At 71.9% G+C, this 57,671-nt stretch carries 22 protein-coding genes and 2 pseudogenes (2 of these 24 running past the window's edge); 10 read left to right on the forward strand and 14 right to left on the reverse strand.

Annotation, left to right across the window (positions count from 1 at the left end; genetic code table 11):
* Positions 1 to 2,379: pseudogene (locus tag ACGH2B_RS02275) on the reverse strand (type I polyketide synthase); its annotated part reaches 3,411 nt to the left of the window's first position; the annotation flags it as partial.
* Positions 2,380 to 2,851: 472 nt separating this feature from the next.
* On the opposite strand from ACGH2B_RS02275, the gene ACGH2B_RS02280 reads away from it, so the two are divergent.
* The 6 genes and pseudogenes from ACGH2B_RS02280 to ACGH2B_RS02305 form a co-directional block, all read left to right on the forward strand.
* A complete protein-coding gene (locus ACGH2B_RS02280) occupies positions 2,852 to 3,910 on the forward strand; it encodes a beta-ketoacyl-ACP synthase III (RefSeq protein WP_399083216.1) in 1,059 nt (352 codons plus the stop codon).
* On the forward strand, positions 3,907 to 4,167 hold the full coding sequence (locus tag ACGH2B_RS02285; protein WP_399083219.1) for an acyl carrier protein: 261 nt from the start codon (positions 3,907 to 3,909) through the stop codon (positions 4,165 to 4,167). The genes ACGH2B_RS02280 and ACGH2B_RS02285 overlap by 4 nt, the downstream gene beginning before the upstream one ends.
* 45 nt (positions 4,168 to 4,212) lie before the next feature.
* The gene (locus ACGH2B_RS02290; protein WP_399083222.1) at positions 4,213 to 5,097 is read left to right on the forward strand and encodes a TauD/TfdA dioxygenase family protein; all 885 of its coding nucleotides are present in this window, start codon (positions 4,213 to 4,215) and stop codon (positions 5,095 to 5,097) included.
* The gene (locus ACGH2B_RS02295; RefSeq protein ID WP_399083225.1) at positions 5,094 to 5,615 is read left to right on the forward strand and encodes an FcoT family thioesterase; all 522 of its coding nucleotides are present in this window, start codon (positions 5,094 to 5,096) and stop codon (positions 5,613 to 5,615) included. Before ACGH2B_RS02290 ends, ACGH2B_RS02295 begins: the two co-directional genes overlap by 4 nt.
* Before the next feature lie 68 nt (positions 5,616 to 5,683).
* Positions 5,684 to 6,463 carry a thioesterase II family protein gene (locus ACGH2B_RS02300; RefSeq protein WP_399083228.1) on the forward strand — a complete coding sequence of 260 codons (780 nt, stop codon included), beginning with the start codon at positions 5,684 to 5,686 and terminating at the stop codon, positions 6,461 to 6,463.
* Positions 6,464 to 6,621: 158 nt separating this feature from the next.
* A pseudogene (locus tag ACGH2B_RS02305) lies at positions 6,622 to 6,843 on the forward strand (response regulator transcription factor); the annotation flags it as partial.
* A gap of 105 nt (positions 6,844 to 6,948) precedes the next feature.
* Here ACGH2B_RS02305 and ACGH2B_RS02310 read toward each other — a convergent pair.
* From ACGH2B_RS02310 to ACGH2B_RS02370, 13 genes are all read right to left on the reverse strand, one after another.
* A complete protein-coding gene (locus ACGH2B_RS02310) occupies positions 6,949 to 7,722 on the reverse strand; it encodes a BTAD domain-containing putative transcriptional regulator (protein WP_399083231.1) in 774 nt (257 codons plus the stop codon).
* 449 nt (positions 7,723 to 8,171) lie between these two features.
* Positions 8,172 to 9,056 carry a 3-hydroxybutyryl-CoA dehydrogenase gene (locus ACGH2B_RS02315; RefSeq protein ID WP_399083234.1) on the reverse strand — a complete coding sequence of 295 codons (885 nt, stop codon included), beginning with the start codon at positions 9,054 to 9,056 and terminating at the stop codon, positions 8,172 to 8,174.
* Between the two features lie 64 nt (positions 9,057 to 9,120).
* Entirely contained in the window at positions 9,121 to 10,467 is a 1,347-nt protein-coding gene (ccrA, locus tag ACGH2B_RS02320) for a crotonyl-CoA carboxylase/reductase (protein ID WP_399083237.1), read from the reverse strand.
* Between the two features lie 479 nt (positions 10,468 to 10,946).
* A complete protein-coding gene (locus ACGH2B_RS02325; protein ID WP_399083240.1) occupies positions 10,947 to 12,497 on the reverse strand; it encodes a polyketide synthase in 1,551 nt (516 codons plus the stop codon).
* A 580-nt stretch (positions 12,498 to 13,077) separates the two neighbouring features.
* The gene (locus ACGH2B_RS02330) at positions 13,078 to 14,271 is read right to left on the reverse strand and encodes a hypothetical protein (protein ID WP_399083243.1); all 1,194 of its coding nucleotides are present in this window, start codon (positions 14,269 to 14,271) and stop codon (positions 13,078 to 13,080) included.
* Between the two features lie 422 nt (positions 14,272 to 14,693).
* Positions 14,694 to 41,441 (reverse strand): EndoU domain-containing protein, encoded by a 26,748-nt coding sequence (locus tag ACGH2B_RS02335; protein ID WP_399096630.1) that lies wholly within the window; start codon positions 41,439 to 41,441, stop codon positions 14,694 to 14,696.
* A gap of 219 nt (positions 41,442 to 41,660) precedes the next feature.
* Positions 41,661 to 42,041, reverse strand: a complete 381-nt coding sequence (locus ACGH2B_RS02340; RefSeq protein WP_399083245.1) for a hypothetical protein — start codon at positions 42,039 to 42,041, stop codon at positions 41,661 to 41,663.
* Positions 42,042 to 42,141: 100 nt separating this feature from the next.
* Complete coding sequence (eccB, locus tag ACGH2B_RS02345; protein WP_399083248.1) at positions 42,142 to 43,608, reverse strand: type VII secretion protein EccB; 1,467 nt, start codon at positions 43,606 to 43,608, stop codon at positions 42,142 to 42,144.
* A 64-nt stretch (positions 43,609 to 43,672) separates the two neighbouring features.
* Entirely contained in the window at positions 43,673 to 45,061 is a 1,389-nt protein-coding gene (gene eccD / locus ACGH2B_RS02350) for a type VII secretion integral membrane protein EccD (RefSeq protein WP_399083251.1), read from the reverse strand.
* A gap of 596 nt (positions 45,062 to 45,657) precedes the next feature.
* Positions 45,658 to 46,974 (reverse strand): S8 family serine peptidase, encoded by a 1,317-nt coding sequence (locus tag ACGH2B_RS02355; protein ID WP_399083254.1) that lies wholly within the window; start codon positions 46,972 to 46,974, stop codon positions 45,658 to 45,660.
* Positions 46,975 to 47,199: 225 nt separating this feature from the next.
* On the reverse strand, positions 47,200 to 50,493 hold the full coding sequence (locus tag ACGH2B_RS02360; protein ID WP_399083257.1) for a right-handed parallel beta-helix repeat-containing protein: 3,294 nt from the start codon (positions 50,491 to 50,493) through the stop codon (positions 47,200 to 47,202).
* Between the two features lie 437 nt (positions 50,494 to 50,930).
* The gene (locus tag ACGH2B_RS02365) at positions 50,931 to 52,655 is read right to left on the reverse strand and encodes an ATP-binding protein (RefSeq protein WP_399083260.1); all 1,725 of its coding nucleotides are present in this window, start codon (positions 52,653 to 52,655) and stop codon (positions 50,931 to 50,933) included.
* Positions 52,656 to 52,672: 17 nt separating this feature from the next.
* Positions 52,673 to 53,410: a response regulator transcription factor gene (locus ACGH2B_RS02370; protein ID WP_399083263.1), complete on the reverse strand. Its 738-nt coding sequence runs from the start codon at positions 53,408 to 53,410 to the stop codon at positions 52,673 to 52,675.
* Positions 53,411 to 53,568: 158 nt separating this feature from the next.
* On the opposite strand from ACGH2B_RS02370, the gene ACGH2B_RS02375 reads away from it, so the two are divergent.
* The 4 genes from ACGH2B_RS02375 to ACGH2B_RS02390 form a co-directional block, all read left to right on the forward strand.
* On the forward strand, positions 53,569 to 54,900 hold the full coding sequence (locus ACGH2B_RS02375; protein WP_399083266.1) for an AMP-binding protein: 1,332 nt from the start codon (positions 53,569 to 53,571) through the stop codon (positions 54,898 to 54,900).
* Position 54,901: 1 nt separating this feature from the next.
* Positions 54,902 to 55,918, forward strand: a complete 1,017-nt coding sequence (cofD, locus tag ACGH2B_RS02380) for a 2-phospho-L-lactate transferase (RefSeq protein WP_399083269.1) — start codon at positions 54,902 to 54,904, stop codon at positions 55,916 to 55,918.
* The gene (locus tag ACGH2B_RS02385) at positions 55,915 to 56,784 is read left to right on the forward strand and encodes a LuxR C-terminal-related transcriptional regulator (RefSeq protein WP_399083272.1); all 870 of its coding nucleotides are present in this window, start codon (positions 55,915 to 55,917) and stop codon (positions 56,782 to 56,784) included. The genes cofD and ACGH2B_RS02385 overlap by 4 nt, the downstream gene beginning before the upstream one ends.
* Before the next feature lie 206 nt (positions 56,785 to 56,990).
* On the forward strand, positions 56,991 to 57,671 hold the 5' portion of the coding sequence (locus tag ACGH2B_RS02390) for an AAA family ATPase (RefSeq protein WP_399083275.1). The gene runs 2,289 nt beyond the window's last position; only the first 681 of its 2,970 coding nucleotides appear in the window; it begins with the start codon at positions 56,991 to 56,993; its stop codon lies off the right edge, out of view.

Genomic DNA, 57,671 nt, shown 5'->3' on the forward strand with positions numbered 1-57,671 from the left:
CATCGCTCCGCGTCCGGCCAGTTCGGTGAGGAGTCCGGCGCGGAGCGCGACGATCTTCGCCGCGTCGTCGAGGGTGAGGGCCCCGGCGACGTACGCGGCGGCGATCTCGCCCTGTGAGTGCCCGACGACCGCCGCGGGGGTCACCCCGTGGTGGCGCCAGAGTGCGGCGAGCCCCGTCATGACGGTGAAGAGCGCGGGCTGTACCACCGCATCGCCCCGGTCGAGGGAGACGGCGTCGTCCTCGTCGCGGAGCAGGGCGGTCAGCGACCAGTCGAGGTAGGGCGCGAACGCCTCCTCGCAGCGGGCCACCCAGGCGGCGAACACGGGTGAGGAGTCGAGGAGTTCGCGGCCCATACCGGCCCACTGGGAGCCCTGGCCGGGGAAGACCAGCACCGCGCCCCCGGTGGGCGCGTTGCCCGCGGCGGTGCCGGTGACGACGGAGTCGGGCGCCGGGCCGGCGGCGAGCGCGTCCAGCGCGGTGGCCGCGGCCGTCCGGTCGGCGGCGAGCGCCACCGCCCGCCGCTCGAACCCGGTACGTCCCGCGAGGGCGGCGGCCACCACCGCGTCCGGCGCTCCGGTGGTGCGCAGGTACTCCGCCGCCCGCCCCGCCTGGGCGCGCAGCGCGGCGTCGCCGCGTCCGGAGACCGGCCACAGCAGCGGCCCTTCGGCACCGCGCGGCACCGCTGCCGGTTCCCGGTCCGCCGGGGGCGGGGCCTGTTCCACGATCACGTGGGCGTTGGTGCCGCTCATGCCGAAGGAGGAGACCCCGGCACGGCGCGGCCGTCCGGTGGCCGGCCAGGGCACGGCCTCCCGGGCGATCTCGACGGCGCCCGCCGCCCAGTCGACGTGCGAGGACACCTCGTCGACGTGCAACGACGCCGGGACCAGGCCGTGTTCCAGGGCGAGGACGGCCTTGATGACCCCGGCGACACCGGCGGCGGCCTGGGTGTGCCCGATGTTGGACTTCACCGAGCCCAGCAGCAGCGGCGGGTCCTGCGGCGTGCGCTGTCCGTAGGTGGCCAGCAGCGCCTGTGCCTCGATCGGATCACCCAGCGCGGTCCCGGTGCCGTGCGCCTCGACCACGTCCACATCGCGTGCGGACAGGCCCGCGGAGTCCAGCGCCTGACGGATCACCCGCTGCTGCGCCGGACCGCTCGGCGCCGTCAGACCGTTCGACGCACCGTCCTGATTCACCGCCGAACCCCGCACCACACCCAGAATCCGGCGTCCGGCCCGCACCGCGTCCGACAACCGCTCCAGGACGAGCATGCCGACGCCCTCGGCGGGCCCGAAGCCGTCGGCGCCCTCGGCGAAGGCGCGGCAGCGGCCGTCCGGGGACAGGGCGCGCTGGCGGCTGAAGCCCAGGTGGACGCTGGGCCCGGAGAGGACCGTCACGCCGCCGGCCAGCGCCAGCGCGCACTCCCCCTGGCGCAGCGCCTGCGCCGCCAGATGCAGCGTCACCAGCGACGACGAGCACGCCGTGTCGACGGTCAGGGCCGCGCCCTCCAGCCCGAGCGTGTAGGCGATGCGCCCGGAGGCGACGCTGTGGTGCGTGCCGGTCGTGTAGTACATGTCGCTGTCCGGGACGGGCCGGGCGGTCAGCGCGTGATCGAAGTCGGCGACCCCGGCGTAGACCGCGGTACGGGAGCCGCGCAGCCCGGTGGGGTCGATACCGGCGCGCTCCAGCGCCTCCCACGACGTCTCCAGCAGCAGCCGCTGCTGCGGGTCCATGACCAGCGCCTCGCGGGGCGAGATACCGAAGAACGCGGCGTCGAACCCGGCGGCGTCGAGGAAACCGCCCTCCCGGACGTAGCTGGTGCCCGACCGGTCGGGGTCCGGGTCGTACAGCGCGTCCAGGTCCCAGCCCCGGTCGCGGGGGAACGGGCCGATGGCGTCACCCTCGGCCACCAGGAGCCGCCAGAGGTCTTCGGGCGAGCCGACGCCGCCGGCGAAGCGGCAGGCCATGCCGACGATGACGACCGGGTCGTCGTCGCCGGACCCTGCCGGGCCGGGATCGGGGGCGGCGGACCCGGCGGGCGACGCGGGGGCTGCGCCCGCCGGGGCGCTGTCTCCGGCCGCCGGTTCCGTGGCCGGGGCGGTGTCGGTCAGCAGGGTGTCGAGGAAGGCGGCGAGCGCCGCCGGGGTGGGGTGGTCGAAGACCAGGGTGGACGGCAGGCGCAGACCGCTCCCGGCGCCGAGCCGGTCCCGCAGGTCGACCGCGGTGAGGGAGTCGATCCCCAGGTCGAGGAAGGGCACCTCGGACGCGTCCTCCGGCACGGCGTACCCGAGCAGCTCCTCCAGGTGCGCGCGGACCACGCCGAGCAGCAGCCCGCGCCGCTCCCCGGCGGGGAGGCCGGCGGCAGGCCGGAAGAGTGCCGAATTCGATTCCATGGGAAACGCGCCTCCAATAATCCGCGCGGTACCGCGTGCCGGTATCACACGGGCAAGCTGAAAAGCGTCGATGGCGCCCGGAGGAATTCCGCGCCGCGGCGCTCCGGACAGCAGGTCATTTCATACGCCGCGGACCGTCACACCCGCAACCGCCCCTGCGGTGCACCAGGAGGGAAATCGGCGCGGTGCGGTACCGTGCGGAAACCCCGCGCCTCCACCCACTCCCCTGTCTCACCAGGTCAGAGCCGCCATTCTCATGACTCGGCAGCGGCATCCCCCTCACCCGGCACCCTGCCCGGCGCCTTTAGAGCGGCTTTAGAATCGCTTCAGAAACGCGCCCCGAGATTGACAGACAACGCCGTTTCGCCTTTTCCTGAGTACACCTCTCCCAACGGGTCCGGAAATTCCCTGGATGAATTCTCCGCCCGTTCTCTCTCTTTTTCAGAGGCTGGTCGTGAACATGAGCGGAATACCTCCCGGACCGGCCGGACGCGCCGCCGTGCTGTGCGGTGTCGGCGGCCGGCTGCCCGAACGGATCGTCAGCAACGCGGAACTCTCCGCGCGGCTGGAGACCACCGACGAGTGGATCACCACCCGCACCGGCATCCGCAACCGCCGTGCCGCCGCCCCCGGCGAGGCCACCTCCGACCTGGCCGTCGAGGCCGGACGGCAGGCACTGCGCGCGGCGGGCGGGGAGCCGGCGGACACCGTCCTGGTCGCCACGGCCACCCCCGACCGCCGCTGCCCGGCCACCGCTCCCCTGGTGGCCGCCCGCCTCGGGCTGACGGGCGCCGCCGCCTTCGACGTCTCGGCGGTCTGCACCGGCTTCGTCTACGGACTCGCCACCGCCGCCGGACTGATCGCCACGGGCGTCTCCGAACGGGTCCTGCTCATCGGGGCGGACGTCTACTCGTCCATCGTCGACCCGGCGGACCGCACCAACGCCATCATCTTCGGCGACGGCGCCGGAGCCGTCGTCCTGCGCGCCGGGACCCCCGGTGAGCCGGGCGCGATCGGCCACTTCGACCTCGGCAGCGACGGCGACGCGGAGGACGCCATCATCATCGCGGCGGGCGGCTCCCGCAGCCCCGTCACGGAGCACACCCCGCGCGCCGAGAGGCATTTCGCGATGCGCGGCAAGGAGGTCTACCGGCACGCGGTCCTCCGTATGACGGCGTCGTCCCGGGCCACCCTCGCGGCGGCCGGATGGCGGCCCGAGGACGTCGACCACCTCGTCGCCCACCAGGCCAACCTGCGCATCCTGCACTCCGTGGCGGACGCCACCGGCATCTCCCGCGACCGCTGCGTCCGGCACCTCGTCGACGTCGGCAACACCGGCGCCGCCTCCATCCCGCTCGCCCTCGGACACGCCCACGACACCGGTGCCCTCGTGCCAGGCGACCGGGTGCTGCTCACCGGCTTCGGCGGTGGCCTCACCTGGGGCTCGTGCGCACTGCGCTGGCCCGACCTCAGCCCTGGAACCGGCCGGCGAAGCACCGGCGGAAAGGACCCCCGATGACCGACACCCTGAACGACGCCACGTTCCGGCGCCTCGTCGCCGTCGTCCTGGACAACCACGACGCCCCGGCCGAGCAACTGACCCCGGAGGCCACCTACCTGGACCTCGGCGTCGACTCGCTGACCCTCGTCGAGCTGTCGCTGCGCATCGAGCGCGCGCTCGGTGTCGAGATGGGCCTCGACGAGCTGACCGAGGACCTGACGCTGGCGCAGACCGCGCACCTGATCGACACGAAGCTCGCCGCCCGGGCCGCCTGACCGCCCCGCGCGGCGTCCCGTCCACCCCTCTCAGGAGAACCGCCCATGCAGATCACCCCGCAGGCCGGAAAGCAGCTCGGCGTCACCGTCGAGGGCTTCGACCACACCACCGCCTCCGAGGCGGACGTCGCGCGCGTCCGGTCCGCCGTCTACGAGCACAAGATCGTCGTACTGAAGGGGCAGCACCTGTCCCCGCAGTCCTTCCACGACCTCGGCTCCCGGTTCGGCCGCCCCGAGGCGTACTACGAGCCGATGTACCACCACCCCGACAACGCCGACATCTTCGTCTCGTCGAACGTTCCGGAGAACGGCAAGCAGATCGGCGTGCCCAAGACCGGCAAGTTCTGGCACGCCGACTACCAGTTCATGCCGGACCCGTTCGGCATCACCCTCATCCACCCGCAGGTCGTCCCGGAGAAGAACCGCGGCACGTACTTCCTCGACATGGGCGCCGCGTACCGCCGGCTGCCCGAGGAGCTGAAGGAGGCGGTGGCGGGCACCAACGGACGGCACAGCGTCCGCAAGTACTTCAAGATCCGCCCGTCGGACGTCTACCGCCCGATCTCCGAGATCATCGAGGAGGTGGAGCGCAAGACCCCGGCGGTGCTGCACCCCACCACCTTCACCCACCCGATCACCGGTGAGACGGTCCTCTACATCAGCGAGGGCTTCACCATGGGTCTGGAGGACGCCGACGGCAACCCGCTCGACGACGAACTCCTCAAGCGGCTCTTCGACGTGACCGGCCAGCTCGACGACGCGATGACGCACGAGGCCCTCCACCTCCAGGAGTTCGAGAAGGGCGACCTGCTCATCTGGGACAACCGCAGCCTCATCCACCGCGCCCGCCACACCACCACGCCCGAGCCGACCGTCTCGCACCGCGTCACCGTGCACGACGCGCACCCGCTGTACGAGAAGAGCGCATGAGCACACCCGAGACGTTCCACGCCTGCGATCCGGAGCTGCTGGCCCGGGTACTGCGCCCCTACAAAGCACACTGCAAGTACCTGACCTCGGCGGATGTCACGACGGACGGCGAGCGCCTGACGGCCCGCTGCACGTTCGCGATCCCGGAGTCCTGCTACATCGACGACACCGGGCATCTGAACTCCGTCGAGGTCAACATCTGTTACAACCAGATGATGTATTACGCGCTCGCGGTCGCGGTGCGCGAGAAGCTGGTGCCGCAGCTCGCGGAGTGGACGATGGCGGACTACTGGCAGCGGCAGCTCCCCGGCATCCTCATCGTCCGGTTCGGCAGCCGCTTCCCCCGCCCCGTCGATCCGCGCGCCTTCCACGGGGAGTTCGTCCTGGAGCGGATGATCCGGCGCACGCCTCGCGACGGCGCCCCGCTGCTCATCGCCGAGACGGCCCACCGCTACCACGACGATCAGGGCGGCCGGTGCGACGGCACCGCCACCCTCGTCCTCACCGGTCTGCCCTGAGCCGCGGCGGCCCGGCGTCACCGCGCCGCCGGGCGGCCCTCCGGCCTCCCCCTCCCGGAAGGACCCCGTTGCAGCCCACCGACTCCCCCCGGACCGCCCCCGCCCGGGGCACCCCCTGGATCCGCCGCTTCGGCACCGTCCGCGGCGGCGTGCCCCTGGTGTGCTTCCCGCACGCCGGCGGCTCCGCCAGCTCGTACGTGACGCTCTCCCGGCACCTGGCGCCCCGCGTCGAGGTCTGGGCGGTGCAGTACCCCGGGCGCCAGGAACGGCGCCGTGAACCGCTGTTCACGGAGATCGCGGGCCTCGCCGACGCCGCGTTCGAGGCGCTGCGGCCCCATCTGACGGCGCCGTTCGCCTTCTTCGGGCACAGCATGGGCGCCGTGGTCGCCTTCGAGGTGGCCCGGCGGTGCGAGGCGGCGGGTACCGGACCGGTGCGGCTGTTCGCGTCCGCGCGACGGGCGCCGTCGGTGCCGTCCCCCGGGAACATCCGGCTGCGGGACGACGACGGGCTGGTCGCGGAGATCGAACGGCTGGGCGGGGTCGCCCCCGGAGTCCTGGACGATCCGGAGCTGCGCGCCATGGTCCTGCCGGTGGTCCGCGCCGACTACCGGGCGATCGAGACGTACCTCAGCGGCCCCGGCGCGACGGTCGGCTGTCCGCTGACGGTGCTCTGCGCCGACGCCGACCCGGCCCTCGCGGTACCCGAGGCCGGCGCCTGGCGCGCCCACACCACCGGCCCGTTCGACGTCTCGGTCCACCCCGGCGGCCACTTCTACCTCGACGCGCGGGCCGCCGCGGTGGCCGCGGAGATCACCGGGGCGCTGTCCGGTCCGCCGGCACGGCCCTGACCCCGGCCGGGGGGCTCACGGTGCGCCCCTCCAACTGGGGGTACCTCCTCTACCCGCCCTTCGGCATGCTCGTCCGCGATGGCCGACGACCAAGGAGAACCACGGTGATCAGCCGGCTGCGGCCGCATCGGTACGGGTGGATGCCGCCGGACACGGGCGGCCTCGAAAAGCTCACGTCCAGGGAGCGTGAGGTCCTTCTCCTGGTGACGCAGGGCCTGTCCAACGCGGAGATCGCCGAACACCTGGTGGTGTCGGCCGCGACCGTCAAGACCCACGTCGGGCGGATGCTCGCCAAACTCCAGCTACGCGACCGCGTCCAAGCGGTGATCTTCGCGTACGAGTGCGGTCTCGTGCGGGCGGGGCAGGACCGGACCGGCTGAGCCGCCGGGCGGGGCGACGCGGGCACCGGCGGGGCGGCCGGACCGCTCGCCGCCCCGCCCGGCTTTCCTTCGCCGCTGCTCCGTTCCGGCTTCCCCGAGGGCGCCTCACCCCGCCAGTTGCATGTCCCGCGCGGCGCCGTCGGCGAGCAGGATCGTCCGCTGCAACTCCCGCAGTTCCCAGGAGGGTTCGAGGCCCAGCTCCCGGCGGAGGGTGTCGCGGGCGCACTGATAGGTCCGCAGCGCCTCGGCGCGCCGGCCCGAGCGGGACATGCACAGGATCAGTTGCCGGTAGAACGCCTCGTGGAGCGGGTGTTCGGCGAGCAGTGCGCGCAGAGCACCCGTCATCTCCTGGTACCGGCCCAGGGCGATGCCGGACGCCACGAAGAGTTCGGCGCATTCGATGCGCGCCTCCGCCATCCATCTCGCGCATCCGCCGGTGATCGGCCCTGCGGCGGCGCCGTCCAGCACCGTTCCACGGTGCAGCGACAGCGCGGCGCCCAGCAGCTCCACGGCCCGTTCGTGGGTGCCCGCGCGGGCGGCGCGGCGGCCGTCCCGCAGCAGGCACTGGAAACGGTGCAGGTCCAGCTCGCCGGGGGCGAGCCGCAGTACGTAGCCGGGTGCCGTGGTCGCGATCGGGGTGCCGGTTCGCCCGGGGCGGGTGAGGAGCTTGCGTAGCTGGGAGACGTGGACGTGGAGGGAGGCGGTGGCGCGGCGGGGCGGGGCACTCCCCCAGATCTCGTTGCTCAGCTCGTCCCGGGAGACGACGCGGTTGGCCTTGATGAGCAGTGCCGCCAACAGGATCTGCATCTTCGGTGCGCTGACCGCCACGACGGACCGGTCATCGGTCACCCGAAGCGAACCCAGAATCTCGTACCGCACGAATGGCTCCTCGCTCTGCAGATTCATTCCGTCATTCCCGTACCCCGGCGACCGCGGCGCGGAATTTCCTTCGATCGCCGCCGTATTCACCGTTCCGGCACACGGAGATTGATTTTCCGGAGTCCGGTCCGGGGTTTTCCACGGGAAATGTGGTGGGCCCTCGGGTCTTCCGTCGCATCGGACGCGTTCCGGCCGTGGCCCCTTCTCGCTCCGTGCACCGTCAGTACCGCCGGAGCGTGCTGTCAATGTATCGGGGCGGCGTCCTTGGCGTGAACCCCAGTCTCTCCGCCCGCCCCCTTAGGGGACCCCCGATGAACAGGGGTTGGTGTACGGAAATTCCGGCGCGGTGCGCCGAAGCCTTCGATGTTCCGGCCGGAGAGAGCCAAGTACCGTCCCCCGCAACCGGGTTCGCGCGGCGCGGCACGGGCGGAAGGCGACGCTCCGCGAGGTCAGCCGTAGGTGTAGAAGCCGCGGCCGGTCTTCTTGCCGAGCAGTCCGCTCTCGACCATCCGCAGCAGAAGGGCGGGCGGCGCGTACAACGCCTCCTTGAACTCGTCGTACATCGCGGACGCCGTCGAGGCGACCACGTCGAGGCCGATCAGGTCGACGAGCCGGAGCGGGCCCATGGGGTGCGAACAGCCGCCGGTCATGCCCTGGTCGATGGCCTCCGCGGTGGCGACACGGCTCTCGACCATCCGGACGGCTGCCAACAGGTACGGCACGAGCAGGGAGTTGACCAGGAAGCCGGCCCGGTCGGGCACGGCGATGACGCGCTTGCCGAGAAGGTCGCGGACGACGTGTTCGGCCCGCGCGCGGGTGGCGGGGGCGGTGCGCAGGGAGCCGACCAGTTCGACGAGGGGCATCGCGGCGACGGGGGTGAAGAAGTGGGTGCCGATGACACGTTCGGGGCGGCGGGTCGCGGCGCCCAGGCGGGCGATCGACAGCGAGGAGGTGTTGGTGGCGAGCACCGCGTCCGGGTCGGTGACCACGGCGTCCAGGGTGCCGAACACCTCCGCCTTCAGCGCCTCCCTCTCCGGCACCGCCTCGATGACGAACTGCCGGTCGGCGAGGTCGCCCAGCTCGGCGGTGAAGACGGTGCGCTCCAGCGCCTCGTCCCGTTCGGCCCTGGTGAGCCGCGCCTTCGCCACGTGCCGGTCGAGGAGGGCGGTGAGGCGGTCGCGGCCGCGGCCCGCGGCCGCCGGTCCGGAGACGGCGACGGTCACGTCCAGGCCGGCCCGGGCACAGAGTTCGGCGATGCCCGCGCCCATGGTGCCGCTGCCGACGATGCCGATGCGGTGAACCGGTGCGGTAGGCGTACAGAGGTCCTCTGGCATGTCGCTCCTCTTTTCTTCGGTCGCCGGGGAGTGCCCGGCCGGGCGGGATAGGCCGTGGGTCCGGTCAGGCGGCAGCGCCGCCGGGCAGCTCCCGCAGGGGGTTGAGGCGCTGTGCCCCGATGCGGGCGCGCAGCTCCGGATCGGTGACGCCCAGCCCTTCCTCCGGGGCCATGCAGAGCACGCCGACCTTGCCGACGTGTGCGTTGAGCTGCACCGAGCGCGCCGCCTCGCCGACGTCGGTCAGGGGGTGGACGGCCGACAGGACGGGCGTCAGGAGGCCCAGCCGGAACAGCCGGTTGCACTCCCACTGCTCCTGGAGGTTGGCGGCGTGGCTGCCGAGGATCCGCTTGAGGTTCATCCACAGATAGCGGTTGTCGTAGGAGTGCTGGTAGCCGGTGCTGGAGCCGCAGGTGATGACGGTGCCGCCGCGGCGGACCACGAACACCGAGATGCCGAAGGTGGCGCGGCCGACGTAGTCGAAGACGACGTGCGGGTCCTCGCCGACGGCAGCCCGGATGGCCCGGCCCAGGCGCTTACCGCGTTCGAGGGTCTCCTCCGGCGTCGGGGCGTCGTCGCCGATGCCGATCTCGCGGCGGTCGATGACCACGTCGCAGCCCAGTTTCCGCAGCAACTCGGCCTTGCGGTCGGAGCCGACCACGCCGATGGGGATGCCGCCGGCGTTCTTCACCATCTGCACGGCGAAGGAGCCGAGCCCGCCGGTCGCGCCCCAGATGAGCACGATGTCGCCCTGCTTGATCCGGGCGCCCTTGTCGCTGACCAGCATGCGGTAGCTGGTCACCGCGGTCAGATTGGTGCTCGCCGCCTCCTCCCACGTCAGATGCGCGGGCTTGTCGAGGAGTTGGCTGGCGCGGACGACGGCGTAGTGTGCGAGGCCGCCGAAGTTGGTCTCGAAGCCCCAGGCCCGCTGACCGGCGCCGAGCATGCCGTCGTTGTGGGTGGCGGGCTCCTGGTCGTCCACCTGCACACAACTGACGACCACGTGGTCGCCGGCCCGCCAACGCCGCACCCCCGCACCGGTCTTGACGACCACTCCGGCGGCGTCGGAGCCGATCACCTGGTACGGCTGGTCGTGGCGGGTGGCGAAGCCGCCCTCCCGGGCGAACTTCTTCAGGAAGTTGAAGGTCGGCAGCGGCTCGAACATCGCCGACCACACGGTGTTGTAGTTGATGGAGCTGGCCATGACGGCGACCACGACCTCGTCCGGCGCGATCTCCGGCATCGGCACCTGACCGACGCGCAGGGATTTCCGGACGTCTTTGTCCGCCACGCCGTCGAACATACCGGCGTCCTCCGCCCGGAGATGAGCGGCGAGATAGCTGTCCGGCAGCTCATGACGTTCGATCTCTTCCGGTGTGGCTCCACCGAGCAGGGCAGCGGACAAGGAATCCATGGATTTCCCTTTCTCCCATGAAGTGATGCGCATTCCGACGCGCCGGCCGCACGGTCCGAAGGTCCCAGAGATGCGGCTGCCGAATTCACCGTCGGACATGGCGGCGGGCCCTGCGTTCCTCGCCGGGTGCACACGTCCCGACAGGGGCCCTGTCAAACAGGTACGTTAAGCAGGGCCGAGCAGGGCCCTCAAGCCCCTAGGCCCCCTACAATCCGGCCCGCGCGAGAAAGGGGCCGACGAATTGACCTCCCTGCCTTTGGGCGAGAACTCCCGCGCATAGGGGTTTTGGAATTTCCGGGCCGGGGGCGGCGGATCCGGCACGCCGGTCCGGGAACGCCCCGCAGGGCCGCGCGCCCACCGCCCCCGGAACAACACGACGCCGCACCGGGCGGACCCGGTGCGGCGTCAGGGGCGGGCGGAGGCGGCACAATCGGCCGCCTCGCCGCCGGCAGGGAGCGAACGCGGTGGTGACCGCCGCCTCAGCGGTGGCCGGCCAGCTCCAGCAGGCGGGAGAGGAGACCGGCCTCGCGCAGGCGCTGGAGGGGCAGTTCGCCGAGTATCTCCAGCACCTGCTCGTCGTCCAGCCCGGCGGCCAGGTCGACCGGGGGCTCCTCCCCCGGCCGGGAGGCGGCCGCCGGTTCCGCCGCGACCGGTGCCGCGACCGGCACGGTGGCCGGGGCCTCCTGCGGCAGCGGGCCCGCGGGCTCGGCGGGAGCGGTCGGCGGGGCGGCCGGCGGCAGGGGCTGCCGGGCGGCGGGCCGCGCCGCGGGGGCGGTCAGGGCGTCCGCGATGTCCACGGGCCGGAAGCCGGGGCGGGCCGCGAGCCGCACGCTGGCCCGCGCCGCGCGGGCCCGCATCGCCGCGGCGGCGTCCACCGGGTCCACCGCCGGGCCGCTGCCGGGCCGCGGCACCCCGTGGTTGCCCGAACGGGACTCGCAGGCCGGGCCCGCGGTGGCTCCCGGGCGGCGCACCGCCCCGTCGGACAGCACCAGATGGCAGGCGGCGCCGTCACCGTACGCGCCGACACCGGCCAGCACCGGCTCGCTGCCCCGCCGCGGCTGCGACGCCCGGGGGCGGCCCGCCCCCTCCGAGGCGCGCAGGTACAGCACCGTCTTCACGAGCGCGGCGGCGGCGCCCTCCGGGCAGCCGGCGCCGGCGCCCGCGGGCAGCGGCTCCCGTGCCGGGCGGCCCCCCGTACCGGCGGCCACCGCGGTCCGCACCGGGCCCGCGGTGGTGGCCAGTTCGACGAACCGGACCGCGGCGGGCTCGACGCGGGCGTGGGCGCAGGCCCGGCGCGCCGCCTCCTCCTCGGCGGCGCGCGGCCCGGCCGTCGCGCCCCCGTCGTGGCTGACCGCGCCGCCCCTGATCAGGCAGTGCACGGTGTCGCCGTCGGCGAGCGCCCGGCGCAGCGTCTTGAGGACGAGGAGACCGCCGTCGGCGCGCGCCGTCCCGGCGTCGGCACCGGGCACGGAGACCCCGCCGGCCAGGGCCTCGTCGCACTCGCCGCCGCGCAGCGCCAGGCAGGCGAGGTGCACGGCGGTCAGCGCCGAGGAGCGGCCGGTGTCCAGCACCAGGCTCGGGCCGCGCAGGCCGAGTGCGGCCGAGAGCCGGCCCGCGAGGGTGCCGCTCCCCGCGCCGTCCGCCGCGCGTCCGGCGCCCGGCTCGCCCGCGCCGATGAACACGCCCGTGCCGCTGCCCGCCAGCCCCTCGGGGAGGATCCCGGCGCTCTCCAGGGCCTCACGGGCGAGGTCGACGGCGAGCCGCTGACGCGGATCGGGAAGAGCGGTGTCCTCGACGGGAAGCCCGAACGCCTCCGGGCCGAACCAGCGCGCCGCGCCGCCGGCCCCGTCGCGCGCCGGCACGTCTCCCGGCGCGTCCGACGGCGCCGGGCCGTCCTGGACCAGCCGCCAGAAGGCGTCGGGGCCGTCCGCCCCTGGGAACCGGCAGGACAGTCCGACGACCGCGATGGCGTCGTTCTCTGCCGGCGCGATCCGCCCCGTGCCCGTGTCCGCCTCGGAAACGATACCCATCTCATGTCCTCTCGCACGCCGCGCGCCGCGGCCGGCCGGATACCCGGCAGCCGCCCCGCCGCCACTCCGCTTGTGCCGGCACGCCATGTGTGTCCGTGTGCCGGGACTCTCCACGTCCCGGCCGCCCGTCCCGGTGGTCATGACCGCGGCCGGCCGCTCCGGTCACCTTCCGCGTGGTGCGGAGGAGGCGCCGGACGAAGACGGTTCACCGCCGCCGTCGCGTCCGTACGCCCTGTGACACCAAAAGCGTCCCGCCCTCGGTCACCGGGCAGAGTTTCCGCTTCCCGGTCCCGCGGTGCCGGACGGGGCGCGGGCCTGCGCCCCTTCCGCCCCGGCCGCCGGCCACCGCGCGGCCCCGGTCGATGCCTCCATTCTCCAACCGGCGTACGCCCCGCGCAGCGCACACCAACCCCTATCGCCCCCTATAAATCGTCTGTCCACAGGGGGCGTATCCCCCGAAGCGGGCTCCCCGTACGGCGCCTGCCGACAGGCTTCGGTGGGTATGGCGCCCGCCCGCGAACAGCCGTCCCCGCCGCCCTGCGCGGGCGACGGGGACGGTGGTCTGAGCCTGCTGGTGCGGTCAGGCGGTGCACTTCACGGCGACGGCGGACGCCGCGTGGTGCGCGCCCTCGAACCCGGCGCCGAAGTCGATGCCCTGGGTGTGGAGTTTGACGGTGAGGTGGCCGCCGCTGATCGGGTAGGTGCCGCCGTCGGCCCAGTCCCCGCGCTTCTTGGTCTGGTCGACGGTGAAGTCGCCGAGCGCCTTACCCGTCGCGGACGCCGCCCCGAACACGGAGTAACGGGTGGGGTGGCCGCCGACGTGCTTGATGTCGTCGTCCTTCGGCACCTGGACGCGGACCTGGCAGCTACCGGACTTCACCGCGTCCGTGGCGAAGGTCCACAGCACGTAGTTGCCGTCGTCACCCTTGTCGCCCGCCATCGGGACGGAGACGAAGGAGCCGTCGCAGCCGTCCTTCGTCCAGCCGCCGCTCTTGTGCGTCGTCCAGCCCTCGTCGCCGTCGGTGTAGGTGCCGTGCTCCTTGTAGCCGGTGGACTTGTCGGTGCAGCCCGGCCCGGCCATCGCGGTGTAGGTGGCGCCGCCCGCCGGGGCCCCGCCCTGTCCGCCGTCCCCGGAACCGCCCGACGCCGCACCGCCGTCGGGCGCCTGCTGCCCCTGCGGCTGCTCGGCGCCGGGCACCACACCGGCGCCGCGACCCTGCCCGTCGTAGTCGGACGCCGCGGGCGGCGCCGCCTTCTCGTGCCCCCCACCGGACGTCAACTGCGAGATGAGGAACGGCGAGCACAGCAGCAGCACCCCGGCGATCCCCGCGGCGGCCACCATCGGCTTCGACAGCCGCCCGCCCGGGGCCACCAGCCCCGTCGAGGTGTCGGAGTCCGCGGAGGCGGAGGTGGCCCCGGAGGACGCAGCGGAAGCTGAAGCGGAGGACGAAGCGGCCGCCGCCGGCGCGCCCTTGGCGGCCGCCGCCTTCCCGGTGTCCGCCGCCGCGGCCGCCTCCCCCGCACCGGCTGCCTTCCCCTCCGTGGCGCCGCGCGCCGCGGTGTCCGGGGTACCCCGCAGGGCGGAGGCGATGTCCCCGGAGTCGAGGGGCGCGGTCGCACCGTCCACGCCGGACGGCCCGCCGACCACCCCCGCCGCCGGCTCGGCCGGCGCCTTCGCCGCGGCCGCTTCGACGGCGGTGGCCTCGCCACCCACCGGCCCATCGGCCGAACTCCGCCGTGCGCCGCCCCCCTTACGGGACTCTTCCTGCTCCATGGGCGCCATCATCTCCTCTTCCGCTGCTGCTGTGGGTGGGTGTGGGGACGGCCGCCTGCTGCGGGAAGCGGCCGGGAAAGGGGTGCGCGGCTCCCTGCGAGGGGCCCGTCACCGGACGAGCGCCGGGTTCACGAGGCCGGCGCCGCTGTCCGGCCGTACGGTCGACGGTGCCGGGACGCCCGTCCCCTCGCCGCGCGCCGGTGAGTGGGAACCGGGACGACGACAACGTCCGGCTCGCGAAGGATCATATCCGGGCCTGCACGACGGATGATGTGGCTCCGGCCTGCCAAGGAGCGTCCGATCCGGCCGGGGAACGGCACCCCGGCCCACGCCGGGACCGGCCGCGCACGGCCCGGCCACCCGCGCGGCCCCCCTCGCCGTACGGGAACAACCGGGCACCGCCGTACGGCGCGTGGCGGGCGTCATGCGCCGTCTCCGTGCTCACGTCGCCCCGCGGCGTCGAGATCCATGTCATCGGACATCGGCGATCCACCGCTCAGCACCTCGTAAACGCCTTCGCCGTCCCGTACGGAATGGCCGGGGCGGTGGGGAGCGGCACCGGACATCGGAACATCACCGTCGGCGTCCGCCTGGGTGGCGGGAGTGGTGGCGGGGGATGTTTCCGCCTCGGTGAGCCAGAAGTCCTGGATCTTTTCATCGGGGCCCACCTTCACCTGCGTCACCCAGCCGTCGTGGCCCGGCACCGGGCCCCAGAAGTGGTCGAGGGCCCTGCTGCGGTCCAGGCCCCGCCCAGCCGTTTGGAAGGCCAGCAGGCGAGCCTCATCGGGGGTGAGGCCGTCCGGCAGGTCTTCCGCGGAGATTTCCTTGTCCCAGGCGGCATCGCTGAAGACGTGCCGCCGCTGGGCCAGCAGATTCCTCACGGTGTCGTGGCGGGTGAGGTGCGGTGCCAGATCGGCGGCGCGGTAGGCGGCCAGCAGCGGATTGTCCTCCTGCGTGCCCATGCTCTCCGGAAGGCGGCTGATCAGCGCATCGAGAACCGCTTCCATATCCGTGCCCGGAGCCCATTTCTCCGGCTCTTCATGGCTGGGCATCACCAACTTCTTACCTGCCTCGGTCAGCAGGCGTTTGACGTCCTCCCGGGTCGGCGCGAAACCGAGCAACTGCTGTGCGGCACCCGCCGGCTTCTCCTGCATACAGAAGTCCTTGAACACCTCCTTCTGTTCGGGATCCAGCCCGCGGGGTTCGTGGATTTTCACGATGTCGAAGCGCATCAGCGGGTCCCCGTCGCCCCGGTTCAGCATGTTGTACGTCTGGTCGATCCTCTTCTGGATCTCTGCCAGTTTCTCGTCCACCATCTTTTCCTGACCATAGGTCAGGCCACTGGGCACCGGCAGGTCGACGGTGAGGTGCAGGGCGATATCTCCGTCGTCGAGCACCACGTGCGAAATGTTGAATGTCCTCGTTCCCTGCCCGTCACCCACCGGAATTTTCCAGAACTCCGGCTTCGTTCGGGCGCGGACTTCCTCCGGGGCCTCCCAGTGCAACCGCGGCTGCGCCTGGGCGGGCAGTACCCAGATGTGCTTCTCGCCGAGTGTGTAGCCCTGGACGCGGACACCCTGGCTCTCGCCCGTCCACAGATAACCCGCTCCGAGCCACTCGTACGCTCCGGCGGGCCAGCGGAACCGACCGCTGTCCAGGGCATGGGCATGGGCTTCCTGGACCGCCCGCCACAGCATCCCCGCCGTCCAGTTCCGCGGGAAGAGGAGGTGCCGGCCGTCCTCGGTGTCCATGGCAGGCTTCCACCGCTTGTCGTCACGGGCCGCGGTGGAGGGGCGGACGGTCGGTTCGAGGAACTCCACCTTGGCGTGGACAGTGCCGTTCTGATTGGCCTCCGACGGGTCCCCGTGCGTGTACCGGGTGCCTTTCAGCAGCGGAGTGGTGTCGTTGAAGGAGTGGTAGGCGCCGAGGGCCTTGGCGGGGTGGCCGTAGAGGACGAACTTCTCCATGGTCCGGGTGATGTGCGGCATGTGGTAGGGCAGCGGGGCGGGCAGTTCCGAGCGGTGGAGCGGTGCCTGGAGGAGGCGTCCGGTCACGGGGTGGACCTGCGCCTCGTGGGGCTCGAAGTCGAGGATGGTCCCGGTCTCGTCGATGACACCCCGGACCCGCACGCCCTGATAGACACCGTCGAACTCGGCCCGGCCGGTGACCGTGTCCAGGGAGCCGCCCCGCCTGCGCCACTCGTGGAACGCCTGACGGGCCGTGTGGACCGCCTCGTCCTCGGTCATCGTGACGGGGAACATCATGACCGGCTTCTTCCGGGGGCCCGGGAGATCGTCGGCCGTACCTTCCTTGCGGGGCCTCGGCCTGTGCTCGCCCTCGCTCCCATGGGCCGGGCCCGCCGACGGCGTGGTGGCGCCTCCGGCCGGGCCCGTCCCGCCGGTCTCCGGATGGTCCGGGAACATCGCCAGGAAGGTGTGGTTGGGCATCATCGGCCCCGGGACGAGCTGCGCGGGCTCGCGGGAGAGGGCGTGGCCGCGCGGCATCATACGGCCCGGCCGTTTCTTGCCGGGGTCACCCCACAGCACCCTGTGGCGGACCCCGAGAGGAACGGTGATCTTGTCGGGAGCGAACACCTTGGGCTTCTGGAAATCGCCCGCCGCTTCCTTCACCTCGTTCTTCTTCCCCGTCGAGCCGTCCTCCGTCCCCGTCGAGAGCAGCAGTTTGTCCATCGGGATGACGGATTCCTGCGTCAGGAAGTCCGTCAAGGAGTCCTTCCAGACCGGTGCGGCGTTCTTGCCGTTCCTCCTCTCCTCCATCAGTTCCGCCCGTTTGACGGAGGACGCGATGATCGACAGATCGTGCGTCGACAACCGGAGGTTGAGGGGTTTTCCGTGGGCCGCGGAAGGCAGATCCGAGCCCGGAATGCGACCCCATACGTCGGTGAAGACCGACGACATGAGTGAGCTGTCCACATCGACAGGGCCGACGGGGGCGTTCGGGTACCAGTCCCACAGGCCGAGGCCGTGCCCCCACTCGTGCCCCATCGCATCCGTCGTGGTCTTCTCGAACCAGGTGAAGCTGTTCTCGCGGCCGGAGCCCACCCGTAGCGTCAACGGCTGGTGGACCTTGGTCCCGCCGCCGACGAATTCCACGGCCACCTGCATCAGGTTGCCGTCAGGAAAGCGGTGCCCGACGTTGTAATACCGCATCAGGGCTTGTGCCGACTGGTGCTTCTTGGCGTTCACGGTCTGGGGGGAAACATCCTTCTCGGCCACCATCAGTGCCCGGATGACCAGCCGCTTGAGCTGGGTGCCGTCCCCCAGCTCGAAGCGTCGCAGTTCGAAGCTCTGGGTCCACAGCGGACCGAGCGCGGTCATCCAGTCCTGGAACTGCTTCGAGGGAGGGCGCACCTGGAGCGGGGGAAGCTCCTTGACGAGCGGGACCACCGTGAGCCGTACGCCGGGGCACGGCTGCGGCTGATCGCCCTCCTTCAGCGTCATGGTGCAGTCCAGCTCCGGCGCCCTTTCCGCGGAGATGATCACACCGCGCGTACCTGGACGGAACAGCCGGGAGCCCGTGCCCGCCACGATCGTCTCGAAGCCCTCGAAGACGAGCTCCACATTTCCGGTGGAGAGGTGCTCCGGCTCGGTGGAGCCGGACTGCCCGGAGGCGGATGCCTCCGATTCGACCGCGTGGAAGTCCAGGTTCAGGTCCGTGCCGACCTCGTACGACAACTGTGGGCTGAGCTGGCGCCGCCGGACCGTCCCGGTGCTGGTGGGCAGCAGCCGCATACCGGCGACGGCGACGGCACCGGTGGCCACGGCGTCGAGATCGCGTGCGGCGAGACACGCCCTGAACTCGGGCGGGAGGCCGTTACGGGCGAAGGTGCGGACGACCACGAGGGCGATGGCACGATGATGGGCCGCCGTACTGTCCAGCCCCTCGTTGACCAGGTCACTTTGCAACTGGGACACGCGCTGGCGCTCTTCCGCGTTCATCCGCCGGAAGCACCGCGTGTAGTCGTACGGCCCGAGTACGTCCTCACGGGCGAGGCGGATCAGCGGATCGTCGGCGAGCAGCCAGCCGGCGCGCCAGCGTGCCTCCTCTCCGAACAGTTCGTGGTAGGTCCCGCGGATCCGCTCCCGCGTCGCGAACAGCCGCGCCAGCGCTTCGAACCGTTCCTGGTGCTGAGCGGTCCGGTAGGGGAAGAGCCGACCGGTGTCGCCCGGCACGGCGGGGACGGGCGTGTCCTGGGCGAACGGGAGGGTGTAGTCCGCCTGGAAGAACTGGTGGAGATCGTGGAAGAGATCGTGCAGCGCGTCGGCCAGGGTGTCCGGGAGCGTGACGGGGAGGCCCTCGACGTCCCTCCCGGCGATCCGGGATTCGACGCGCACGATGTGCCGGAAGACGTCCCGCGCCTCGCTGTTGCCACTGAGGTACTGGACGAACACCGGACGGGTACCGAACGCTTCCAGGGCTGCGAGAACGGCCTTCGGACCGCCGAAGAGGCCGCTCAGCCGAGGGAAGAGATCCTTGGGCGGGACGGCCGTGGGAGAGGGTGCCACCGCGACCTCTTCCATCAGTGCCGCGGTCAGCAGCACGTCGATGGGCAGGGCCCGTCCGCCGTCCTCCTCGGCGCGCTCCCCGGCCAACCGCAGGATCCGGTCGGCCCGCGTCATGGCCTTGTGTCCGTCGAAGCTCAGCAGCCGCCCGGAGAAGGAGCCGGGGGACGGCAGGCGCTGAACCAGGTGTTGCTGGACCGCGTCCGCGAGGCGGATGAGCAGTTCCCTGGGGTCGGCACCGGCGAGGCGGATTCCCCGGACGAACGGGGTGGGCGGGGCGGAGGGCACGTCCGCGGCCGTCAGCGGCGCCACGTGGTCGTGCAGGAATGCGGCCACGGAGGCGTCATGGTCCGGTCCGCCCCAGCCACTGATGCGTGCGGAGTGCGCGTCGAGGAACATCTCCAACTGCTGCTTCCGCTTCCAGTACATGACGGGTACCCCTTCGGGCAGCGGGAGCGAGGTCCGGGCCGACTCCGGCTGCCGCGACTGCTCCCAGGTCACCATGTGGGTACGGAGCAGGCTCAGCACGGTCCGGGCGCGGGTGAAGTCCCCCCGTGCCCGTTCCTCCTCGGTCGGGTGCGGAAGCATGCCCGGCAGCAGCGGGGAATCCGTGGCGGCGGAGTGCTGGGCGGACGGCCCCTCGGTGCTCGCGGAGTCGTGGTCCGTCGTGTTCCCGAGGCGCTCGGCGGACACCGTGTTCGGGGGCGTCGCACCATGAGCGGGCGATCCCCCCTTGCCGGGACTTCCCTCGCCCGGCCCATCGTTCCCGGGCCCGCTCCCACCGTCGTCCCCGGGCGTCCAGGGCCCCTGGGAGCCACCGCCGTCCTCCGGCCCGCCGGACGGCGGCAGGTCCGGCAGCTCGTAGTCCAGGACGGTGCCGCGTACCGCGTCGACGGTGACCAACATCCGGGACGGCGCGTCCTGCGGGCCGGCCTCGACGACGTACCTGGTGGCGTGGGGCGTCCCCGGCGGGCGGGGAGCGTGCCGGGCCGTCAGGTAGGCCACGAGCCGCACCCGGTTGGTGTTCCAGCCCTCCGGCAGCGACCCGGAGGCGTACGACCGTGCCCAGGCCGTCTCCGAGAACTGGTGGCGGAGCTGGGCGAGCAGCTCCGGGGCGCCGGTGTGGACGGTCGAGGTGTCCTCGGCGCCCGCGAAAGCGGTGAACTCCTCGTCGTACCGCAAACTGCCGACGCTCTCCGCCTTCCAACCCTTCAGCGCCGCATCCCGCAGTCCCTCACGGAGCGTCGTCCACTGCTCCTCACGCGTCGGCGCCGGGGCCTGCCGCCGCAGCCGACGCAGGTACAGGTCGATGTCCTCGGCGTTCGGCTGCACGCGGAAAAGGTGCTCCGCCACGTCGTCGAGGCTCGCGTGCTCCTCCTGCCGGAAGAAGGCGTCGAGGCGGGTGTCGGTGCCGGCGCCCGCGTGTGACGGGATCTGTTCCACCTTGAACGTGAGCGGGAGGTCGGTGCCCGTCACCTTGTTGTGAACCGCGTCGAGGTGCTCCTGCAGCCTCTGGACGGCGAAGCTGTATCCCGTTTCGTCGATGCCGCCCGCCGCCGAAGGCCGGGGCATCCTGACAGTCACCTCCATGCCGAGCGCGCCGGACGGCGACAGCACGTACCGGGCCTCGCCGGTCACCTCGCCGTACGCCGACAGCGACACCGGTGCCGGGAGCCCGGCCACGGCGGCCTCTCCGGTGTCCCACCGGCCCGTCGGCTGCAGGGTGTGGCCGGACGGCCGGGCCCAGACGTGTTCGCCGTCACGCACGAACCCTTCGATGCGCACGCCGTTCCCGATGCCACGCCAGAAGTAACCGCCGTTGTGCAGAGTGAAGTCCCCGGCCGCCACCGCGCGGTCGTGGCCCTCCTCCAGGGCGGATTTCAGCTCGCCGGCCGACCACCGCGCCGGGAAGAACTCGATCAGGCTCCCGCGCCCGGAGGTGGCGCCCGCTTCCGGCCCGTGCTCGGTGGCGGACGGCTGCAGCGACCGGACCTTCACCTTCACCACGCCGTTGGGGTCCTCCCAGGGCACCCAGCCCCCGGTCTTCCGGTCCCCCTTCTTACGCGGCGTGTACGAGAAGGCGCCGCTCTCCCAGGTTTCGGCCCGCGAGAGCAGGCGCGCGGGGACACCGCGACCGCCCTCCCGGAGTCGGTTCAGAAAGCTCTCCGCAATCTTCGGCACCGAAGGGCCGGAGGCCCCGCCGGTCGCGGAGACGGGAGCGGTCGGCGCCGCCTCGTCCTGCGGCGTGCCGGTCTCCTGCGTTCCGACGTCGCCGAGGTCCGTGGCGGACGGGCCGTTCGGCGCCTTGTGCGCTCCCGGGCCCCCCAGGTCGGCGTCGTCGTTCATCTGGGGCGGCGAGAAGTCTCCGCCGCTCTCTTCGACGTGCTCGAAGACCCCCTTCGACGGTCCGCTCAGGATGTCGGTGATGGTATCGATCCAGCTTTCCCCGGGGGCATCGCCGGCCGGGTCATCGGGGCCGGACGCGTCTCCGTCGGTGTCGGTGGCGGGCGGAGCGTCGTCCCCCGGGCCCTGGACGCCGGTCGCGGGTCCCTCCTGCGTGTCCGTCATCGCCGAAAAAAACCCGCTCCCCTCCCCTCCGGTGCCGGAGACCGGGCCGTACGAGAACGGCGGGGAGTCCTGCGTGCCGCGATCCTGATACGAGCCTCCCGGCGGCTCGGAGCCGGCGGCCTGCCCGCCCGGCTGCTGCGAGCCGAGGTTGTCCAGCCACGAGAAACTCCCGGCGTCATCGCTCTGCGATTCCCCGATGAAAAGCGGATCGTCCAGTATTTCGGTGATCGTCAGCGGCGCGGCCCCGTCGGTGTCCTCCATGCCCGGCACGGTCTTGGCGAAGGGGCGGCCGTCGGGCCAGTTCCCCGCCATGAACTGGTCCATCCAGCCCTGGTCCACATCGCTGGACAGCTCGTCCAGCAGCGGGCCATGAACCTCCGTGGACTCGTGGAGAGCCCCCTCCGACTGCTGCGGCGCGTCCTCGACCGGGAACATCTCCGCGGCGTCCGCGTCGATTTCCATCGCATCATTCGCCGCAGGCGTGGGCTGCGTCTCCTCGACGAACAGCGCGGCGCCCTGGCCGGAAGCGAAGCCGGAACCGTCCCACTCCTGTGCTCCGGTGCCCCGGTGGGTCGTACCACCGGCCTCGCCGCCACCCACCGTGTCGATCAGATCCTGACCGGCGAGCAGGTCCAGGTCGTGACCGGTGCCGTACTCCGTGACCGCTTCTCCTTGCCGGCCGCGCCTCCCGGCCGGCAACCGATGCTGCCTGAAGGGGTTGGAAGAGAGCTTCTTCCTGGCCACCAACTCGTCGTAGAACAGCCGAGGACCAGCCAGGATTCGCGTCTCATTGGAAGTGTCGTTCCGTAGATGTTGTGTCTCCGCGCGGATCTGCTCGCGGTAGGCCAGGATCTCCTCGGAGGGCGGATTCATCAGCCCGAGCCCTTTTTCACGGAGGTGACCCCACCACCGCCGCAGAGTGATGACGGCAGCTCGTAGACCGGACCCTGTCGTGATCCTGCTGAAAGCGAGGGCGATGTCCGCCTCGGGGCATTCCTTGCTGCCGGGATGCATCCGCTTGTGGAGCCATTCCAGGTCATGGAGGAGAGCCCGCAGCGGAGCGCCCGTGCGAAGCACTTCCGGATCCTCGAACACGGACTTCCAGTCCGGACCGATGGAAAGGGGCCGCTGTGGCGTCGGGCCTGCCATGCCGTCCAGCAGCTCCGGGTGCGTGAGCAGATGGATGTAGAAGGTGGTGACCAGATTGCGCTTGTGCTGCAAAGGCCCCTGACTGAGACGGTCCGTTGCCAAGACCTGGGAATCCTCCCTGAGGAAACCGAGGAATCCCTCGTCAAGCGTGGGTCGACGGTCCGTGGTGAGCGGGTGGGCGGCGATGCCCGGCTGCTTCAGATACCTGTACCACGCCCAGAACGCGTTCTCCGTACTCCTCTTCATCTTGCTCACGTAGCTTGGCGACCCTGACACGGTGTTGTGGTCGAGCCAGTGCTTCACTGCCGGGGCGAGCGTCTCTTCGCCCATCCTCCGCAGGACAGCGCCCAAGGTTCCCGGCGCTATTTGCTTGCTGCCGAGGAGAGCCGCGGTGTCGGCCGAGTACGGTGCCTCGCTCTGCACGGTTGTCCGCTGCCTCCGCACCGGTCCGCCGCCGGGCGCCCTCTCATCGCCACCCGCGTCGGCCGGACCGGACTCCCGAGTGCCCGAGCCGCCCGTCTGCACGACATCCGCGAAGGGACGCCCGTAAGGCCATGTCCATTCCTGCGGCGCATCGGCGTAGAGCTGCTGGAGGGCGGATAGAGCCGACTGCGCGGTGAGAATGTCGTCCGTTCCCTCTTCCTGACTCGACAGCAGATATTCGGTGAAGGCATTCACCAATTCCGGGCGCGGATTGCTCAGGTCCCGATGTCCGAGGAAGTCCAGCCAGGCACCGATGACCGCGAAGTACTGAACCTCCGTGGCGTCGGGACCGGCCGACGCCATGAACTGGCGCACCCAGCCCTTCTCCTCATCGCTGGACAGCTCCTCCAGCAGGAGATCGCGAATCTCCGTAGCCTCGTGGGACGCCCCCTCCGACTGCTGCGGCGCGTCCTCGACCGGGAACACCTCCGCAGCGCCCGCATCGATATCCATCGCATCGGTTTCCACAGGCGTGGCCTGTGCCTCGTCGACGAGCAGGGGAGTTTCCTGGCCGGAATCGAAGTCGAAATCGTCCAACTGCTGTGTGCCGGAGCCCAGGTGGTTCATACCGCCTGTCCCGCCGTCATCCATGGACCTGCCCGGAGTCCGGACGTCGGGCAGGTCGAAGTCGTTACCGGTATCGTTCTCCGCGTTCTCCGCCACGTCCCTGACGCGGTTCGCCGGTATTTTCCCCTTCCTGAAGAAATTGGAGTCACACTTCCCGCCAACCACCAGAAGGTCGTAGAAAAGCCGGGGGCCCGTCAGGGCCTTTTGCAGCTTGTTCACCACCTTCCTCTTGTAAGCTTCGCCCTCACCCTCGACCTCACGCTCAATTTGCGCGAGGACCTGCCGATGGTATTCCCGGGCCACCTCCGATGGCGGATTCATCAGTGAGGCCAGTAGGGTTCCCCGGCCCGCCCCCGTCTCCTGGCCCTCCAGCCTGCCCCCGTTGAGATATTCGCACCACGTCCGCAAGGAGGAAATGGCACGTGACCGTTGGCTGCCATGGGTGATCTCCCTGCACATGCGGGCAGCGAAACGTGCCTCATCGCACCCCTTGCCGAGGGATCCTTCCAGAAAGGACAGGAAGATCTGCGCCGGCCTGCCCATACGGGCCACGTCCGGGTCCGCGAAAACGAAGCCTCCGCGCGCTCCGGTCCGCTGCCTCCCCATCGGTCCGTCATCGAGTACCCCTTCATCGAGCACGGCTTCCGCGAAGGGGCGAGAAACCGCCCATTCCCCTGGCGCGATCTTGTAAAGGTCACGGAGCACGGAAAGCGTCAGCTCGGCGGAGAACTCCCCCTTCTCTTCCGGGTCCAACAGCAGATTCAACGTGACGCTACGCTCCACCGCTTCGGACGGATGAAGCAGAACCTGGCCCCATGAGGCGAGTTCTTTGTGCCAGGCACTGATGATGACGGCGAATTTGTTATCCATATGGATGGACCTGGAAATTTCCAGGAAAGCGCGCACCCAGGCGCGTTCCACGTCATCGGCCAGGCTCTCCAGCAGGTCATCGATCAACCGCGCCGCGGCACTGGGCTGCGTCTGCGGAGTTCCAGAGGTCGTGTGGGGGCGGTCGGGCCGGGCGACGGGCGGGGTGGGGTGGCTCTCCACGCCTCCGCTCGACGTATAGGCCGACGGACCCGCCTCTCCACCGGAGCCGGCACCACGTCCCACCGCACCACCGCCCGGCGAAGAAGCCGACGGACCCGCTTCCGGGGTGATCGGCCCGGGCGGCTCGACCGGTGCCCTACGGGGTGCAGGGTGAGCCGGCCGATCCGGTTGATGGGACACGATGAATATCCCGGGCGACTCGACCGGTGTCCTGCGGGAAGGGAGTCCGTCCTTCCTCGCGAAGGGCAGCGGGTCCCCTTGGGGCCAACCCACCGACCGCTCCTCGTAGAGCCTGCGGAGTCCGGCATACGCCGCGCGCCGTCGGGAGCCTCCCAACTTGCTGAGATATCCCTCGCTGCAGAAACGCTGCTCGGAGTTCTTGGAGATGCTGCCCAGCCGTTCCCTCATCTTTTCCGTGAGGAACTGGTGCAGTTCCAGGACGGTTCGGACAATGACGCCCTTTGAACTTTCACCTACATTCTTGAAGCTTCCCTCTACCCAATCCCATTCCTCAACCGTCAGGGCTGCTCGCAGGCGTGTTTCATAGGTTCCTCGGGGCCGCCTGTCGCTTCCCGAACCGGATGCCCGGGACGGGTCGTACTCCACAAGCCAGGTCTTCGGCATACCACCCAGCACACGGTTCAGGCGGACGTTCTCCGGGCCGACCCAGGGCTGCTGCTCCGACAGGTCGGCGGCGCGGTCCTTCGCTTGCCGGTAGCCCTTCCTGAGCAGGACCTCGAACACCTCGCTCCGCGCCTCGCGCGCGGCGCGGCGCCGGTCCGCCGCCTCCGCGTCGTGTCGGGACACCGGCGGCCATTTCAGGAAGGAGTGAGCCAGGGCGGAACGCGTCCTGGGGTCCCGGAACCAGCCGTCGATGTTCTCCACCAACTGGCCCGGGGTCCACCCGAATTGCTTCACGACGCTGGGAAGACCCTCGGGCACTCCCTTCAGCATGCCGGTGACGGCGAGCAGTGCGTGCCGTACCGCCGGGCTCAGCTCCTCGACGCCCGGAGCGAGGGCCTCCGGCGTCGCGAGCAGAGCGCCGCGCAGGTCCTTGACGAGGTTCCCCAGAAGACGCTGATCGCCCTCGGACAGGTTCTGCTCACGCCAATTCGCCACCAGTTCGGCGATGTGCGGGCCGGATTGGGAGCAGATCCGGTCCCAGAGGTTGCGGCTGTGCACCGGCCCGGCGCCCTCGTGGCCGTGCGTCGCCGGATCGACGTCGAAGTTCAGTTCCCGGCCGAAGAATTCGCGCAGGGACTCCAGGGACAGTACGTCGAGGTGGTGGGTGTCGAGCAGGGTGAGGAGTGACTCCAGCTCTGCCGGATGCTCGTCCTGGAGGGGCTCGGTACCGGAGCCGCCGAGCTCGGATTCGAGCGTGTCCCGCACGGCGCGCACCCACGTCTCCGCGGACCCGTTCTGCGCCAGGTGGGTGTCGAAGCTGGGACCCAACCCCCGCAGCAGGTGGTACTCGTCGCTTTCTTTCAGGCCGAGGGACTCGGCGAGATCGTGGAAGGTGAGGCACTCCGACTTCGGACGGCCCAGAGCCTCCGCAAGCTGATCGTGCTCCACCGTGGGCAGGTATCCGTTCCGGACCACGAAAGCGGCGAGTTGCCGGATCGCTCCGGGCGGTGCGTAGATCTCCTCGGCGTACGACCTCACGTCGTCGAACGTGAAGTGCACGTTCTGGAGGGCTTGATCCCACTCCGCCTGCGTATCGGTCTCGCGCAGGCTCTGGTCGGACACGAGGAACTCGGCCGGCGCCGGGTCGGCGGTGGGAATGCGGTGCACCGCTCCTGTACCGAAAAGCTCCGATGCCGCGTCGAGAAGCGCCGTCAGCTCGGCCTCGGGCAGGTCGGCGTGGTCGAGGGCGCAGCGGACGAGCGACGCCGTCCGCTCCTCGTCCTGCTCACCGCCGACCTGGTGCTGCAGCGCCCGCTCCAGCACCAGGTCGCCACGGAACGAGGCGGGCAGCAGCTCCAGTTCCAGGTCCAGGTCCAGGTCCGAACTCTCCTGTTCCAGGTCCTGCTCCAGACTCCGCTGCTCCAGGTACTCCTCCATACCGCGATGCCACCCGGCCAGGAGGGCACGGAACCGGCCGCGCTCCGACGGCAACGGGCCCTCGGGCTGTCCGACGGCGTGAACGGATTCGACGAAACGGGAGAACGGACCGGAGTACGTCCCGCCGGTCAGTTCCAGAAGCCGCCCGATGGCCTGAGGGGTCGTTCCGTACTCCTCGAAGTGCGCGAGGACGGCGGCGGCGCGGTCGGCGGAGGACAGTCCGGCAAGGGCACTGAGGTCCAGCGGCGGCGGAGTCCGGTGGAACGGCGGAACCTGCGGCGCTTCCGGTGTCACCCCGTCGTGCTCCGGCATCTGCCCATCGGTGACAGCGGCGTCGGTCACCGGCATCTCGTCGTCGTCCGGAAGCAGTTGGCTGCTGGTCACGCTCGCGTCGTCGAGGTCGGCGAGACCGACGGAGCGCCCCTCGTCGGTGCGGGCGCCGTCCCGGGACACGCTCAGCTCGTCGCTCTCCGCATGAGCGCCTTGTGACGTCTCACCGTCCCACGATGCGGCGGATGTCTCCTCGTCCCCCTTCAGCTCCCGGAGGTACTGGACGGCCCGCTGCTCCGCGGCGGTCTTGCCCTCGGTCAGCAGGACGCGTTCGAGGGCGCTCCGCATCTCTTCGCTCTTCATGACCTGTTGCGCCTCGTACACCGAGGCCACGGTGTACGACGACGCCCCGCGCGCGGGGAACAGGTACGGCGCCATCACCCCCATCACGAGGAGACGCCGGTAGTACGCGCTCTCGTCACCGGTGAGCTTCTCCCGCAACTGCTCCGGCGTCGTCCCCAGCTCATCCGCCGCCTCCTTGAGGGCATGAGGCACCGCCTGGATCAGCTCGGCCAGCCTCAGTGCCTTCTCCAGGGCCGCGCCTTGGAGATCCTCGGGCGCCCCTTCGGGGTGCAGGAGGCGCGCCACCTCCCTGATTCCCGCGGCGTCGAACCAGGGCTCACGGATCCGGTCGCGGTAGCGCTCCAGGTCGATACCGTGCTGCCAGGCCCGCCAGTAGTGGCCGATCCCGGCCGGCAGCTCCTCAGGGATCCTCTTCCATACCTGCGCCCGGAGGCCGCGGGAGAGGGCCGCATAGTCGAAGGCGGCTCCGTCCGCGGGGAGCACATCTTTCAGCGGCTCCGGCCGACTCGCCAGGAAGGAGCCCAGTTCCGGAAGTTCGGTCAGTGAGGCGCCGAAGGCCGACAGGATCTTCAGCACCTGGTGGATGTAGGCAAGCTGCTTGTCCCACTCGTCTTCCGCGTCAGCCCCTTGTCCCTCGGGCGCCGCCTCAAGGAGGGCCCTGTCCAGACCGTGCGGTTCCATCAGTTCCAGGAAGCCGTTGTCCAGCCAGGCCCGGATATCACCGCCGTTGCGCACCACGTCCAGGAGCGGGCTGATGAGCGGCGTCACCAGAGAAGGCTGCTCAGGGAAGCCGTACTCGTAGCTCACCCGCACCAGGAAGGGGGCGAACGACGCCGGTACGGATTCCTGACGCGCCATGGCCCGCACCTCCGGCATCGGGAAGTGCCCCACCACCAGCCGCATGCGCAGCATCTCCTGGACGTCGTCGAGGCCGATGCGGTATCCGCTCGACCGGGCGAGGTCAGGGCCGTCGAGGTGGGCGAGTCCGTCGAGTTGATCGACCAGCCAGGGGACAGGGCTGCTGACGAACGCCCCCGCCTGATGCTGTTCCTCCTCCGAGAAGGCGTACTGCTCGCATTGCTCCTCCGAGAAGTTCAGCCAGAGCCGGAAGCCCGATTCCGCCCTCCTCAGGGCGAGTTGATCGGTGTCCGTCAGCGTGCCGAGAGGGGCATCGATGAGGTCGTGGGAGCCCGACACCGTCCGGAGAGAGGCGTCCTCGGGCCCTTGGGGGGTGTCCCGCGAGGGGAAGCCGATGCGCAGGCTTCCGCCGGGGTGCCGGCCCTCGTACTCCGTCGCCAGATCGTGCAGGAGCGCCACGGCGTCGTCGAGGTCCATACGGGACAGCGTCGCGAAGGTGTGGCCACCGGCGAGGCCGTGCTCGCCCGGGTGACTGTTCGCGTGCCGCTGGTCGTTCCAGTGCAGCAACATCAGCAAGGAGCCCGGCAGGATCCGTCCGTTCTCCCGGGAGGCGGGAGCGAGGTAGTCGATACGCCGCAGCGATCCCGCCGCGATGGCGATCCGGAAGAAGGTGACCTGTTCGCTGGGGTACGCCGCTCCGACGAGGTACAGCGCGTCGTTGACCAGGCTGACCCTTCCGTCGCGATACACCACATCGTCGGCCTCGAAGACTCCGGCGGATTTCCAGAGGCCGAAATGGGCCGCGAAGTTCAGGTACTGCTCCTCGTAGGAGTAGTTCGCGGCTGCTGTCAGAGACGCCAGAACGTTCTGCGGCCCCGGTCCCACCGGGTGGATATCCGCGAGTGTCGCACCGTGCCGTCCGAATTCCGACAGCAGATCGTCGAACCGGCCGAGCGCGGTGGTGAAATCGTCTTTCAGCATCGTCGCCACACCGTTGCGGGCCCAGGAGTTACCACGGCGATAGGTGTACGAAGCGGCCCAGGTCAGAGCCCAGATCATCTGCGACGGGGCATGCCAACGGTCCGTCCACCGCTGTGTGCGCGGGTCGGGGCCCGAAACCGCCGGGTCGGAGAGGAAGTTGTAGAGCCAGGTCCGGACGGCGGGGGTGTCGGGCCCCGCGATGGCGAAGGCGCTCCTCAAGGTGGCGAGCGTCTCCTCGTCGTTCTCCATGCCGAACCGCTCCAGGAAGCGGTTCCTGGCCTCCTCTTCGAGCCGCTCCTGCCGCTCCCGCTCAAGGCGCTCCGTGTCCACGTGGGAAAGCACGTCGCCCGGGGACTTGGTGTAGAGCGGCAACTCCGCGCTGTCGTCCAGGGACCAGTGGTCGCGGCGGTGCGGGGACGCCTGGAGGGGTTGCTCCCCGTTGCTCGCGCCCTCGTGGAGCGGGGTCGTTCCGGGCGTCGGGCCCGGCTGGGGGGCGCCCGATTCCTCCAGTTGAGCGCTGTACCTGGCCGCCCAGGTCTCCACGTGGTGCGCGAGATCACCGGTGGTGAGCCAGTCATGGGTGGCATGCCGCCGGGCGCTGAGCCCCTGAAGCGACTGCCACCCGGCGGTTTCATCGCGGGCTGCCAGGAAGAGATGGTCGGCGAGGTCCGCGAGCGCGTGCGGAGAGACCCGCAGCCCCGGGTGCTGTCCCAGGCTCTTGATGACGGTGTCGAGGGTGCCTGCCCAGGTGCGGGGCGTACGCAGAGTGGTCAGGGTGTGCCGACCGGGACGCCAGCCGGGGTCGCCGATGATCTCCGGGTTCCGGGGGCTGAAAGCCCCCATGAAGTCCGCTGCCAGGCGGTAGGTGACGGTGCCGAAGAGCGGCCTTCCTTCCCCACCGCCCCTGGCGGGGAGGTGGGCCTGCGGGATGAACAGGTGCGGGTAGCGGCTGATCAGGGCAGCAACAGCGGCCCGGTCCGCGGTCCGGTCGAGCCGGAGGCCCACCATCTGCTGCTTCATGCGGTCGGTCCAGTCCGACGGGACCTGCCATGGGTGACCCGTACGCCGGCGGTGCAGCACCCGCACGTCCGCTTCGAAGAGCTGGACGAGTTCCACGACGCCGAGGCCGAGTTCCTGCGCGGCCTTCTGCACGGTGTCGGCGACGTCGGTGTGCCCACCGTCCGTCGTCGAGGCGCCGGTGAGGGGGGCGGCGGACACGACCGCCTTCGCCAGCAGGCGCGCCGGATCGTGGAGGGACTGCTTCAGCTTCTCCAACTCCGGCCTCACCTCCTCGACCAGGTGCCTCGGGTCCACGTCATCCCACTGGCGGAGCTGGTACCTCTTCTCCAGATGCCACAGCTCCTCCCTCTCCAGCAGCCAGTTCTCCCTCAACATCTCCACCAGCGACTGCAGGTACTGCTGATCGAGGCGGCCCATCTCCTCCAGCATGGCGAAGTCGTCCAGCGCATCCCGCAGCTTCCACTGCTCCTCCCCCCACCGCTGCCAGTCCCGCACTTGCTGCGGAACGTCCTCCGGGCGGCCCCTCAGCAGAGCGACGGAGTCGTTCCGGCTCTCCAGGTAGTGGCGGAAGGTCGCAAGATCCGTCAGGGTCACGTCGCCGTACCCCGCGAACCATTCCAGGTCCTGGGGTGCGAATCCGATCAGCCCCAGGCGGCTTTTCACCGCGTGCGCGAGCACGGAGGGACGCTCGTGAGACATGAGTTCCTGACTCCAGGACAGCTCACCGGCGAGGGGCGCCAGCCACTCGGGCACGATCTCCAGACGCCCGGCGGTCTCCAGCGCGTCGGCGTACGACAGACCGAGCGTGCGGAGCACTTCCTGTATCTGCCGCGGCAGGGTTCCGGGGTCGATGAGGACGGACGGGAACACGTCATCGGAAGGCAGTTCCCCGTGGGAGTCCACATGCTCCAGGACACGCTTCACCGCGCTCCGGCCGCCCCCTTCCGGAACGTCCTCACCCGACAGGGCGCCGTCGACCGTCTTGCTCAGCAGAAGGGAGGGGTTCACGGTGTCCGGCAGGACATGGTCCTCGATGAGGGCTGCCATCCCCTTGATCTCGTTCGCCAGACCCTCGCTCCGCTCAGCGGCCTCGTCCGCGAGCTTCTCGACGAATTCCGAGAACTCCTCCTGCGGCGAGAGGCGCGTGGCGTCGTCCGTTGCGGCACTCTCCGCCGCCTCTTCGTCCTCCTCCGTGATCGGGGAGAGCCGTTCTCGGCGCGCCCTTCGGTAGGGCAGCAGTTCCTCGTCGTCACGGAACAGGTCATGCGGCCCGGCCGCCTGCTGCCCCGTGCCCGAGCCGGACGCGGAGGCCGACGTGCCCTCGCTCTGCGAACCGGATGCCTGGTACGGGTCGTGCTCCTGGGGCTGCTGCTCCTGCTGCCGCGACATGCCGCCCCGCAGACGGCCCAGGCGCTGCATGCGCCGCTGATCCGTCCCGATCCAGGACGCGGCTGCCCACCGCGCCAGCCACTGGCCGTTCGTCTCGTTCTCACGCTGGGCGTACTCGTGCTGCCGGTGCTGCGGGAGCCGGTTCCATTCCGCCACCCGCTCCTTCTCCGACAGGCGCCCCGCGAGCCACCTGGCCGCATCCAAGCCGTGCAGGAGCAGTTCGCGGCCCACTCGGCGCCGTGCCGTCCTCATGGCGCTGCGCCGGGCACCGGCTTCGGCATCGTTGCCGATCACCATCCCCCACCCCAGGACCAGCTCGGCCAGGTCGTCGATGGATTCGGGGGTCCTCAGCCAGTCGTTGACGTACTGGTGCAGGTGCTGCTCGGACCACTGCCCGGATGCCACGAGGTCGAAGAGCCCATGGGGCGTCTCCTGCAACGCCTCGTGGAGCGCGAGCAGGTCTCCCCAGAGCGTGCGGCCCCCTTGCCCCCACAGGACTTGGCCAAGACCACGGTAGAGCTCTTCAACGCCTGCCACTTGGAACTGACCGAGCCGACCGCCTCGCCACTCGGCGACCAGGTCGCCCATCTCCACCGGGCGCCCCGACCTGTCCACGAGCCCGCCCCGGGATGTCCGCGCCTCCCAGACCTTCGCCCAGATCTTCCCCTGGTGTCCCGGGCCGGCGGTGCCTCCGCGGCTCCCCCACAGCCGGTGCTCCACATACGACCCCAGGTCGTTCAGGTCGCCGACAGGGATGTGATGGGCGTCCGACACCCAAAGGGCCGCTTGTAGCGCCTTCGGCGCCACGGGGGAGGTGCTGGAACCGCCGATCTCCTTCCGGAAGAGTTCGACGGTGTCATCCAGCCAGTGGGCCGGGTGCTGGCCTTCCCGCAGGCCGGCGGCGAAGCCGTTACGCAACGTGTGCAACTGGCCGTACCAGTTGGGGGACACCTTGAGGTCCAGGGCGAGATGGCAGAGCACAGGGATCAGCTCATCCTCCAGGCGGGGGAGAGCCGCGCGGAGCGCGTCGAACTCGGCCTGCGGCAGACGTCCGAGACGCTCGGTGAGGACGGCGATCCAATCGGCCGTGCCCCGGCCGCCGTTCTCCTCGACGAACCTCGAGAATCCCCGGCTGCGCCCTTCAAGCCGCGCCACCACGGGTGAACGCCGCGCTTCCAGGGCACGCCCGGAGAACCGTGCCTCGTAGATCCGGAAGGTCGCCGCCTGCTGTACCCGCTGGTTCAAACGGCCGGTGTAGTGGTCCAGGCTGTGCCATCCCTTGGCACTGCTGACCCAATCCATCAGCTTCTCGAAGGCCGCGGCGGCGCCGGGCGCCACCGGTTCGGTTTCCGGGGCCCGCCGCCTGGGGGAGCTGTCGTCGAGGAAGTTCAGGACATCCAAGAAGTCCTGGTTCACCAGCAGTTCCGTGAAGGTGATGTCCCTGCCCAAGCCGCTCCGGCTGCCCACCGAACGGATCATCTCGGCGATGTGTGACGGCGCGTACCAGATGTCGTTCCACTCGCGGGTGGTCAGAGCGCCCGGCCCGGTGATCGCGGGGTCGGCCAGGAACCGGTAGAGCCAGGCGCGTTCCTGCGGTGTCTCCGCGTGAAGGACCTTGGCGACGTCCGAGAGGACGATCTCCACGTGGGGGCTACGCAGGCCGAACCTCTCCTGGAAGTGCCTGGCCGCGGCCCGGTCATCGGCCAGCATCTGCGGCTGGAAAGTCCAGTGCTCGGCATGTGGAGTGGCGGCGGCCGGCCGCGTCAGGGACGCGGCAGCGTCGTGGATCTGCTGATCGGACGGGGCGGTCTCCGCGTGTCCGTACGCGGGCGGCTCCTCTCCGGCCGACGCATCCGCATAGGAGGGCGGCGGCGGTGTGCCGCCGCTGGGGTACACCGCCGGGGCGGGCCCGTCCGTGGCCGGCGTGTTCTCGGTGGACGCCCAGGCCGCCGTCACCGCACGCACCCCCTCCGGGGTCAGCTTCTCCACGCCGGCGTTGTCAGGGCTGTTGTCGGCGAGATCGCGGTGGAGCCTGCCGAGCGCTTCAGGGGTACGGAGCCACGGCTTCTCCGCGAGCACCGTGAAGATCTCGTTGTACTGCTCGACGGCCGTGGAGTGCAGCAGCTCGCGCAGCGACGTACCCAGGTTGTTCAGTACGAAATTGACATCGCGATAGAGGAGGGCGCCCAACCGCTTCCGGACGGCGTCCATCCCGCCGACGGAGGAGCTGACCGGCCGACCGGAGGTCCGCAGCGGGACGAAGCCCTCCGTGAGCCGTCGCAGCGCCGCCCAGTCCGCGGTCTCCCGCAGGCCGAGGCCGGTCATGCTTCCGCGCACGGCGCCGGCCCACTGCACGGGGATCTTCCAGCTGCCGGAATTCTCCTGGGCCAAGCCCTTGCGCAGCTGGTGCAACATCTCCACCTGCTGGGGGTAGAGCCGGATCAGGTCCTGAAGGTCCACACCGAGCAGACGCGCGCCCCGCACGGCCGTGTCACGCAGGGCCGCGTCGGGGATCAGGAGCTCGGCCAGACTCTCCTCCCCGGATCGGAAGCCCGTTTCCCCGGGGCGGGCACTGAGCCAGTCCCGCACCGCCCGGCGCCGGATCTCCGTGGACTGCGCCCCGACCTCCTTCTCCGCGGTCTCCGCCCGGAATTCCTCCACGGTCTTCCCGCGTTCATCACGCAGATACCTACGGAAATCCGCGAGATCCGTCAGGGCGGGCGGCTTGCCCGAAACGGCGAACCAGTTGAGATCACCGGGCTCGAAGCCCAGCTCCCGCAGGTGTGTGCCGGAGATCTCCCGGCGGTTGAACCAGTCCGTCACCATCCGGTCCCGGGCCTCCGCGGACTGCGCCCGGAATTCCGGCATGGACTGCTTGCCGACATCACGTACGTGGATCCCGAAGTCCGCGAGGTCCGCCAGGGTCAACCGCTCACCCCGGTCCGCGAACCAACCGAGATCACCGGGCTCGAAACCCAGCTCCTGGAGCCGGCTGCGGAGCCGGTGCACGGCCAGGCCCACGAGTGACGGCGATCCCTGGCCGCCGGCCCAGGCGAACTCATCGGCGATCACGGCGAGATGGTCAGGCTCCACTCCCAGAGAACGGGCCATCTTGGAGAAGAGGCCGGTGTCCAGCCCGCCAAGCTGCGCGAGCCGCATCAGGTCCAGCGGCTCCAGTTCGTCATCGAACTCATCCAGCGGACGCGGCTCGTCATCCCGCCCGCCCTGCTCACCGTGCTGCGCACTCCACAGTTGATCCAGCAGGTCCGGCTCGTCATCGAACTCGTCCAGCGGACGCGGCTCGTCATCCCGCCTGTCCTGCGCACGCCGCGCAAGATCCAGCAGATCCGGCTCATCATCATCGTCGAGGTCTGCGACCATCCGCTCACGCGGGGCGGAATCGCTGTCCGTCCCGGGCTGCTCCCCGTGCGAGGGGAGAGCTTCCTCGTTCGGGGCGGGCTGCTCCGTATCCGCATCGGTCCGCCGTGCCGCGGGGTAGGCGTCCCGGTCCTGCCCGGTACCGATGTTCTGGAGGGGGAGACCGGGAATCTCCTCCCCCACAAGAGGGTTCAGCGCCGGTGTGTATGTGGTGATCCAGCGCTCCCGCTGTCCCCCGGACGAGGAAGAGGGGCCCGCGTTGTCCGAACCGTGGCTCTGCGGGGCGCCGGAAGCCCCCTGCCCTTGCGGCGTGCTCGTGCTCGGTGCGGGGGCCGACGGCCCCGCGCCCCGGAGGTCGGACGTCCGCGGCTCACGGCGCCCTGAGATCTTCCACTCCTCCGACGCCGCGCCCCCCGGGAGCTTTCCCCAGCGGCGGGCCTTCGAGCCGACCCAGGTCTTGTCCGCGAGCCAGGTCTCCCAGCCCTCCTTCGGCTCCGGGCCGCGCTTCTCGATCTGCTTCGTGGCCGTCTGCCCCAGCTTCTCCAGCGCGGCCTTCACCTGCTTCTCGGACAGCTCGTCCGCACGCCTCTCGGCGGCTTCCCTGCCCTCCCCGAGGAGCACGTCCAGCACCTCGCGGAGCGCCGCGCTCCGTGCGTCCGCCTCAGGGGTGCCCTCCCGCTGCGCCGTCCACCTCAGAAGGGAGTGAGCCAGCGGAAGAAGCTCATCCGGGGCCTTGGACTTCCCGCCCCAGCCCTCAAGGTGCTCCACCAGGTCCTGTGGGGACATGATCCGGCGCGCGGCCCGGAGGAGATCTTCGGGGCGGGCCACCTTCTCATCGAGGCGGAGGACGTCCAGCGCCTGCCGTTCCTCGTCACTCCACGAATCGTCGCTCCAGGGTTCGGTGCTCCGGGTGCCGGGCCTTTGGTCCGAGGTGCTTGCGGTGAGGGCGTCCTCGCCCGGTCGAGGTGGTGTGCCCTTGGTGACGGCGGCGGAGGAAGGCGTGATCTCGGGGGCGGCATGGATCTCGGTCTGCCGCCACCCGCTGGTCTTGATGACGGGGGCCTCGCCGGTGAGCCCGTCAGCCAGGCGGTCCAACGGGGAAAGGGACCGCAAGACCTCGTCGGTGATTTCCAGCGGCTTCGCCGGATCGGGGGTCATCTCGATGTCCGTGGCCGCTGCGGGCGTCGCGTCCGCCTTCGGCGCCGGCGTCACCTCGGAGTCCGTGAGGGGAGCAGGCGTCACCTCGGAGTCCGCCATGGGCATCTTCTCCGGCTCCCCGGTGACCACCCCCTCATCCCCCCGGTGCTGCTCCGTGAGCTGCTCGAAGATCTCCTCCGCCTCAGGGCGGGAACCCGTGCGGGTGAGGGCGGACTCCGGTGTCAGGGCGGAGGTGGTGGCGGCGCCGAAGCGGTCCTTGTGTTCGCGTTCGTGGGCGAGCCAGCGCGCGGTGTCGAGGTCTTCGGGGCCCCAGGTCTGCTGGAAGGTGGTGAACCAGTCCTCGCGGGTGCGGTTGCCGATGCGGCGTGCCTCGTCCTGGTGGACGGTGTGGCGGGCGGCGGCGTCGCCGAAGCCGCCGGCCCAGGTGCCCAGGCCGTCGGTGGCGCTGATCTCGAACAGCAGGCGGGGCTTCAACTCGCCGCTGAGGCCGGCGCGGCCGTCCTGCCAGGCGGCGAACGCCTCGGGGAACGTGCGCGTGGCGGCCCCTCCCCCGGGACCCGCCGTGTCCGAGGCCGAGTCTGATTCCGAGGCCGAGTCCGAGGCCGAATCCGAGTTCGTGCCTTCGGCCGCTGCCGAGTCCGCCGCCGAGTTCGCGCCTTCAGCCGCTGCCGAGTCCGCCGCCGAGTTCGCGGCGGTGTCCGCTGCCGGGTTCGCGGCGGTGCCCGCCGCCGTGTCCGCCGCTGAGTTCCCGGCAACGTCCGCCGTCATCTTCACGGCAGCGGCCTCGTCCACCGTCACCCCCGCGCCCGGCTCCGGCTCCGGCTCCGGCTCCGGCGTCTTGGACGAGAGAGCGGAATCGTCCGCGCCCCGCGTGCCGTCCGTTCCGTCCGTTCCGTCCACCCCCTCCGGTTCCGGGTACGTCAGCAGCCGGGAGGAGGGCTGCCGGGCCGTGCCGAAGACGGTGTCGAGGGTGAAGAGGGCGTCGAACTGGGCGGTGACGCGGTCCACGTGCTCGGTGACGAAGCGGTCCCGGGCGTCCTGGGCGAGGTGCTCGGCCTCGTCGGCGACGAGCTGTTCGGCTTCCGCGCGGGCGGTGCGGGCCGCCTCGGCGCGGGCGGTCGCGAGGGCGATCCGGCGCCGTACCTCGTCCGGTCGGGTGTATTCCTCCAGGAGGCGGCCGATCGCGGCGGGGTCGCGGTTCGCGGCCTCCGCCCACTTGTCGATCTGCTGGTGGAGGGCGTCGCCGAGGGTGCGGGCGGCGGTGCGGCGGGCGTCCATCGAGGCGGGCTGCTGCCCGTGGAGGGCGAACGCGGCTCCGAGCTTCGCCTTGATCTCCTCGGAGACCACGGCCAGGGCCTGCTGCCAGGTGTCCGCGGCCTGCTCGACCGCCGCGACGGCCTCCTTCGCCGCGGCCTCCTTGGCGAGTTGCACCTCGACCTGGCGGTGCAGCTCCTGCTCACGCCGCCGGCGCCGGGCGTACCAGGTGTCCTCCGGTACGCCGGATTCCGTCGGCCGCTGCCTGCTGCCGGGGGCGCCGTAGAACTCCCGGCGGTCCCGGTCGTACGCCTCCCACCACCGGCGGCGGAGCCTTTCCCGGCCGCCGTCGGAGAGCGGTGATGGCGCGTCGGACCCCGTCCACCGGGCCGCCGGCCCGGGGGGCCGGGTGGCGGAGGCGAGCACCTGCTCGACGTACTCCTCCGCGCCACGGCGGTGGACGAGGTCCTCCAGGCTTTCGTCGAAGGTGCGGTGCAGCCTGTTCAGCGCGGAGGTGAGGGAGGCGCCGACCGGCCCGGCCTGTGCGCCGAGGTGTTCGGTCAGGGCCTCGGTGCGGAACGCGCCCTCGTTCAGCGCGTCCAGGGTGGCGATCATCGTGCGCGGGTCGGTGCGCAGCGGGCCGGTGCCCAGGAGCTGGTCGAGGAGGGCGCGGGCCTGCTGTTCGAAGGCGTGCCGGACCTCGGTGAGCAGGTTTTCCCCGTGGGTCAGCGGCAGTTGTACGCGGCGGGCGTCGTCGGGGTGCGGGGTGCCGGGGCCGGTCGCGGTCGCGTCGAGCAGTGCGCGGTACTCCTCGGAGAGGCCGTCGCGCCAGTTGCCGAACGCCGCCTCGGACCAGTTGCTCAGGTGCTCCACGCCGTGCTCGATCACCCAGGCGCGGTCGAGGTGGGCGCGGAGGTTCTCGGGCGAGGACAGCGGGTCGTGGCGGTCGAGGGTGAGGTTGCGTGCGGCGAGTTCGCGTACCTGGTCGTGGAGGCGCTGGAGGACGGCGGAGTGCTGTTCGCCCGGGGCCGGTGACGTGCCGCCCCGGCCCTGGTACGGGATCAACTGGTGCGCGTCGGTGGGGGCGGCGCCGCCGTCACGGGAACCGCCGCCGAAGCGTTCGCCCGCCCACTGCTCGAAGACGGTCGTGAAGTGCTCCTCGCGGGCGGCGAGGCGCTGGGCCTGCGACAGTTCGCCCTCGTACGCGCCGGCCATCCGGCGCTGTTCGGCGTGCCACTTTCCGGCGCGCTTCGCCGCGTCGGGGTGCTCCGACCAGTCGGGCGCCGAGGTGAAGTGGCGCGTCGCCTGCGCGGGAGCGGTGAACTCCGTCAGCAGGTCGGCGTGGAGCGTGGTGAGGAAGGCGTCCAGGTGCTCGCTCAGCAGGCTCGCGGAAACGCCTTGCGGGAGCCGCGCGGCGAGCAGTTGCTCCTGGACCCACTCCTGCCGCTCCCACTCGGTCAGCGAGCGCAGCGGACCGCTGTCGTCGTGCGGCAGGCCGCTCGGCGAAGTCTTGCTGCCGTAATGCCCCATGTACGGGTCGTCGTACGGGCCGCCGGTGCCGAACACCGTCTGCAGCAGGGTCTTGGGGCCGTACACCTCACCGCCGGGGGCTTCGGTGAGGTCGCCGAGGTGGCGGGCCACGCGGATCCGGATCATCCGGTCCGTCAGGTCGGTGGCGGGGTCCGGCAGGACGTCCGTGCCGTACCCGGTGCCCGTGGCGTCCGTGTCCTCGTCCCCGCTCCGGGTCTCCGCCCCTGATGCGGTGGTGACGGGCTGCGGCGGGTCCGTGGCCGGTGTGTGCTCACCGGTGGCCGGGGCCGGTGCGCCGGTCTCCTCGGTGGTGTGGGCGGGCGCGCCGCCGCTCTCCGTGGCATGGGCCGTGGGCGCCTGCGGCGTGGTGGGGGCCGTGGACGAGGGGTGGCCGGTGACGGCGGTCTCCCCCTGACCGCCGGTGGTGGCGACCTTCTTCGGCGACGGCACCGTGGCGGGGTCCTGACCCGGCTTGGGCGCGGGCCCGGTACGGGTCTGCTCGTGGCCCGTGTCGGTCTGCGAGGAGGTGCGCTGCGGGTGCGGGGCGCCGGTTTGCGGGGGGCCGGTTTGCGGGGTGCTGCCCGCGGACGCTCCGGTGCTGCGGCCGGGGGCACCGGCCGAGTGCTCCGGCGCGTACGACCCCGCGGCCCCGGCGAGGTGTGCCGCCCCGGTGCCGGAGCCCGCCCCGGCGTCGCCGTCCGCACCGGTGGTGGAGCTGTCGTCCGAGCTGTGCGTGAGGAGCGTGTCGGCGCTGGAGGAGGTGTCCGTGCTGGAAACGGTGCCCGTGCCGGAGAAGGTGCTGACCGTGTCGCTGTCGTCCTTGTCTCCCCCGAAGCCCTTGCCGAAGTCCTTGCCGAAGAACCCGTCGCCGCCGTCCGACCCGTTCAGGGTGCTGGAGTCCGAGGTGGAGAGGTCCGAGGTGCTGGTCGTGGCGATGCTGGCGGTGTCCGACAGGAGCGGAACGGTGTCGCCGTTCGTCACGGCCGGTCCGAACAGGCTCTCCTTCACGCCCTTCAGGCTCTCGCCCACGGATGTCACCGCCGGGCCGAGGACGTGCTGGTGGGCGGCCGACAGCCCGCCGGCGACCGCCGCCATCGCCGGGTGGATGGTGTGCCTGGTGATCGGCGGCATGACGTACTCGCCCAGGCCACGGCCCGCGGCGCCCATGACCATGCCGCCGAGGAACGCGCCGCCGGTCGTCTCGAACTTGCCGGTGTAGACGTAGTTGACGACGGCGTCGGAGAGCGCGTTGTTGGCGCCGTCGGTCACGGTGCCCGCGGCCAGGCCGGCCAGCCGGTAGCGGAGGTCGCCTTCGAGGTGGGTGCCGAGCGCTTCGCGGATGGCGTGGGGCATGCCCGTGCCGAGGAGTTCCTTCGTGCCGTCGCTGCCGAGGTGCTTGGCGACCACCTCGTCCACCGTCTGCGGGAGTTCCTTTCCGGCGCCCGCGCCGAGGCCCTTGGCGGCGCCGTGTTCCATGCCCTGGGCGGCGGCCTCGCCGCTCTCGTGGATCATGGCCCGCGCCCAGTCCTTGCCGAACGTCCTGGCCTGGGCCCCGGTCATCGCCGTGCCCTCGGCCGTCAGCAGCTTCCCGCCGAAGTTCTTGGCGAAGAGGTCGCCGGTCTTCTCCGTGAAGGCGTGCGCGATGGTGCCCTCGCCGCCCGCGGCGCCCTTGCCGACGAGGCCCTTGAAGCCCTTGCTGAACAGGCCCTTCTCGAATCCGTTGGCCAGCTCGTACTGGGTGTTGCCGATGAGGCCGGCGAACTCGTGGGCGAACTCCTGGCTGAACGCCCGCTGTTCGGCCTTGCCGAACTGACCGGCCGGGGCCACGGCCGCGCCCTCGAAGAGGTGGCCGAACTCCTTGCCGAGCACGCCCTTGACCCCGAGGCCGACGCGGTTGCCGATCGCCTTGCCGATGCCGACGCCGATCAGGTCGAACGGCGCGGCGATGGCACCGCCGATGGCCCCGGCCACCGCTGCCTGGCCCAGCAGCTTCATGTCGATGGCGTCGCGGTGCCCCTGGCGCATCTGGAGGTCCTGGATCCCGAGGTCGACCGCGGCGCCGACCCCGGCGCCGATCACGGCCTGGGTGGCGATGGACCGCAGCAACGCCGCGATCAGGTTCATGATGAACTCTTGGACCAGCGCGTACTCGAAGCTCAGGCCGAGCACCGCGCCGGGGCCCAGGAACCAGAGGAACGCGGCCATGGCGGCCTCCACCGCGATCATCGCGACGGCCTGGCCGATGACCGACCACTTCGTGTGCTCCACGTCGGTGGCGGTGTCGGCGGCGTTCTTGGCGAGCTGCTCGCACTGCGCCGCCGCGGCCCGGAGGACGGGCTGGTCACCGGAGGCGAGGTACGACACCCAGTTGCCGAACTGATCCGCGCTCGCCCCGCTGAACTCCGCGCTGATGTGCTTGGCCACCTCCAGGAAGCACTCCTCGGCCTGCCGGAAGTCCACCGCCGTCTTCCGGTAGGCGACCTCGGCCTCCCGCAGCACGTCCTCGTCCGCCTGCGGCCATTTCATGCCGATGGTGTTGAGGAAGTTGATGACGTCCTGGGAGGGCATGAGGGCCACAGCAGACCCCTTTCTGGTGATGCTGTGCGCGGGCGGGTGCCCGTCGTGCGGAGCGTGGCGGTACGCGTACGGGAACGCGGAAGAAGGGTGGGGTGCAAGGAACCGTCAGGAGGCGCCCGCGCCGCTCGCTCCGGCCGCCCGTAACGGGCCGGTGCCGGAGGAGCGGAGCGGGGAGCGGGCGCTCTCGGGGACGCGCGTCGGCGTCATCTCTCAGTGACCGCCATCGCCCTGGCCCTTCTTCGGGGTGCCCTTCTCGATGCCCTTCTCCGCCGCCTCCAGGACGTCCCACGCCTTGGCGAGCGCCTCGCTGTCGTGCTCGGCCGCTTCGAAGAGCCGCATGACGTCGTCGCCGTCCTGGCCGGTCTTGGCCGTGACGTCGCCCATGAGCTGGACGACCTTCCGCAGCACCTCGGTCGCCGGATCGGCGATCTTCGTGTACTGGTCGTGGACCTCGTCGTTGGTCCCGGCGCCCTTCTTGTTGAGCGTCGCGATCTGCTCGATGTCGTGGCCCAGGGTCTCGACCTGCGCGGCCAACTGCGGGTACTGGGCGAAGATCCGCCGGAGGTCGCTCGTGGTCCTGATCTCACTCATGGGTTTCGTTCCTCGGTGGTGTCGGGTCGGGCCGGGGCGGGCACGGGTCTCCGCCGCGCCCGCCCCGCCGCGCCGCTCCGCGGGCCCCGCGGCGCCGTGCTCATGCGCCGCTCCCGGACGGGCAGTTCGCGGACGTGCCGGCCGCCGCGGGCACGACGCCGCCCTTGGCGAGCTTGGCCGGGTCCAGGCTCGGCCCCGTGGGCAGGAGCTGCACCAGCGTGCCGGGGACGGTGACCGGCCGGGCGTTGTCGTAGCCGAGTTGCTTGGCCGCCGCCGGGGGCAGGGGGTAGACCGTGCCGGAGTCCGTCACGAGGTAGTCGGAGGCGCCCGCGCCGCCCGAGGACAGCGCACGCACCAGCGCGCCGCTGCCGGGCCGCACCCAGACACGGTCCGACGGCAGGCAGCCCGCCTGGATGCCGGGCTGGGCGTTGGGCGCACCTGCCGGGACGTCCTTCGCGTCGAGGACGGCGATACCGGTCACCGGGCCCTTGGTGCCGTCGCCGGGGGTGACCTTGGCGCAGACGTCCTGCGTACGGTCGGCCGCCACCAGGCGCGGTGCGGTGGCGGGCAGGCCCTGGGCGAGCGCGTTGCCCACGCCGGAGGACGCCTGGTGGGCCTGGATGTCGGCCGGTCCGATGCCGCGCACCTCGACGGTGGCGCCGCCGTACGCCTCCTTCTGCGTACGGGTGTCACCGCGCAGCAGGTCGAAGAGGAGCGGGGTCAGCGGTACGAGTCCTTCCTCGCGCAGCAGGTAGTGCTGGCCGGAGCCGGTGAAGAGCTGGCCGATACGGCTGGGCGCGCCGGCCAGTTCGGGGCCGTCGGAGCCGCGGCCGGGCACCGGGGGCGAGGCGACGTCGGTGCCCGCGGTCAGGGTGTTGAGGAAGTCGTCCTTGACCGGCAGGGGGTCCTTGTCGGCCCAGCCGAGGGCGGTGTGCGCGCCGTGCTCGGTGTCGAGGCGGTGCCGCATACCGTGCCAGAGGAGCTGGACCCCGCCCGAGGGCGAGGTGACGAGGGTGCCGGTGGCGTCGTCGAGGGAGCGGCCCTTCCCGTCGCTGCCGACCGCGACGCTCAGCAGCGTCCGCTTCTTGCCGTACGCGTCGGTGACGCGCCCGGAACACGCCAGCCAGGCGCCGTTGTCCAGGGCGTCGGGCGCGGGCACCGCGTCGGGCGCGCCGACGATGCCGACGGGGGCGCCGTGCGGGGTGCCGCCGAGGGAGGCGGCACTGACGTGCTGCACGGTCATCCGGGTACCGGCGATGAGCTTCGCCGACGCCTCGTTGAGCACCGGGTGCAGGGCGCCGTTCGCGTAGAGGTACCGGCTGGTGGAGTCGTCGACGAGGACGAGGGTGCCCGGTGTCTTCCACGAGGTGGCGCCGCCCGGGGAGAGAAACCCGTAGAGGGTGACGCCGATGGCGGCGAGCACGGCGACGATGGTGCCGCCGATCAGACCGCGTTTGGTGCGGGCGCTGGGCGCGTCCGGGGCGTCGGGTTCGACGCGGAGCATCCCCGCCGACAACCGGCTCATCACGAACAGGTGGGCCTGGACCTGGTCCCGCCTGGATTGCATGTCATTCCCCTTCCTCGGCTTCCCCGGCCGCGTGGTGCGGCCGGCGGTCGCCGGCGCGGCCGGATCAGCCCTTGATGGCGCGCAGTTGCTGGTAGATGCCGGCGACGAGGATCGTCAGCGGGACGAGGACGACGGCGGTCAGGGTGTGCAGGACGTCGCCGATGCGGCCCCAGTACGGCACCAGGCGGCGGCCCGGCACCGTCCAGGCGGCGACGGCGGAGACGGCTCCCGCGGCGAGCAGCGCGGCGGCCAGCGTGAGCCGCGCGGGAAGGGCGAAGCCCGCCGCGGTGAGGGTGGCGGCCAGGGCGAGCCCGTAGACGCCGGGGACCGCCATCGCCAGCCGCTGCCAGAGGCTGCCGAAGTGGCGGGAGTGCAGCAGCAACAGCACGCTCAGCACGCAGGCGCAGGCGCGGGGCGGCCAGCCGTCCGCGGCGGGGGCGGTGAGCAGGGCGGTCAGACAGGCGACGGAGACCAGGCCCAGGGCCGCGTAGAGACCGGTCATGTAGCTGTCGGCGAGGATCGCGCGGGAGTTGACCTGCTCGGCGGGGTGCGGGGCGATGCCCTCCTGGAGCTGGTCGGCGTTGGAGGGCAGCACCGGCAGCCGCAGCCCCGACAGCCGGAATCCGAGGCTGGGCACCAGCCCGCCGCAGATCAGGACGCACAGGACGGCGATACCGGCGGCGTGCGCGAGCGGCAGTCCGGCGACGGCTCCGGCGCCGCCGACGGCGACGAAGAGGGCGGCCGTCAGCGCGCCGAGGAAGAGCGGGGCGTACGCGGCGACCGCCGACAGGGCCAGGACGGCGGCGCCGGCCCCCGCCGCACCGGCCGCCAGCAGCCGTGCGCCCAGCAGGACTTCGGGTTCCCCGCCGGACGGCACCAGGGCCCCGGCGAGCGCCATGTAGGGGACCGCCATCGTGCCGAGCACCGCGCCCGCGGGGGCATCGCCCACGGCGCGGGAGGCGGCACCGGCGCAGACGATGAGCAGCAGCGCCAGCCCCGCCCCGATGACGGCGCGCAGCACGCCCGAGCCGGGCAGCGCGAGGATGATCAGGCCGACGGCGAGCGCGGTCACGGTGAAGCCGAGGAGCAGCCGGCGGGTGAGTTCGGGGCGCCAGGAGTCGGGGCGCTTGCGGAGCGCCTCGCCCACACCGTCGACGAGGTCGTCGTAGGCGACCTCGGGCAGCGTTTCGTTGCGGGGGCGGAGGTAGAGGGTCTCGCCGTCGCGCAGCTCCAGGCTGCGCGGGGTGCCCTCGTCGTCCAGCGGCGGCCCGCCCAGCCGCTGGACGGCCCAACCGCCCTGCTCCAGGCCCTTCTCGTGGAGATCGTCACCCGCGTAGTCGACGAGCACCGGCAGCAGGTCGGCGACGGGCACATCGACGGGCACGCCGATGTCGAAGGCCCTTTCTGGGGATCGGACGGTGAGTCGGCACAGGCCGACTGTGGTGTCGCTCACGGCGGCTCGCTCTCTTCGCCCGGAAAACCCTCCGGGCCGACGCGGATTATCGGGAAGACTATCGTGACGGGATATCGGTCAAGCGACTACGGAGGGTACTCCCGGGGGAAGTGAGGGAATTCCCGAGGCCCCCTCGCGGCGCACGGCGAACCTTCTGCGCGGCAAACTCCACGCAAAGCTGCATACGCGAAGTTAAACGCTCCCGAGCAGGACGGGAGGCATCGCCGACTTCCGACATCATGCCCTCCACCTGGGAATACGACAGAGTCGCGCACCCCGACACCCCCTCCCCGCCTTCAGAACGGGAATGAATTCACTTCTTCGCTCAAGCACACCCAGCCCCCTCCCCCTCCCCTTCCTCACCCTCACCGGGAACAAAATGGGGCACCTTTCCCGCGCCGCGTGGGAAAGCAGGGAGGAAATGCCGTCGCGCACCACCCCCAGATGGAGGGTTCGGGGTGGCGAATTCCCGGTGCGGAGAGGCGGGAAAAGGCGGGAAGAAGGAAAGGGAGAACGAGGGAAGAACCCCGCCCCCGCGGAAAGTGGCGCGGGGGCGGGGCGGGCCGGGACCGGTCCGGGCGTCCGGGCCATGGCGGTCAGACGCCGGACGAGGCCGGACCCGCGTCGGCGGCGGCGTCCGGTGTGGGGGCGGACAGCCTGCCGGGGCGCCAGCCGCGCCGCTGCCCGCGCGGGACGGCGGCGGCGGCGAGACCCAGCAGGGCGATCAGACCCGCCGAGACCCCGGCGATCGTCCAGGCACGGTGCTCGGCGGCGTGCGAGGGCGGCCCGGGCAGCCGCAGCGCCGTGGCGGGATCCTCGGCGGGCCCGCGGCCCGAGGCGAGGTTGGCGGTGACCGCCGCTCCGGGGTCCACGGTGCCCGCGCCGACCAGGGAGACCGCGCCCTGGTAGTGGTACGCCGTGCGCTGGAGCCGCGCCAGGACCTGCGGCGCCGTCAGATCCGGCCGGTAGGAACGGACCAGCGCCGCCGCACCCGCCACGACCGCCGAGGCGTAGTCGGCGCCGCTGCCCGTGAAGTGCCCGTCACCGCGCGGCCCGACGCTCACCACGTTGTCGCCGGGGGCCGCCAGATCCGGGGCGGTACGCGGCGGTTGCTGCTGATCGGGCAGGCCCTCGGGCGGGGCGAGGGAGGCCACCGCCACCACACCGGGCAACTGCGCGGGGTACGCGGCGGGCGCCGCCTTGCCGCTGTCGAGCTGCTCGGCCCCGTAGGCCGGGGCGATGATCAGTGCGTCCTCGGCGCGGGCCGCCTTCACCGCCGCGGTCAGCTTGGCACTTCCGGCGGCCAGCGCCACCGGTACGTCGATCACCTGCGCGCCGCCCGCGACGGCGGCGTCGATCCCGGCGGCGAGACGGTCCGGGGTCGTGGTGCCGTTGTCGGCGGTCGCCCGGACGGACAGGATGTGGGTGCTGGGGGCGATCCCGGCGAAGCCCGCGTCCTCCGGCTGCGCGGCGGCGATCAGCCCGGCGACGAAGGTGCCGTGCCCGACGCAGTCCTTGCCCGACGCCCCGCCCCCGGCGACATCCGGACCGGCCTTGACCCGCCCCGCCAGGGCCGGTGTGCCGTGGGCGTCGACGCCGGTGTCGACGACGGCGACGGTCGCGCCGTCGCCCTCGGTCAGATCCCAGGCCAGTTCGGGCCGGAGCACGTTCTGCGCCCACGGGCGCCCCGAGATCTTCTTGGCGGAGGGCTTGGTGCAGGACTTGCCCTCCACCCCCCGGGGGATGGGCGGCAGCGAGATGCCGTCCGGCCCGTCCGCCGACGCCGGGCCGGCCCCCATGGCCAGCAGCCCGAAGGCGGCGAGGAGCGTCAGGGCCCGGCGCCCGCCCCCGAGCCGGGGGCGGTACCCCCCGCGGGCGGTGAACCGGGCAGTGCTCTCGCGGCAGTTGTCCACCAGCGGTGTTCCCTCACGTCGTCGTCACCCGTGGCCACCCGCCCCTGCGCGGGGCGCGGCCGTGACCGTGGGCGGGACGCGGTCCCCGGCTGCCACGGACCCCTCATTCACCCAGGTCCGGGCAGCCGCCACCACCTACAAGTGGGGGGTATACGGCGGTGTTTTCCGGCCGCGGTGTCCGGTGCCCGCCCGCGAGGACGGCGGGCACCGGGGCGGCGTGGCCGCTCAGAGGTTGGCGCTCGCCAGGTCCTCCGGCAGCAACCGGCGCAGCTCGTCCAGGCTCGCGTCCGGCATCCGGCTCAGGCGGCTCGCCTGGCGGGTGACCATCGCCTCCATGACCTTGCGGGCGTAGCGGGCGTTGCCGAAGTCCTCGCCGCGCTCGATGGCGGCGAAGTGGTGCCGCAGCGCGTCCACCGTCTCCGGCACGCACTCGTAGCCGTCGCGGGCGCAGGTGCTCTGCACGATCGAGAGGAGTTCGTCGGTGGTGTAGTCCTCGAAGTGGACGGTGCGCGAGAAGCGGGACGCCAGGCCCGGGTTGGAGGCGAGGAAGCGCTCCATCTCGCCGGAGTACCCGGCGGCCACCACCGCGACGTCCCCGCGGTGGTCCTCCATCAGCTTGACGAGGGTGTCCACCGCCTCCTGCCCGAAGTCGTTGCCGGAGCCGCCCTCGGGGGTGAGGGTGTACGCCTCGTCGATGAAGAGGACGCCGCCGCGGGCCCGGGTGAAGACGTCACGGGTGAGCTGCGCGGTGTGGCCGACGTACCGTCCGACGAGGTCGGCGCGGGCCACCTCCACGAGCTGGCCGCGCGGCAGCACACCGAGGGAGCCGAGGAGTTCGCCGTAGAGCCGGGCGACGGTGGTCTTTCCGGTGCCGGGCGGCCCGGCGAAGATCAGATGGTGGCCGACGGAGGTGGCGGGCAGCCCGGCCGCCTGCCGCCTGCGGGCCGTGCCGAGGAGGTTGACCAGGTCCTCGACCTCGTTCTTGACCGCCTCCAGACCGGTCATGGCGCGCAGCCGGCCCAGGACCTCGTCCAGCGCCTCGTTGTCGTGCCGGGCGGTGCCCGCGCCGACCGCGGCGGCCGCCTGCTCACCGACGTCGGACGGGACGAAGGCGGTCAGGTCGTCCTGGGAGACCTCGGCCATCTCCGCCAGCCGGAACGCCTGCCGGTCCACCATCTCCTCGAACACCTTGCGGGCGGCGCGCGCGTTGCCGAACGACTCATCCTTGGGCATCCGCTCGAAATGCACCGCGAGCGCCTTCTCCGTCTCCTCGGCGAGGGTGAAGCGGTGCGCCTCGCACTGGTTGCGGACGATGGTGACCAGCTCGGGGACGGTGTAGTTCTCGAACTCGATGGTGCGGCTGAAGCGCGAGCCCAGCCCCGGGTTGGAGTCGAGGAAGTTGCTCATCTGCGCGGTGTAGCCGGCGGCGATGACCACCACGTCGTCGCGGTGGTCCTCCATCAGCTTGACGAGGGTGTCGACCGCCTCCTGCCCGAAGTTGGCGCCGCCGCCCTCCTGGGCGGTGAGGGTGTACGCCTCGTCGATGAAGAGGACGCCGCCCAGGGCCTTCTCGAAGACCTCGGTGGTCTTCAGCGCCGTACCGCCGACGATCTTGGCGACCAGATCGGCGCGGGAGACCTCCACGATGTGGCCGGAGCGGAGCACGCCGAGGGAGGCGAGGATCGAGCCGTAGAGCCGGGCGACGGTGGTCTTTCCCGTACCGGGCGGGCCCGCGAAGACCACATGGCGGGAGTTGTTCGGCACCGGCAGCCCGGCCTCGCGGCGGCGGCGCGCCAGCCGGTTGAGGTTGACGAGCATGTTGACCTGCTCCTTCACCCCCTGGAGTCCGACGAGTTCGTCGAGCTTGGCCAGCGGCCCCCGGGCGTCCACGCCGCCGCCCGCGCCCGCGGCGGCCGCGGCCTCGCCCCAGATGTCCGGGTCGGTGTTGTCGCTGCTGGTCAGCGACTCGACACTGGTCTTTCCTTCGGGTGAGGTCTGGCGGACGCCCGCGCCGCCGTTGCCGGTGGCGGTGCAGCCGGTCACCCGGAAGCGCGTCTCGCTCTCGACGCGGACGCCGTCCCCGGCGTTGTCGGTGAGGCGGCAGCCGTTGAGCGCGCCGCGCGCCTTCACACCGACACGTACGCCGTTGGCCTTGGCGCCGTGCACCCAGGTGCGGACGGCGGTCAGTTCGGCCTCTTCCTCCAGCAGCACACCGTCCGCCCCGGCGGCGGCGATCTCGCAGTCCAGGAGGGTGGCGGCGGCCCGCGGCCCGACGAGGACGCCGGTGCTGCGGGCGCCGCGCACGGTGGTGGCCTGGAGGGTGGGCCGGGCGCCCTCGGCGAGGGCGACGCCGCACCGGCCCGCGCCGGTCAGCTCACCGTCCTCGATCTGCGCGCGGCCGGTGGAGCGGACCTCCAGCGCGTGGCCCTCCGGATCGGTGACGCTCACCCGGCGCAGCACCGGCGCGGCCTGTCCGTCGACGAGGACACCGGTGCCCTTCGCGGCGATGATCTCGGCGCGGTCCACGCGGGCCGCGCCGTCCCCGGCGAGCAGCAGGCTCTCCGCCGCGCAGCCGCGCAGCGTGAGGCCGGTCAGGGTGGGCGCGGCGGACTCCTCGGCCACCACACCGGAGCCCGCCGCGTCCTCGACGGTGCAGTCGGTGAAGGTGCCGCGGGCGTGCCCGGTGACGACGATGCCGTGGCCGTCGCTGCGCTCGACCCGCAGTCCGCGCACGACGGGGTCGGTGTCGCCGCCGAGCGTCATCCCGTGGCTGGAGGTCTGGCTGACCGTGCACTCCTCCACCGTGACCTGGGAGGTGGTGGACAGATGCAGGCCGATGACGGTGTCCCGCACCAGGCAGCGGGCGATCCGGGTGGCGCTGTCCTCCTCCAGTGCGACGGCCGGTTTGCCGGTGGTGGTCAAGGTGCAGTCCTCGACGGTGCCGCGGGCCCGGCCGTTGGCGAGGACGCCGTTGCCGCGGGCGTCGCGCACGGTGCAGCCGCGGACGACCGGGTCGGCGTCCTCGCCGATCACCACGCCGGAGCTGCCGAGACGTTCGAGGAGGCAGTTCTCGATGACGCTGGTGGCGCGGGAGATGTCGACGATCCCGGCGCCCGCCTGGTTGACGACGCGGCAGTCGCGCATCGCCAGGGAGCCCTCCTCGCGGGAGAGCAGCGCCGTCCAGGACGCGCCGGTGATCTCACAGTCGTCCAGGGCCGCCTGACCGCGCGGCACGTCGACGACCGGGAGTTCGGTGTCGTCGCTGCGCAGCCGCAGTCCGGAGAGTTTGACGGCCTCGGCCAGCACCTGGACGGCGCTGCCCTTGCGGGGCGCGATGTCGACGACCGCGCCCGCCTCGTCGGCCACCAGCGTGACCATCTTGGTCACCACGAGATTCTCCTCGTAACGCCCGGCCCGCACGCTGATGACGGCGCCGCTGCGGGCTGCCTGGATGGCTTCTGCGATGGTGCGGTGTCCGTCGACCCCGTCCGGGTCCACGATCAGCAGGTGGCGGGCCAACGCCGCTCCCCCTTCGTCTGGGTCGGGTCGGCGACCGTACCGGTCGTGCACCGGAGCGGGTCGGCTCCCTGATTCGGTGTGATGTGTTCGGGCCGCCCGCGCCCGGGGTCCGGCCCCGGGCGACCGGACGGCGCGTCGGCAGATGGCGGCGGAAGGCTCCGCAGCGGCGCCGCCGGACTACCGCTCCGGCACCGCCGCACCGCCCCGGCACGGCGTGCCGCGAGGGCGCGGCCGACGGCCGGTGTCGTTCGTCGTTCGCTGATGAGACCGCGGCGGCGGGCCCGCCCGGCCCCCGGCGCGCCGGGCTCGTCCCGACGGCCTGAGCAGCGGACACAGGGGGTGCGCCGCGTCGCTGCCGCCGCGAAGTGTACGCGTAAATCCCTTACGGCGAACGGGCGGTGGGCACGGTACGCAGGGGGTTGCCCCGTTCCGTCCCGTCATGCGTCCCGGGATGCGGGACGCTCCCCGGGCGGCGGGGCGGCGGTGTCGCAGGGTGCGGGCAGGGTGACGCGGGCGACGGTGCCGGGGGCCCCGCCGCCGCTCTCGATGGCGAGTTCCCCGCCCATTCCGTCGACCAGGCCCTTGGTGACGTGCAGGCCGAGGCCCGAGCCCGGGTTCTTGCCGCGTTCGGCGCCGAGCCGGTCGAAGGGGACGAACAGCCGGTGCTGGAGGTGGCGGGGGATGCCGGGGCCGTCGTCGGTGACCACCAGGGAGAGCCGGCCGTCGTCGGCGGGGGCGGTGCCCAGGGTGACGCGGCCGCCGGGGCGGTTGTACTTGATGGCGTTGGTGGCGAGGTTCAGCAGCACCTGCCGCAGCCGCCGTTCGTCGCCGATGACGGCCGGTGCGCCCTCGGGCGGTTCGGTCTCGAACGTCACCGACGCCTCGTCCGCCGCGTTGGCCAGCAGACCGTGCACATCGGTCAGGAGTTCTCCGACAGCCACCGGCTCGGTGCGCAGCCGCAGGGCACGCGCCTCGATCGCGGCGACGTCGCTGAGGTCGTCGACGAGGTCCACCAGGTGGCCCGCGGCCGACCGCATCCGGTCCAGCGCCTCCCGGCTGCGCTCCGGGCTGAGGGTGCCGGAGCGCAGCATCTCCCCGAAGCCGACGACGGCGTGCAGCGGGGTGCGGATCTCGTGCCCCAGCGCGGTCATGAACTGCGACTTGGTGCGGCTGTTCTCCTCCGCGTGGCGCTGGGCGATCTCCGCCTCGGCACGCGCCCGCCGCTCCTCCTCGGCGGCCTTGCGGTCGGTCTCGTCGACGAGGTTGACGCACCACGAGACGATGTTGCCGTAGGCGTCGCGGACGCCGGAGTACGTGGTCGAGGTGACGATCGGCACGTCGTCGAGGCGGCGGAAGCGGAGTTCGAAGCGGTGCCGGTCGTCGGTCTCGGCGGCGACACCGTGCAGCAGACCGGCCCGGTCCTCCTCCTCCACCAGATCCTGGAAATAGCGTCCGACCAGGTCGGAAGCCTCCCGTCGCAGAAGTGCGCACAGGGCGCGGTTGACCCGTGTCACCCGCCCGTCGAGGCCGAGCAGCGCCATTCCGGCGGCGTTGTCGTCGAAGGCGCGGCGGAAGCGTTCCTCGCTCTGCGCCAGGCTGCCGAAGAGCCGGTCGTGGTCGATGGCGACGGCGGCGAGGTGGGTGAAGCGCTCGACGAGAAGGCGTTCGTACTCGGTGGGGGTGTGCGGTATGTCGTGGTAGACCGCGAACGTCCCGAGCACCTGGCCGTCCTTGCCCGGTATGGGCGTCGACCAGCAGGCCCGCACCCCGGCCACCGCGGCGGCGGGCCGGAAGTCGTCCCACAGGGCGCTGCGGTGGATGTCGGGCACCACGACGGGCACGGCGGTGTACGCGGCGGTGCCGCACGAGCCCGCGCAGGGGCCGGTGTCCATACCGTCGATCATCTCGATGTACTGCTGCGGCATGCTGGGGGCCGCGCCGTGGTGCAGCCGCCCGGAGCGTTCGTCGAGGAGCAGCACCGAGCACATCGTGCCCGGCAGCAGGTCCTCCAGGGCGCTGGTGACGGCGTCGAGGACAGGCCGCAGCGGCGCGCCCTCCGCCATCATCTCCAGCACCTGGGCGTGGTGGACGAGCAACTGCGGCATGGACTCGGTGTCCGGGCCCGCATCGAGGGACGCACGCCGATCGAATTCGCGCAACATGACACCTTCTGGGTTTTTCAGGGCTCGAAGCGGTAGCCGACTCCGCGGACCGTGCGCAGCCAGTGCGGGCGGTCCGGGTCGCGTTCCAGTTTCCGTCGCAGCCGGTGGACATGCTGGGTCACGGTGGCCGGCTCCTGCCAGTCGCTGGAGGACCGCCAGACGTGTTCGAGGAGCTGGTCGCGGGTGTAGACGTGGCGGGGCGAGGCCGCGAGGAAGGCCAGCAGGTCGAACTCGCGGGCGGTCAGCTCCACGGCGTCACCGCGCACCGTGACCGTCCGGGTCGCCCGGTCGATGACCAGGCCCTTGCGGGGGCGCGGCGGTTCGGCCGCCGGCTCCGCCGCGGGCGCGGGCGCCGCGGGCGCGGTCTCGGCGCGTCGGCTGCGGCGCAGCACCGAGCGGACCCGCGCGGCGAGCTCCGCCGGGGAGAAGGGTTTGACGACGTAGTCGTCGGCGCCGAGGTCGAGGCCGATGATGCGGTCCGTCTCACCGGACCGGCCGGAGACGACGATCACCGGGAGGTCGGCGGAGCGGCGCCGGATATGGGTGAGGACGTCCAGGCCCGCGACGAGCGGGAGGGTGAGGTCGAGAAGGACGACATCAGGGTGTCCTTCGGCCACGGCGTCGAGCGCCGCCTGTCCGTCGGCCGCCGTCAGCACCTCGAAGCCCTCGGACTCCAGCTGCCATCTGGCCAGCGTCCGGACGTCCTCGTCATCGTCCACCACCAGGACGAGAGCATGTGTGTCACCGCTCGGCAAAGCGCCTCCCCGCATCGATCGAACCGCACTGCGCGGGGTGTCGATGATCTCATTGTTCACCCCTTCGCGTCACCACGCGATCACCTTGAGCAAGCAGTTAAGCAATATTTGATGAACCGTTGCGGTCCAAGTGAGGTGGCCCCACAAGAGTCACTGACGTGAGTACGAGAACCGCGGACACCGTCGCAGCCGCACTGGCCCAGGGAGCCGCCCGTCACGGCGCCGAGCCCTTCCTCGTCGCCGAGACGCCGGAGGGTGGCCAACAGGTCCTGAGCTGGGCCGATATGGACGCACGGGCGACCCGGACGGCGCGGCTGCTGCGCTCGCTCGGACTGCGGACCGGTGACCGGTTCAACGCGCACACGGGCAACTGCCCGGAGTTCTACGACCTGTGGTTCGGCGCGGCCCGGCTGGGCGCCGTGCTCGTTCCCAGTGATCCGTTGCACACCCCGGACGAGCTGGGCTATCTGCTCGCCCGCTCCCGCTGTCACGTCACCGTCGTCCAGGCGGCGTTGCGGGAGACCGCGGCGCGCGCCTGTCTCCAGGCGCCGGACTGCCGCCATCTGCTGGTCATCGGCGGGCAGGGCGCCGACGCGTTCCACACGGCACGCGACGCGCAGTCCGGCGCGCCGTGGGACGCGGAGCGGGACGGCACCGGCCCCCGGCCGCACGACCTCCTCGGGGTGCTGCACGCCGCGTCGGGTTCCGGCCCCGCCGAGGAGGTGCCGCTCAGCCACGCCGCGTACCTGGGCGCCGGGCGCAACATCGCCGGCCGGCTGCGGATGCGGCCCGAGGACCGCCAGTTGATCGTGCTGCCGCTCTTCCGCGGCAACTCCCAGCAGTACGCGTCGATGTCCGCGCTGGTCAGCGGCGGTTCGATCGCGCTCACCCCGGGCTTCACCGCCGAGCGGTGGGCCGGTCAGGCGGCGGCGCTGCGGGCGACGCTCGCCGGGCTGCTGCCCGCGCCGCTGTGCATGCTGCTCGCGCGGGAGGAGAGCGTCTGGGACACCGCGCACGGTCTGCGGGCGGTGATCGCCACGCAGAAGGTGTCCGAGGAGCGGATCACCCTGTTCGAGAAGCGGTTCCAGGTCTCCCTGCTCCAGCTTTACGGGATGCAGGAGACCGTCGCCCCGGTGCTGGCGTCCGCGCAGGCCAGACGCCGTAAACGGGAGCGTGGGGCCCCCGCCGGGCGGGCGCCGGGAGGCGGCGCCGGTCCGGACGGGTCCCGCCGGCCGGGCGACCGGTTAGGCCCCCTCGCCCCCCTGCCGCCCCGGGCGGCCCCCGTGCGGGGCCGGTCGCCCGGACGCGGAGAGCCCGAAAGCCCCGGTCCGAAGGCGTACCGGCGACCCCCGATCGCCCGCCCCCGGGCGGACCGGGTGCCGGGCAGATCATGTGAGATCCGGTCGGCGGAATTCCGCGCCGACCTGCTGTCGTCCCTGAGAGCCGCCGGGTTCCGGCGGCCGGTGAATGAGTGCGCTGAGGCGGAGTGACATGGTCAACGTTGTGGGAATCGGCGGCGGCATCGGCGCATCGCGCCTGTGGCTCACCCTGAACGAAGCACTGGACGAGGCGGCGCCGGGCCCGTCCCCCCTGACCCTGGTGGTCAACACCGGGGACGACCTCTGGGCGCACGGCGTGCGGGTCTGCCCCGACCTCGACACCACGCTGTACGCGCTCAGCGGCCGCCAGGACACCGATCGCGGCTGGGGCACCAAGGGCGAGACCTGGCGGTGCATGGAGACCATGCGTGAGCTGGGCAACGACGTGTGGTTCAACCTCGGCGACACCGATCTCGCCACCCACCTGCTGCGGACCTCGTGGCTGCGCGACGGGGTGGGCCTGGCCGAGGTGACGCGCCGGCTCGCCGACGGCATGGGGCTGCGCTGCCGGGTCCTGCCCGCCACCGAACAGCCCGTCGGCACCCAGTTGCTGTGCACCGACGGCGAGCGCCGCAGCTACCAGGAGTTCCTGGTGCGGGACGCGGCCGCGCCCCGGGTGCACGAGGTGACGTACGCGGGCATCTCCGCGGCCCGCCCGGCGCCCGGTGTGCTTCAGGCGCTGGAGAGCGCCGACCTCGTCGTCCTGGGCCCGAGCAACCCGGTGGCGAGCCTGGGCCCGGTCCTGGCGGTGCCGGGGATGCGCGAGGCGCTGCGGGACGTGCGCTGCCCGGTGGTGGCGGTCACCCCGACCGTCAGCCGGGTGCCGTTCGAGGATCCGGGCGAAGCGCGGCGGGCGGACAGCAGGCAACGCCTCATGGAGTCCCGGGGCGTGGCCGCCACCGCCACCGGCGCGGCGGAGCTGATCCGCGACCTGTGCGACGTCTTCGTCCTGGACACCGCCGACGCCCAGGAGGCGGACGCGATCCGGGCGCTCGGCCCGGAGGTACGGCTCACCCCGACGCTGGCGCGCGGCGGCCGGGTGCCACGGTCCCTCGCCGACGCCGTGCTCGACACGGTGAACGGCGTCCGCACGGCCCGTGGCGCAGCGATCGGAGGAGTGCGGCGATGACTCTCGTCAGCCCGGAGAACCCGGCGGCCGCGCGGCGGCAGATCCCGGACGGACGGCCGCGCGGCGAGCGGGAGCGGACCGTGCCCACGACCCCGCCGCGGCCCCGGGTGCGGGCCGCCGGTGAACTCCAGGTCGGTCTGAAGGGCGGCGGCACCGCGACCGGCACGTCGTTCACCTTCAGCGGCCTGTCGTACGGCGGGGAGCACGTCGCGCTCGGCTTCGGCACGTCCCCGGCGGCCGGCGGGCGGGTCCCGCTGGTGGGGGTGCACAGCGAATGCCTCAGCGGCCAGGTGCTGGGCGCGCTGCACTGCGACTGCGCGGCCCGCCTCCAGCAGACCATCCGGTCCGTGCACGACGCCGGCGGTGTGCTGCTCTACCTGCGGCAGACCGGCCGCGGCTTCGGCGCCGTCGGCACGCTCGACAGTTGCGCCCGCCGCCAGTCGTCGGTGGCGTCCCCGCAGTACCGCGCGGAGCGGGAGAGCGGCAGCCGGATCGTCGCCGAGATGCTGACCGCCCTCGGCCTGCCCCGCGTCGCGCTGCTGACCTGCCACCCGGACTGGGCGGCGCCGGTCACCCGGTACGGCATCACCGTCGAGCGGGTCACCCCCGCCACGGTCGCCGACCCGCCTCCCGCCACGGCTCCGCGGCAGCCGGCCACGGCCGCCGCGGACGGTGTCGTCACCCCCCGCGAACACGAGGTGCTGCGCCGGGTCGCGCTCGGCCAGAGCAACCCGGAGATCGCGACCGCCATGTTCATCTCCCGCAACACCGTCAAGAGCTATCTGCAGAACGTGCTCCAGAAACTGAACGCCCGTAACCGCGTGGAGGCCATCGCCCGCGCCCGTGACCTGGGAATCCCGCTATGAGCGCGTGTGTGTCCGTCTTAGGGCACATCCGCACCGCCGCGCCCGCCGGCCCGAGGAGGCCGGGCGGACACGCACCGGTACGGAACATCTCCCCGCCCTCCCCCACCCGGAGCGTCGGCGCCATCCGCAGGGCGCGCGCCGCCAGGACGTCCAGGAAGAAACGTGAAGGAATACCCCGGCTTTCCGCAACGACCGAATGAGCAGCGATGAACGGCCAGGCTGTCTTCTCCGACCTCCAGGAGCGCACGGAGGATCTCACCGTCCTCCAGCAACTGCTGACGGACGACCGGCTGGGCCCGGCACGGTTCGCCTTCCTCTCGGGGCCCACCGGCTGCGGTAAATCGGAGCTGCTGCGCACCTTCGCCCGCCAGGTCACCCAGGGCGGCGGCAGCTACCTCGGCGCGACGGCGTCACGGACCGAGCACCTGGTGCCGTTCGGCGTATGGGCCCAGCTCTACCGCGGCGCGGCCGCCCTCGTACCCGGCGGCGGCTCCCCGGACCGTCTGCTGGACACCGCGCAGCTCCACGCCGCGGCCGGCACCACCCCGGACGACGGCTCCCTCCCCCTGTCGGCGCAGGTCGTCAACACTCTCTGCCTGCCGCTGCTGGACGCCGTCGAGCGTCTGCCCGGCCCCGTCGTGCTCGGTATCGACGACTTCCAGCACGCGGACACGGTGTCGCTGCAGTGCCTGGCCGCGGTGGTCCGGCGGCTCGGGACGAAGCCGGTGCTGATCGTGCTGGGCGAGGCGCCCGACCTGCCCGCCGCGCAGGCCGTGCTCCAGGCGGAACTGCCCCTGGAGCCGCACTCCCGCCGGCTGCGGCTGCGCCCGCTGTCCCGGCCCGCCGTCCGCGATCTGCTGACCGCGCAGCTCGGCGCGGCGGCCGCC

The organism is Streptomyces sp. BBFR2 (assembly GCF_044497305.1).
In the GTDB taxonomy this organism is placed as follows: domain Bacteria; phylum Actinomycetota; class Actinomycetes; order Streptomycetales; family Streptomycetaceae; genus Streptomyces.

Bases quoted from the DNA above. Each gene is read 5' to 3' on its own strand.
- ACGH2B_RS02385 (WP_399083272.1), top strand. From the start codon at position 55,915: ATGACTCTCGTCAGCCCGGAGAACCCGGCGGCCGCGCGGCGGCAGATC.
- eccB (WP_399083248.1), bottom strand. From the start codon at position 43,608: ATGCAATCCAGGCGGGACCAGGTCCAGGCCCACCTGTTCGTGATGAGC.
- ACGH2B_RS02285 (WP_399083219.1), top strand. From the start codon at position 3,907: ATGACCGACACCCTGAACGACGCCACGTTCCGGCGCCTCGTCGCCGTC.
- ACGH2B_RS02295 (WP_399083225.1), top strand. From the start codon at position 5,094: ATGAGCACACCCGAGACGTTCCACGCCTGCGATCCGGAGCTGCTGGCC.
- ACGH2B_RS02290 (WP_399083222.1), top strand. From the start codon at position 4,213: ATGCAGATCACCCCGCAGGCCGGAAAGCAGCTCGGCGTCACCGTCGAG.
- ACGH2B_RS02335 (WP_399096630.1), bottom strand. From the start codon at position 41,441: ATGCCCTCCCAGGACGTCATCAACTTCCTCAACACCATCGGCATGAAA.
- ACGH2B_RS02340 (WP_399083245.1), bottom strand. From the start codon at position 42,041: ATGAGTGAGATCAGGACCACGAGCGACCTCCGGCGGATCTTCGCCCAG.
- ccrA (WP_399083237.1), bottom strand. From the start codon at position 10,467: ATGGATTCCTTGTCCGCTGCCCTGCTCGGTGGAGCCACACCGGAAGAG.
- ACGH2B_RS02325 (WP_399083240.1), bottom strand. From the start codon at position 12,497: ATGGGTATCGTTTCCGAGGCGGACACGGGCACGGGGCGGATCGCGCCG.
- ACGH2B_RS02330 (WP_399083243.1), bottom strand. From the start codon at position 14,271: ATGGAGCAGGAAGAGTCCCGTAAGGGGGGCGGCGCACGGCGGAGTTCG.
- ACGH2B_RS02315 (WP_399083234.1), bottom strand. From the start codon at position 9,056: ATGCCAGAGGACCTCTGTACGCCTACCGCACCGGTTCACCGCATCGGC.
- cofD (WP_399083269.1), top strand. From the start codon at position 54,902: ATGGTCAACGTTGTGGGAATCGGCGGCGGCATCGGCGCATCGCGCCTG.
- ACGH2B_RS02280 (WP_399083216.1), top strand. From the start codon at position 2,852: ATGAGCGGAATACCTCCCGGACCGGCCGGACGCGCCGCCGTGCTGTGC.
- ACGH2B_RS02365 (WP_399083260.1), bottom strand. From the start codon at position 52,655: ATGTTGCGCGAATTCGATCGGCGTGCGTCCCTCGATGCGGGCCCGGAC.